We start from the raw sequence: 57,445 nt of genomic DNA on the forward strand, positions 1-57,445 counted from the left end.
TGCCGGAGGCGCTTCGATCTCAGCTCTATTTATGGGTGGCTATTTAGTGGGAGCTTTGTGGTCGTTAGGAATCATGCTCGTTGCATTTGTAGTGGCGAAGAAAAATAAATATCCGACAGTACCAAAAGGACAAGGGAAGCAAGTCGGAAAAGTGTTAAAAGAAGCAATCCCAAGTTTAGCTTTGATCGTTATCATCATTGGTGGTATTTTAACAGGATTCTTCACAGCTATCGAAGCATCTGCGATTGCGGTATTGTATTCTTTATTGATCTCCATGTTCTTCTACAAGACAGTGAAACTACAAGATATACCAAAGATGTTGGTACAATCCGTGGCGATGTCGGGAACGATCATGTTTTTATTAGCGACGTCTTCCATGATGTCATTCGCTATGGCATTTACTGGGATACCTCAAGCAATCAGCAGTCTGATCATTGGAGTCACTGATAATCGCTTCATTATTTTATTATTGATCAATATCATTTTGTTACTTGTTGGGATGTTTATGGATGTCGCGCCAGCGATTTTGATTTTTACGCCGATTTTCTTGCCGATCGCGACAAGTGTTGGTGTCGATCCAGTCCACTATGGCTTATTTTCGATCATGAATCTTTGTGTCGGTTCCATTACCCCACCAGTAGGTACCGGACTATATGTAGGAGCGAGTGTTGGTGGAGTTAAAGCAGAAGCGATGTTGAAGCCGCTGTTACCATTTTACGGTGTCATATTAACAGTTTTATTGTTGATTACGTATTTCCCCAAAATCGTGATGTGGTTACCGGATCTATTAGGATAAAGGAGAAACCATGATGAAATTAAACCTAGTCGCCAGAGGGCATGACTTGAGCCATGTACAAACCGTGGATGATTTAGCAAAAAAAGTGAGTCAACAAAAAATTTCTACGCTACAATTGGCATTAAGTCGTTCATTTCCTACACTTCCATCAGATGGACAAGCCATCAATGCTGGAATGGGGCAATATATGAAAAATATTCTCGCAAAAGAAGGCATAAGTGTCGGTATCTTAAGCTGTTATATCAACATGATCCATCCTGATCTATTTGTTCGTGAAACGGTGCTTCGTCAATTTGAAAGATATCTCCAATATGCTGCAAGCTTCGGGGCGACGATGGTCGCAACTGAGACGGGGAGTGTGAGTGAAGCGGGTTATACAGAGGAGAACTTTTCAGATGAAGCCTTCTTACAGATCGTTGAAGCCATTCACCGATTAGTACGAGCTGGAGAAAAGCATCGAATGATGGTGGGCATCGAACCAGGCTTGAATCATCCGTTGTATTCATTGGATCGTGTGGCAGAGTTAGTTGCCAAGATCGATTCGGACTATCTAGGCATCATTTTAGACTCAACCAATCTGATCACTGCAAAAAACTATCATCAACAAGTAAGTTTAGTCGAAGAAGCCTTTGAACGGTTTGGAGAAAAAATTTGCGGATTGCATCTGAAAGATTATATTGTTTCTAACAAAGAAGAGATCATCCCGGTAGATCTAGGGACAGGCATGATCGATTATGAAGCCATCGTAAACATCGCACAGAAACATCGTCCCTATCTTTATATCGTCTTAGAAGAAACAAAGGATGATGCACTAAAACAAAGTGTAATCATGTTGGAACAAGCCACAGGATAAGAAAATAATAGAATACCCGATTGTTCAATAGTGAGCAATCGGGAAAAGGGGGATAGAGATGGAAAAGAAACCGATCAATGGAAAACAAGTGAATACGATGATTTCGGATCAGTATGAGATTTATCATGTAAAAGATATCGTTAGCCAAAACAAAACGGTTTATCATCATCATGATTTCTATGAGATCCATGCCACTTTGGAAGGAGAAGCCATTTTTTATTTAGATGGTCGTCAGTTTACGATCCAATCAGGAAATGTTTTATTGATCCATTCAAGAGATCTGCATCGGATCGTTCGTCAATCAACTGATGTATTCGAGCGTGTCTACATGTTTATCACCCCTGCATTCTTAGAGAGTCGTTCCACCAAGTGGTCCAATCTATCCGCCTGTTTTTGGCCGATTGGTGAACGCCGAAGCCGGATATTACATATTGAACCACAAGTACTAAAAGAAAAACTTTCTTTTATCGACCAAACGTTGGATCGAAAAGATTATGGTGCAGATATTCGTTATGAACAAGCGCTAGTCGAATATTTGATTTTTCTCAACCGTATTGTACAGATCGAAGAACATATTTCGGAAGAAAATTTCACTGTACCAAATGAACGGTTAGAAAAAATGCTCCAATTTGTCGCAGAGAATTTGAGTGAACCCCTCTCACTCAAACAAATGGAAAAAGAATTTTTCATCAGTAAATATCATGTGACTCGCGAATTCAAAAAACATACTGGTTTTACCTTTCATCAATACGTGATGAAGAAAAAACTACTTTATTCAAAACAACTATTAAGAGAGTACGGCAACTCAAGTTCCGTTTATAGTAAATGTGGTTTCGCTTCTTATCCTCACTATTTACGCGCATTCAAAACCGAATTTGGCGTAACTCCCAAAGAATTTTTGAAAAAAGATCTGGCAGGAGCGTTTGTTCATTATACGCATTATGAAGAAGAAAACAAAGATCCCTTTTAAATTATCGTTCTTTCCGATATAATTTCCTATATAGAAATAGGAGAGTGGAATATGGAAAATAAAAAACCTTATGGGACCGTTTTAATCAAAGCTTCGCATATTTTAGATTATCTAGCAGAGCATCCAGATGCTTCATTACAAGAAATTGCAAAAGGTATCGACATGACGTCATCTACTGCATTAAAAATTTTAGATACGTTATCCATGATTGGTTATGTAAATAAAAATCAAGAAAAAAATTATCGTTTAGGTGGGAAACTGGTCCGATATGCAAACAAAAATATCGATCAAATCGATCTAGTTGAACGTACTTTGCCATTTTTGGAAAAACTACAACAAACAATTGATGAAACCATTCATCTAGGTATTTTAGACAACAACGAGATTCTCTATGTCAATAAGTTGGACCCTAAAAATCAAACGATCCGTATGTCTTCAAAAATCGGTATCACGAGACCTTTATATAGTTCAGCAATGGGGAAAGCCGTCTTGGCGCATTTTACGGAAGAGCAATATCAACAGTATATCGAACAATGTCCTCTGGTCCCCTTCACTGAATATACAATTACCAATTCTTTAAAACTAAAAAAAGAGATCCAGCAAGTTAAACAAACAAAAATCGCCTTAGATGATGAAGAAGTCGAAAAAGACATTTTTTGCATCGGTACCTCTTTAGTTCATGAGAACCAGGTGGTTGGAGCGTTTAGTGTCAGTATGCCGAAATACCGATTAAGTGAAGAAAGCAAGGCTCAAATCATTCAAACGATCCTGCAAACGAAAGAAGAAATCGAAAAAACTTTTGAAAAAAGCTAAAAAGCGTTTGCATTTTTTTATTCCTGCCGTATAATGAAGATGTAAATTTCTTTATTGTAAAGTATAATTTCCAAATAAGAAATGGGTGGGAAGATGAAAAAAATGGATATCTTATCTCGTTTGAAACAAGCGGGAGTTATTGCAGTCGTACGAGGAGCAACAAATGAAGAAGCACTGAATGCTTGTCACGCGATTATCAAAGGCGGACTAACTGGCATTGAGTTGACTTTCACCGTGCCACAAGCAGATCGAGTAATTAAAGAACTAGTAGAAACCTACAAAGACCAACAGGATGTGGTGATCGGTGCAGGGACAGTGTTGGATGCTATTACTGCGCGTTTAGCGATTTTAGCAGGTGCTGAGTATATCGTCAGCCCCTGTTTTGATCAGGAAACCGCAGAACTATGCAATTTATACCAAATCCCTTATTTACCAGGATGTATGACGATCGATGAAATCAAAACAGCGCTAAAAAGTGGCGTAGACATCGTCAAACTATTTCCTGGAAGTGCTTTCGGTCCAAGTATCATCTCTGCATTCAAAGCGCCGATGCCCCATGTCAATATCATGCCTACTGGTGGGGTCAGTTTAGAAAACATGCAAGAATGGTTTGAGGCAGACGTGATCACTGTTGGTGTTGGTGGGAACTTGTTGGCTCCAGCAGCTCATGGAGATTTTGAGGAAGTGACAAAAGTCGCACAACAATATGCGGCAAAAATGAAAGAAATTACGAGGTAACCGCTGATGGGAAGAGTCGTGACACTCGGAGAAATCATGCTACGCTTGTCGACAGAACAGGGACAACGGTTACAAGACAGTGATCATTTTTGCGCGCATTATGGCGGTGGGGAAGCGAATGTCGCGATCTCATTAGCAAATTATGGACATATGGTTTCGTTCATGTCAAAAGTCCCAGAACATTCACTGGGTCTGGCAGTCGAAAAACACTTACGAAGCTATGGGGTAGATACTAGCCTACTGCTGAAAGGCGGCCCTCGGCTTGGCACATATTATATGGAAACAGGGATCGGTGAACGTGCGGCTTCAGTCATTTATGATCGTGCTGGTTCTAGTTTCGCGGTGATGGATCGCTTGGAATGGTCACTAGAGGATTGTTTTAAGGGAGTCGATCTATTCCATGTTTCAGGAATCACACCGGCATTATCAGAAAATTGGCGATGGCTGACAAAAGAACTTATGGAAGCAGCCAAACAAGCAGGTTGTCAAATCAGTTTTGATATCAATTATCGGGGCAAGCTGTGGACACAACAAGAAGCGGGTAAAGTGTTAGAACAATTATTACCACTCGTGGATATTTGTTCAGCGGGTGAGATGGATGCGCTTTATTTGTTAGGGATAGCAAAAGCACCTGAAACGACAGTAAATCCACTTATTTATTATTACGAAAAAATGCAAGAAAGATTTCCCAACATCCAAACGTTTTACTCAACCAAACGTACGGTGCATTCAGCGAGTGAAAATGATCTACAAGGTACCTTGTGGATGAAGGATAGCTATTTCGAATCGCCGCTTCATCAAGTCACTTCGATCGTTGATCGTGTGGGTGGAGGAGATGCGTTTGCTGGGGGATTGCTTCATGGAATTTTAGAAGAGATGCAACCACAAGCAATTATTGATTTTGCGACAGCAGCCTCTGCGTTGAAACACACGATTCATGGAGATTGCAACCAATTCAATCAAGCAGAAGTTGCTAGTTTTATCACTAGCGGTTCTGGAAAAATCATTCGATAAAGGAGAGTCTATCAACATGCAAGAAATGGAAACACGTTATACACATAGCCCAGAGGATATCCGTCATTATTCAACAGAACAATTGAGAAATGAATTTTTGGTAGAGAAAGTATTTGTTCCAGGGAAAATCAGTCTTACTTATACGCACAATGATCGTATGATCTTCGGCGGTGTAACACCAACAACTCATCCATTAGAAATCAAACTAGATAAAGAACTAGGTGTTACTTATTTCCTAGAACGTCGCGAGCTTGGTGTGATCAACATCGGCGGACCCGGATTCATTGAAATCGACGGTGAAAAAGAAGAAATGAAGAAACAAGATGGGTATTACATCGGTAAAGAAACGGAGCATGTAGTTTTCTCCTCGGTAGATCCAGAAAACCCTGCAAAATTTTACATCAGTTCTGTGCCAGCACATCACAAATATCCAAATGTAAAAATCAGCATCGATCAAGTGAAACCCATGGAAACAGGCGAAGGCGTCACATTGAATGAGCGCAAAATCTACCAATATATCCATCCAAACGTTTGTGAAAGCTGTCAATTACAGATGGGTTATACCATTTTAGAACCGGGTAGTTCATGGAACACGATGCCTTGTCATACACATGAACGTCGCATGGAAGCTTATGTTTACTTTGATTATGCAAATGAAGATACACGTGTGTTCCATATGATGGGTAAACCAGATGAAACCAAACATTTAGTCGTAGATAATGAACAAGCCGTGATTTCGCCAAGTTGGTCGATCCACTCAGGTGTTGGCACAAGCAATTATTCGTTTATCTGGGCAATGTGTGGTGAAAATATCACCTATACAGATATGGATATGGTATCAATGGATCAATTGAAATAGGAAAGGAAGATAAAAATGTCATTCAATATGGATATGTTTCGCTTAGACAATAAAGTCGCTTTAATCACCGGTGCGGTATACGGAATCGGTTTTGAGATTGCTCGCTCATTAGCAGAAGCTGGAGCAACGATCGTCTTCAATAATTTAACTCAGGAATCAGTAGATGAAGGGATTGCCAACTACAAAGAAATTGGCATTGAAGCAAAAGGCTATGTTTGTGATGTGACGGATGAGTCAGCAGTACAAGCAATGGTCAAACAAATCAAATCAGAAGTTGGTCCAATCGATATTTTGGTCAACAACGCAGGCATCATCAAACGTACACCAATGATCGAAATGGATGTGGCGGATTTCCGTCAAGTCATCGACGTAGACTTGAACGCACCATTTATCATGTCGAAAGCAGTCATCCCAGATATGATTGAAAAAGGTGGCGGGAAAATCATCAATATTTGTTCAATGATGAGTGAACTTGGCCGTGAGACAGTAAGTGCCTATGCTGCTGCTAAAGGCGGATTAAAAATGTTGACGAAAAACATTGCTTCAGAATATGGTCAGTACAACATTCAATGTAATGGGATCGGACCTGGCTATATCGCGACGCCGCAAACAGCGCCATTAAGAGAAACACAAGAAAACGGGGAGCGTCATCCATTTGACCAATTTATCGTTGGCCGTACACCAGCCGCTCGTTGGGGTGATCCAATCGACTTAGCTGGACCATCTGTCTTCTTAGCATCAAGTGCGTCTGATTTTGTTAACGGACATATCTTGTATGTAGATGGCGGTATCTTAGCTTATATCGGAAAACAACCATAATAAACAAAGAATGACGAGTGCATCGTATGCACTCGTCATTTTTATTTGCGCCGACCATATTTTGATAATGGGATGTCTCTGGCTTCGCACCATTCTTTGACCGGGCCAGAAAAAATCAAGGATTGTTTGGTTAAATCACTTGTTTTTGTTGCACCGACCATAGCATAGAGCATTCGTAGTTCTTCTTGCCACTGTGCCATAAGAGCAATCGTCTCCTCGATCCCGTGTGTCATGTAGTGCGTCAAGATCGTTCCGGAAACCCCTACAGCGTTCGCACCAAGACACAATGCTTTAAAGATATCATAAGCATTTCGTATGCCACCCGAAGCAATGATTTCGGCGGCTGTATTTGCTTCGTTCGCTTCAAGTAAGGAGGACACAGTAGATTGCCCCCAATCCGTCAAATAAGCCAATTCACGTTTTTTACGACGAGCATTTTCGATTTGTGTGAAGCTTGTTCCGCTACGTCCACTGACGTCAATCGTCTTGATACCTAGTTCAGACAGTTCAATGATGGTCTCCCTCGTCATCCCAAAGCCCACTTCTTTTACGATCACTGGCACATCAAGAGTTTGTTGGATTTCTGAGATCAGTTCTTTCCACTGCGAAAAATCGCGATCCCCTTCAGGCATGACTAATTCTTGTGGTGCATTTAAATGGATCTGTAACGCATCCGCTTGGAAGAGTGCTACAGCTTCTTGGGCACGTGCGACAGAAGTACCAGCACCGACATTCGCTAAAATCTTCCCTTCAGGATAGACATCTCGCATCACCGTATAAGAATTTGCCAAGGAAGGATCTTTCAAGGCGGCGCTGACAGAACCGGTAGCAACCATCAATCCAGCACTTTTAGCAATCTGTGCAAGGTCATGATTGATCTTTTTTGTTTTTTCACTACCGCCAGTCATGGCATTGATATAGAAAGGACTAGAAAGAGTAAAACCTGCAACTTCTGTCTTCAAAGACACTTCATCGACCTTGCTTTGTGGAAGTGGATGATGGACAAGTCGAACGAAGTCAAATTCATTTATTTGTTTGTTGTGAAATGCTTTAGCTAATGATACATGTTCATCTTTTCGATTCATAACATGTCCTCTTTCTGTTGATGGTAGACATGTAATGGAAGCGGGGTGATTTCAGCTTCTTCCCAAGCACTCATCAGTGGAAGGATACCTGATTTTTGGTCCACGATCACGATGCCACAATCCCCACCGCCAGCGCCAGAAGATTTCGCCGCGCCTTCAAATTGTTCAGCTAAACAACACAGTTTATTTAATGCTGGTGTTTCAATCAACACGCCAGTGATGGCAGACAGATCACGCAATAATTCACGATTTTTACGAATCATTTCTTGGATCAAAGCAACGTCGTTTTCTTTAAAACCTTGGATCATCGTGTTGACGCAAAGCGTACTATCTTCAAGGAATTGTTGATACGCCGCCATTTTATCTTCACGAGAGCGATGTACTTGGTCCACTAAGTCGGAAGTAGAGGCAGGACTACCAGTCCAACCAATCAATAAACGGAGATCTTCCGGAGTGTGTAAGGATTCAATAGATAAACCAGGCCAATCGAGCGCTAATAATTCACTGATCGTTTTACTTGATTCTTGTTCTTTGAGCCATTGGTGGTCAAAAGTGGAGAAGGCGATCCAACCACCATAACAGCTAGCCGCAATATCACCACAAGAACCATTGTCTTGGACAGCTAGATTAGCTAAGGCTGCAATTTTAAAAATCTCAAGCTGAGATAAATTCAGTGCATAAAATTGGTTCAATGCTCGTACAGTCGCTACCGCTACTGCGCCACTAGAACCTAGTCCATACTTCCTACCATTTGAGCTATCTAATTCACTGGTTACCTTCAAGTCATAAAATGAAAGAAGAATGTTTTTTTCCTGTGCATATTTCTCAGTTAAACGTATAGCAGCAAGGATATAATGGAACGGGTTTTCACGGATATCTAGAATGAGTTCGCCTTTTCGTCTTGTCCAACGCACAGGCATCTCGCTATATTGTGCAGATTGGATACTCCCGACTTTCCGAGCAGCTTTCACTGTTACTGTGACGAATTGATCGACTGCCACGATGATTGCAGGATGCCCCGTTTCGACAACTGCGTATTCTCCAGCGATATAAAGTTTTCCAGGTGCAGATACTTCAACCATAACAATCTCCCTTTATTCAATAATCGTGATTCCTTGCCCAGCATGAGCAAGAATCACTTGTTGACGACTAAATAATTCAATGAATTTTGCTTGAACAGCCGTTTGATTTTTCTTTTCAACTAATACTTTGACGTTTGGGCCTGCATCCATCGTGAAATAGCAAGGAATGCCTGAAGCACGTAGTTCACGAACCGTTTGCATCGCCTTCAGACTATCTGGAGACCAGTAGGTGAAGGGTGGATTAGCCGCTAACGTGGTGCCGTGCATTTTTAACCCATTTCGCTCCATGATTTCGCCCATTTTTTGGAACGATTTTTCAGCGATTGCTTGTTTCAGCTCCCGTAGATCTGTTTCGACTGAATCAAGCCACCCTTGATAAAAATGTGAAGTTTTCACTGTTCGGCGCATTCCATCACGACTAGATACATCTTTTTGTTGATCATTGATCAATACAAATACCATGGCGAGTTCGTCTTCAAATCCATTAGAAGGGATTTGTTGCGCATATGAAGTTTGGTCATCATGCCCTTTTTCCCATTCCACGAAGCCACCAAAAATACTACGACAAGCAGAGCCAGAGCCGCGACGAGCTAGTCTGGACAGGGATTGTTTATCCAATTCTAGTCCTAGGGCTTCATTACAGGCGCCGGCTAACGCAGCTAGACCGCTTGCAGAAGAAGCTAACCCTGCGGCTGTTGGAACAAAGTTATGGCTGATCACTTTTGCGCGTTTATTTGTATTCGCTTGTATGCGTACAAGATCAAGGAAGCGACTGACTTTTTTGGTGGCTGCTTCTGTTTGTAATTCATGATCTAAATAGAACAGATCGTCTGTGAACGAATCTGAAAAAATCACTTCGGTTTCTGTGTAGAAAGCATCGAGAGTGAGAGATAAACTGTTGTTCATCGGAAGAATCAATTCTTCATTTTTTTTGCCCCAATATTTGATCAAGGCGATATTTGTATAAGCACGGGCTTTACCACTAAGCATAGGTATGTACTCCTAATCCTTGAATCCAAGTTTCAGCTGCGCCTGCTTGTATTAGTGCGTGGCTGATTTCTTGAGCTTCTGTTTTTGTTTGTGCTAAGGCAATCATACATCCACCACGTCCGCCACCGGTCAATTTTGCTCCTAAAGCGCCAGCAGCACGTGCGGTAGCAATCAGAGTATCTAAAAAGTCATTACTGATCGTCAAACTTTTTAGAATGCGCTGGGCATCATTCATTGCTTCAGCTAACTTTTCTGGCGAATTGTCGATAATTGCTTTTTTAGCTTGTTTCGTCAAGTATCCTAGTTGTTGGATTTTTTGTCCAGTTTTCTGCGCATCTTTCTCAAAAAGGTGTGCGACATCTTTCACTGCTGCACGTGTTTGTCCTTTGATTCCCGTATCAGCGACAATCAAGAAAGCATCAATATTCAACGCAAAATAATCAAAAGGATGGCCTTTTGTAAAATAAATCGGTTCAAATCCACTTGTTGCGGCAGCATCGATTCCACTGGGGTTTCCATGTGCGATTTTTTCAGAAACTTGCACATGTGCCAATAATTGTTCTCGTGATAATGGCAACTCATAGGCGGAATAAAAAGCTCGTGTGATCGCGGTGGCTACGGCTGCACTGGAACCCATCCCACGTTCTGCAGGGATGGTGCTCTCAATCGTTAAACGCAAGGTGTCTTGCACATGGTAGTGAGTTTTCAGACCAGCAATCAGCTGTTTGATATTATTCAACGCATGTGGTGCATCATGTAAATTTCCTATATAGTAGGAAGAAATAAGTTGATCTTTATTGAATGATTGGAGTGCTTCAAGTGTAGCTGTTACTTTTGTTGCATAAAACGGAAAGGCAATGGCAGGCTCGCCGTAAACGACAGCATGCTCACCCATTAAAATCAGTTTTCCACTCGATTCCCCTTGGCCATGAATTGCCATAATACAACTCCTTCTTTTCCTCTAAGAGTAGCTTTTTAACAAAAAATAAAGCGCCTATTACTATGTGCGCAATGTTTGTCCAAAAAAACAGTCCTTCTTTATTTTACTAAAACCAGTCAAGAAGTAAAATAAAGAATACGATTTCTCGACAAAAAACGTGATTTTCTTAATAAAATTTTGATTTTTCATAGGAAAGAATCTTGTCTATTTCGTTTGACACCACAAGATATTGGGGTTATATTTAGAAACATGAAAAAAAAACACTGTATTTAGTGGGAGAAGTGAGTTGGAGGGAAATGAGTGTGATTGTTTTAGCAGGAACGATAGGAGCAGGGAAATCAAGCTTAACAAAAATGATTGCTGATCATTTTAAGAGTCAGGCATTTTACGAATCAATCGATGACAACGAAGTATTGCCTTTGTTTTATGCAAACCCTGAACAATATGCGTTTTTATTGCAAATTTATTTTTTGAATAAGCGATTTGCAAGTATCAAGCAAGCGATGCAAGAGGATAACAATGTGTTAGATCGTTCGATCTATGAAGATTCATTATTATTTCATTTAAATGCAGATCTTGGTCGAGCGACAGCGACAGAAGTCCAAGTCTACGATGAATTATTGGCGAACATGATGGAAGAATTGCCCTATGCGGCATCGAAAAAACATCCCGATCTATTGGTTCATATTCGCGTATCTTTTTCAACCATGTTAGAACGGATCGAAAAAAGAGGGCGGGCATATGAACAACTTTCTTTTGACCCTAGTCTCTATGAGTATTATCAAGAATTGAATCGCCGTTATGATGAATGGTATGAAGCTTACGATGAAAGTCCTAAGATCCAAATCGACGGTGACTGTTTGAACTTTGTGGAAGATGAAGCAGCTAGAGTACAAGTGTTACAAATGATTGAAGAAAAACTAATGGAGATCCGTGAAGAAGTCAGCATATAAAAAATGTTCTGACTTAAGTGGAACTTTGAATTGTCCGAATAAAAAATCACAAAAAAGAGGCAACCACAAATGAGTGATTGCCTCTTGCTTATTTGAATCGTTGTTTAGTCGAATAAAGGGTAGTGAGTTGATTTATTTAGGGTAAAATAATGAGTGAGCAATGCCTGGTGCCCAGTTTGTATCACCATAGTTCAAGTGAGATTGCCAAGTGATATATGTCACACCGTTGTGAACAACTTCTTCACCGGCTGTATAAGAAACCGGTGCGAATAAGCTTCCTACTGTCCATTGACGTCCTGGAGTGACTTCACCACCCCCGTCACCGCCATTGTCATCGCGATCTGTCGTAATAGATAACGCATTGCTTGCATCAGATAGTTCATCCGTATTGCTGACTGCGCGAACCACGAATGAGTAGGTAGTGTTTGCAGCTAATCCAGACACTTCGTATTCTGTTTCTTTTGTTGAACCAATCAATTGATTGTTACGGTAGATGTTGTATTGTTTGATTCCTTTTGAATGAGTAGAAGCGCCCCACATCAATGAAACACTTGAACTTGTTTGACCCATCGAGTGTAAGTGAGTTGGTGTAGTTGGTTTTTCTTGTGTATTTTCTGTTGTAGTTTTTACTGTCAAAGCTGTTTTAGCAGAGACTAAGCCAGTTTGTCCAACTGCTTCGATTTCATAATTATAAGATGTATCCGCAGTTAAGTTTGTATCACTGAAATCTGGTGTTGTTGTGTTTCCAAGCAATACGCCATCACGGTAAACGTTGTAAGAGGCAGTATTCGCTTGGCTGTTCCAAGCTAATTGGACAGTTGAAGAAGTCACATTCGTCGCACGAACGTTTTGTGGTGCTGTTGGTGCTACTGGAATTGCTGAATCACCTTTCAAGTTGACGTCGACTACTTGATAGAATGCAGCGCCTGTGTCATGGATATCCCAAACAGCTAGAACGACATGGTAACCAAGCCGATCCTTTGGTATATTCACTGAATGCGATGGATTAGTCGAAGCTTGTGCCCCGTGATGATCGATAGTTGCTAATAATTCCAAATCGCTACGTTTTAAGGGCTCATTTGGGTTCCAACCTACTTTAGTAATATAATAATGCCATTTAGTGGTACGGTGAGATTGTGTATAACGCCATCTGAATGTATTCACACCAGTATCTAAGTTTTGTTTTGTCCACATCGTTTCTGTTTGGTTATCTAGTAAGAAGCTTCCTCCAACTGCACCATTTGCAGAAGCGATGCGTCCGTCAGCAGGGCCAGCTGCTGGGAAGCCTTTAGCAGTTTCTAATGATTGTGGTTCATAAATCACTGGACCATATTTTGCTGCTGCAGCGGATAAATTAACATTACGGTCTAAGTGTCCTTGATACGCACGACTGATCGGTGATTCGACATAACCGTGAGCAGAAGCGTCTTGTTCCCCAATCGTTAAGCTTGCTCCAAATAAAATCCCCGAGCATAAAACTGTACCAAAAATTTGTTTTTTCATTTTTTCCTCCATATGTAAATAAGATTTAGATAACGAATAATAAAAAACGAATTTCGTAATTATCTCTCTTTTGTGTTATCTGGGATTAAGATTATCAAATAAAATGAATAGTTACGAATCAGTTTATACCGATGTGTAGGTAAAAAAATGATAGAAACATAAATAGTATGATTTGTTATAACGTTGATTTTTTAAGGATTTAGGTACCATATTTGGAAAATGAGAACATTTTTTTATAAAAAAATATTTCTTGGGATTAAGAATTGAATGATTTTGTTCAGATTCTATTTTAGTTATCTTAAAATAAAAAAAGTGAAATTATATAAAACGTAAATGAGGTAGTAGCAGAAGGGTGACAGATTCGATTGGTGATAAGGGAAGTAACAAAAATATCTAATTGCTGAGCTGTATGAGAAGAAGAACTGCTACGATTAAATAGAAAAAAGTGAAGAAATGATTGACAAAAAGAAATAGATTTGGTATGATAATTAAGTTGAGAAATAAAAGCAGAAGCACCCGCTTCTCGCCTTAGTTGATACAGTCACTGGGCTAGATAGTTTTCATCTATATGTAGTATAGGTGGAGTACGTGCGGGTTCTATCAAAAGAACTCGTTTTTTTATTGCCGTTCATTCGGTAAGCTTTTCTTTCTCTCATAATATTTGGAGGTGAATGACCATAGCAAAGGATATGATGGTTAACGACGGCATTCGTGCACGTGAATTACGATTGATCGGTTCAGATGGTGAGCAATTAGGAGTTAAGTCAAAAGCAGAAGCATTGCAAATTGCAGAACAATCAAACTTGGATCTTGTGTTAGTTGCTCCAGGTGCGAAACCACCAGTAGCGCGAATCATGGACTACGGAAAATACCGTTTCGAGCAACAAAAGAAAGACCGCGAAGCGCGTAAAAAACAAAAAGTGATCAATGTAAAAGAAGTTCGTTTAAGTCCAACGATTGATTTGAATGACTTCAATACAAAACTTCGTAATGCACGTAAGTTCTTAGAGAAAGGCGATAAAGTGAAAGCTTCTATCCGTTTCAAAGGCCGTGCCATTACCCACAAAGAAATTGGTCAAAAAGTCTTGGATCGCTTAGCTGAAGAAACTGCTGATATTGCAACAGTGGAACAAAAAGCGAAAATGGACGGACGCAGCATGTTCTTGACGCTGGCACCGAAAAACGACAGTAAGTAATTTGAATGACTAACTGATTGTTGGACAGTCAATAGTCGGATAACGAAAGATTTTGAGGAGGAAATATAGTCATGCCAAAACAAAAAACACACCGCGGATCAGCAAAACGTTTCAAACGTACTGGTAAAGGCGGATTGAAACGCTTCCGTGCGTTTACAAGTCACCGTTTCCACGGCAAAACTAAAAAACAACGCCGTCAATTACGTAAAGCGCGCATGGTTTCTAGTGGCGATTTCAAACGTATTCGTCAACAACTAGCAAAAATGAAATAAGAACGTAAAATAATTGAAATTTAAAGATTTATTTTTATTAGGAGGAATTATACATGGCACGTGTAAAAGGTGGAACAGTAACTCGTAAACGTCGCAAAAAAATGCTGAAATTAGCAAAAGGTTACTACGGTTCAAAACACACTTTATTTAAAACAGCAAAAGAACAAGTAATGAATTCATACAACTACGCATATCGCGATCGTCGTCAAAAGAAACGCGACTTCCGCAAATTGTGGATCGCTCGTATCAACGCAGCGGCTCGTATGAATGGCTTAAGCTACTCAAAATTGATGCACGGTTTGAAATTAGCTGAAATCGACATCAACCGCAAAATGTTAGCTGACTTGGCTGTCCATGATGCAGCAGCATTTACTGCATTAGCTGACCAAGCCTCAAAAGCCCTAGAAAACAAGTAATAGGCAACTTTTGAATACCCCGAACCCACTATAATCAGTGGGTTTTTTATTTTGCATTTTGTTATATTTCATTCATGAATTCAGCAAAACGATTAGCTGTTTTATCTCTTTGGTCTTTGGATAAGTGAGTGTAAATGTTCAGTGTCGTTTTCACATTAGAATGTCCAAGTCTTTCTTGAGCTTCTTTAATTGGGATATTTGCTTTGTATAACAGACTTGCATGTGTGTGCCTAAAACCGTGCATTGTGATTGTTTTGATTTCTTTACCAGTCTTTTTCCTATACAATCTCTGAATCGTTAAAAACCACTCTTTAGTTATACCTGATTCGAGATAAGTATTTTTGTAATTAGAAAAAATAATCTGTTTAGGATTTAGCTTAGGTAAATCAAATTTTATTGCTTGTTTTTCCTGCCATGTTTTAAAAGCTACTAATGTGGTATCGTCCAAGCTTATTCTTCTAAAACCAGCCTTTGTTTTCGGTGGGTGAATTAGGGTTTTGTTTCTGTCTCCTTTAGCAACAGTTTTAGTTCCTTCTAAATACTTCTCGTCAAAATTAATATCCTCCCAAGCTAAAGCAAATGCTTCTCCTTTGCGTAATCCAGTAAATGCCAATGTTCTAAAAAAGGCATATCTTTCAGAATCAAAATTTTCTTTTGTAAATCTCAGAAACTCGATTAATTTTTCTTTAGTAAAAAAATTTGAAAACTCTTCATACTGATTTAAATTAAGATTGGTTACTGGTTTTTTAACATTAGCCATTGGGTTTTGATAGATTAATTCTAAGAACATAGCATGTTCCATTACTCTATTAAAATAGTAAATAAACCTACTAGCTCTTTTTGATTTATCTTTATACCATTCATTTACTATTTGCTGACAATAAATTGGAGTAATGTCTTGGATTCTCATTTCTTGAAATTTTGGCAATATAGCATACTTGAATTCACATTTAGCTGTAACTGTAGTGCTTTCCTTTACTAAGTTGCAATACTGCTTATACCATAGTGTGAAAATTTCATTAAAGGTACGGTGTTTCTTAGGTACATACTGTTCAGTTGCAACCAAAAGACTTAATTCCGCTAATGCTAAACTAGCTTCTTCCTCTGTTTTAACCCCCCTTCTAGTTGTTTTCTGTTTCTTCCCAGTTTTAGGATTGATGCCTACATAAAAATCAAACATATAATTGATAGTGCCATCTTGTTTTTTGTATGGTTTAATTTGTGCCATAAAAATTTTCCTTTTTATGGCATAGGATAAAGTTGAGAATATTATACGATATCTGAAAAGAAATCTCGAGAATGGATGGAAAAATAGAATTAGAACACTTGAATTTACTTAAACGTTAATTTGATAATATAAATTCTCAATAACGCATAACAAATATAAAAATTGCAGTTTTTATATCTTTCATGTATCATTGTATAGTGTAATTGATTGGAGGTGGTTTACTTGACAAGTGACTCGGAAGATGGAGAGCAGAAAATCTTAGTATGCTTATCCTATTTCTTAATTGAATAGATTATATAGGTGCATCGGTCTAGGTCTTTTAGCTAGTGTAACGATGGGCTTATTTGTGTTGTAAAAATTTAGGCAATTAGGAGAAGATAAAACAATTATGAATAAAAAAAATATATATCAAATGGATGTTAAAGACGTTTTAGAGGAATATGAATTATCTGATTTAGAAAATGGTTTAAATAATGAACAAGTTGAAGAAAGTTTAATCATAAATGGTTTAAATAAACTAGAGTCGAAGAAGGTACCAAAATGGAAACTCCTTCTTCGACAGTTTAACAACATGATAATTTATATTTTAATGTTCTCAGCATTGCTGACATTAATGATGGGACATACATCAGATGCGATCATTATTGCATTAGTAGTTATTGTAAATGCACTAATAGGATATTATCAAGAGGCAAGTGCTTCTGATGCCTTAGAACGAATCAAAGAAATGTTGTCTTCAGAAGCTACAGTATATAGAGAAGGTGTTAGAAAAGACATACCATCTGAAGAAATAGTTGTTGGCGATGTCGTTTTTTTAGAAGCCGGTGATAATGTTCCAGCAGATTTGAGAATCGTTGAAGCCGATAATTTGAGGATTCAAGAATCTACTCTGACTGGTGAACCTGATTCTGTAGAGAAGACTGAAGAATCCTTAGAATCGAAAGACATACCACTTGCTGAAAGAGTTAATTTAGCTTTTGCTTCAACTTCTGTTACTTCTGGTAGTGGCATAGGAGTTGTAACTGCAGTTGGTGAAAAGACTGAAATAGGAAAAATATCAACTGATGTTAATCACACGGAAACTAGAAAAACTCCACTCATGAAAGAGATAGATGGATTGGGTAAAGGAATTACTTATGTCATAATGGGTGTAGCAATAGCTTTGTTTGTTTTTAGTTTGATTTTAGAGACGTATTCTTTGTCAGTGCTATCTCTTGCCGTAGTTACAATGATTGTGGGGTCTATCCCTGAGGGGTTACCAGCCACAACTTCCGTTGTTCTAGCAATGGGTGTGAGTGATATGGCTAAGAACAAGAACACAATAGTTAAGACCTTGCCTGCTGTAGAAACATTAGGCTCTGTAGATGTTGTAGCTACAGATAAAACTGGAACTTTAACTAAAAATGAAATGACTGTGAAAGATATTATTTTTTATAAAAAATATCTTCAAGTGACAGGAGATGGATACAAACCCAAAGGAGAGATTCTTCATAATGATTCTCCAGTTGTAGTCGATAACCAACTTGAATTGTTTTTAGAAGCTGGGTTTGAAGCTAATGACACGGTGCTGGTGAAAGAAGAGGACCGTTGGACAATTAATGGAGAGCCTACGGATGGTTCTTTCTTAACGTTGTTTTATAAGCAATATTCTTATCCTGAGAAACCAGACTATGAAGAAATAGACATGTTACCTTTTGATTCGGATTATCGATACATGGCAAAGCTTGTCGAAAATAGTAACAAAGAACGGATTATTTTTATAAAAGGTTCTCCCGATAAACTTTTTCCAATGGCACAATCTTTTGATTCTTCATTTGATGAGAAATATTGGTTTCAACAAGTATCAGAACTTTCTGAGGAAGGAAAAAGAGTTGTTGCTGTTGGATTCAAAAAGGTCTCTTCTGATATTGAAGAAGTGACGCATGAATTACTTAGTCAGGGCGTAAACTTACTGGGAATTGCAGGAATTATTGACCCTCCAAGAGAAGAAGTTATTCAAGCTTTAGAAGAAATGAATCATGCAGGTGTTCACGTCAAAATGATAACGGGGGACCACCCTTTAACAGCTAAAGCGATAGGTGAAAAACTTGGTTTAGCTCCTAAGATAAACGTGGTCACTGGTGCGGAACTTGACAGTATGTCACACGAAGAGTTTAAGAATGCAGTGTTGTATAATCAAGTATTTGCAAGAACCACACCAAAAAATAAAATGGATATTGTGGAAGCTTTACAAGAAAGTGGAAAAGTAACTGCGATGATGGGTGATGGTGTCAATGATGCTCCTGCTTTAAAGAAAGCTGATATTGGTGTAGCCATGGGAATGAAAGGAACAGATGTTGCAAAAGATTCTGCGGATATGATTCTAACAGATGATAATTTTGGAACAATGTCTGTAGCCATCAGAGAAGGTAGAAGAATTTACGATAATATCAAGAAGAGCATATTATTCCTTCTGCCAACATCTTTTGCTGAAGGTTTAATCATTGCTTTTACAATTTTGATGCAAAAAGAAATGCCATTACAACCAACACAATTATTATGGATTAATATGGTATCAGCAATTACGATTCAATTTGCTTTTATCTTTGAACCTGCAGAAGAAGGGATTATGACTAGGAAACCACGTAAAACAGGGAATCGCTTATTAAATGCCCATGATATATGGCAAATGGCATATGTATCCATAATAATGGCTTTAATAAGTATAGTTTCTTATGAATGGTTATTAACACAAGGAGTTAGTCAGGCAGTTGCTAGTACTATGATGATTAATATTGTAGTCTTGAGTAAAATATTCTACTTATTTAATATTCGTACTAATCAGCCAGTAATTTCAAAAAGTTTCTTTAGTAATCCTAAAGCCTTCTTGGTAATTTCGATTATGATTATTCTGCAGCTAATTTTGACTTATGTTCCATTCATGCAGTCTGTTTTTTACACGGAAGATATGTCCATGTTAGCATGGGGAATTTCGGTTGCATCAGGTATAATTATTTTGCTGATAACTGAAATAGATAAACTTATTCGGCTAAAAAAATAAATAGATAAAAAGGTATGCTGTCACTTGCATACCTTTTTGATGTTCTACAAATTTGCTATCCTTTATTAATGATGCTATAACGGACCTTAATAGGGATACTTTTGTAATTGTTATTCATTAAGAATCCTATTCTATCAACATTCTATTTTTGATTTATAGGGAAATGGATACTTTTATATTGAAATATACTATAAGTGTTCATAAATATAGCACATTAGGGAGGTAATTCATGGGACAAAAAATGATTAATTTCAAGCCAATTAAAGACAAAAAAATATTGAATCAATTTGAAAAAGAATTAAAAAAGGGGAAACACGCAAAAAGAGATTATTTAATTATGGCAATTGGAATAAAGACAGGGTTACGGATTTCAGATATATTAAACTTAAAGGTATCTGACGTGAATAATAAAATACAGACAGAAATTATTGAAATAAAGACTGGGAAAAAAAGAACTCTTCATCTGAAATCATTAACATCAAATATTATTGATTATTTGAATACAGAACATGATGCTGAATCTGAGTGGCTTTTTACAAGTCCAATAGATAGTAGTGGATGTTTAGCCAGTCATCAATATTATAAAATCCTGCAGAAAGTTGCAGATAGCTTAGGTCTAGATTATACTCTTATTTCTTTCTAAAACAAAATAAAGGTGATATCGTCACATTAATGAAGATTTTAAATCATAGTAGTCAAGCAATAACTTTGAGGTGCAGGAATTGAAGAGGAAGGTATTAAGGCAAAGTTAGAAGATTTTGACCCATTTAAGTAAATAAAACTACAATCCATTAAGGTTGTGGTTTTCGCTTATCTTTTTTATTGAACAGTATTATACTTTTCTTTATTCATATAGCTTTGAGAATACAAGTCATCTGCATTATCATATTCAGTTCTATTATCAGAAAGATAAATGGCATCTTTAGAATTCTTGTGCAAGGTTAAATAATCGAAGAAGTCAACTACTGAATAAATTGCTCGTAATGTATATTGATTCTTTTCTTTCACAAAGTAACAGAGTTTGTTAGAATCATTTAGGTAAATCAAAATATCATTCTTGATAAGCGTGGTATTATTTTCCAAATTTCTAAACGAGACATCTCCTAAATTAGATTGTATAGCAGGGATAAATTCTTTAGTTGGAATAGCTAATATATCAACAGTATCTAAAGAAGTTGTATAATAGCGTTTTTGTAAGGTATCTGAAAAAGAAGATACTCTAATTGGCAATTTAGTTAATTCGTTGATGATAAACTGACTAAAATACTTTCTATCCACCAAATAAGATAATTGATTGACTCGCATATTTGCAAGTTTTTTATAGCTTCATCATTTTTAAAGTTATATTTACCTGAAGTATATACTGAAAGATAGAGCTGTTTATTCTTATTTAGTGAATCAGCTACTTGAATTTTATGGGGATATAAGCCTATCGAAACTAAATTTTGAACAACCATTTCCTGTAAATCTAACTCTTTCATATTTTTCAGGTCATAGCTATCAATATAATAAAAATGTTTGTTTAATTTTTCTCTGGATATTATTTTATTCTTTTTTCAGGTCTTTAGCCGTGCCTCTAAGCTGATACGATTATACTGCAATAGCTTAATCAATGTTTTCTCATATATTCCATTTGCATTGATTATGATGTCTATCAATTCCTCAGAATCAATTGCCCGATTGTTTACAAAAAGTGTGTTTATATTCACTTCCTCCTATATTTTTATCTGTTAAATTTTTAAAGAGTATATATTTTCATAACTATCCATTAGAAGCCCTCGAGCTCATAAGTTTCTCTCTCATTTCTATCTACCATTTGGTGATGGTAGATAGAAAATTTTTTTATTTTCTGATTACGCAGCTGTTTCTAAAATTTTATGGAGGTTTCCATTGCAATTTTTCCGAATTTACCTCAAAAATGATATAGTTTTCAAAAAGTTCTCATTTTGTTATCATCTGTTAATTCCAAAAAAAAACTCTTTTTTAGGGTTGAAGAAGGGTTTATGTAGGGAGATATGATGTAAACAAATATAGGGTTTATGAAGGGGAAAATGATAAAAATGAGTTAATTCTCAAAACTATCCATTGAAAAGTATCCCAATATAAAAGTATCAAAATCCTACGTACCCCTTCATTATACCATCCATTTTCTAGGGATAAAAATTTGAACGACATATCTCTATTTGTTGACAAAAAAACCTAACAAATTTTGTTAGGGTATAATTTATTCATTAACTATTTTAACTTGGAAAGTATAAATGGTCTTTCCACCATAGATATTTTTGTAAGTGAACTTGATTGTGTTCAATTCCCCAATTCTTAATTTTAGTTCTTTATTTTTACCCAAGTAATGTTTGGATAATATGAATAACCTAAATATACATCAGGTTCTTGATTAATACTTACATATAATTTTCTAGATTTATCTGAGTCAAAGCCATTATTTAGATAGTCTTCTTTTACATAGACACCTGTATCATTTATTGTAGAAATTTCTACTAGACCTTTTTCAATATTTAATGAAGCTCCTTTATCAAGATATGGTTTCATATTAATCGTTCTAGTAGAAGAATCTGTAGCAGACCAAATTTCTGGAAAAACTGTTGTTCCAAAAACATTGTTATCATCAATAAATCCAATATTTACGTATTGATTAATTTTAAAAGAATTGTTGAATTTAGGATTGCATAAAGGGGTTGATTCATCCTCTCCATTAACTGCACAATTTGATTGAGTAAGTCCATCAGTAAATATACTTGATAGATTAGGTTTTAAAGTATCTCTAAGTAGTAAGTAACTTATTAATGTGAAAATACCAAATATTACGATTCCAATGACTACGAAGTGTCCTTGAATTGTTCCATTTGTCATGAAATGTCCTCCTTTCTGTTATTTTATTGTAGTTACAAATTATAGCAATTTCTATTAGATTTACAAATTTATAGAGTGTTTTTAATTTTGCTTATTCCTTTATATATAAGAGCTTTTGTGGTATTTTCTGAATAATAATAGAAAAGTAAAGGCACAAGTGATTAGCTCGACAACTTCTTATTAGGATGTAATAATATAAAGACCTTGACGATAAACATTTTAAATAACCTCTATATTTAAATGAGTTTCAAATATCCTAGCATTGAAAGTATGTTAGGATATTTTTTTAGTTAAATACAGTTTTTTAAAATAAACTGAAATTCATAATAGGAAGGGGGGATTTTATATGAAAAACAAAGTAGTAGGTTATATCCGAACAAGTAAAAATAATTAAAATCTAGGGATAGAAGTTCAAAATAAGCCTTGAATCGCTATAAAATTGCTTGTTTTTTTATTGAACAGATATCTGGTAGAAAAGAGAATAGAAAAGAACTAACTAGAATGCTAAAAATATTAGAAACTGGGAATACACTTATAATTTATAAAATTGATAGGCTAGGGCGTTTCACAAAGCAACTAGTCAATATCATGAGTGAATTATAAGAAAGAGATATTCATTTAATCTGTATTAAAGAAAAGTTGAGACATCAACAAGTATGTGAAAAGTTATTTTTACTATTTTATCAGCAATTGCCGAGCTTGAAGCAGATTATCTATCTGAACGAACAAAGGAAGCATTAGCAATTTTAAAATAAACTGGGATTCAATTAGGCAACAAAGGATTAGACCAAAGAACGATTAATAAAATTAAAAAGTTATATGTAGAAACAAATTTAACGCAAAAAGAAATTGCAGAAAAGTGTGAGGTTTGTGTCAAAACTGTATATATATAAACGGTATCAGTTAACCAAATGATTGTTTCATCATTATATAGAATCTGATATAATAATTACCGATAACGAACGTTCGTTTGTTACCGATGAAGTACAAAAAATATAAATACATAGAATAGTTGATAAATCTGAATTTTTGTATTCGGAAATATCAGCTTTTTTTGTTTGTTTTTAACGAACGTTCCGTTCGAGCTGCCGGTGTCAATGTTTCTTTGATGATCATGCGTGGGATGGTGGTGTAATGGAAATTGCTAAAATGAAGAAGCGACCAGTATTAACAATGCCTTCAGCGACAGAATTTGAACAACTACAACTCTTGATGGAGTTAGAAATTGCGATGTTGGATCCAGCGGAAGAAGTGATCGTGATTGCGGGAAATATCAAGCAAAAGTAAACTAGATGAGTTGATTTTAGAATTAATGACGATTTCTGATCAACAGTGGTGTGATTATCAATTTAAACGAGAGATTTTAGTAGGGAAACTCTCACTTTCTGAGCAACGAGCGTGGGGAGAACTGGCGAGACAATGTGGAGAAAGGTTAGCAGAAGTGATTTATCGAAAGTACTGTACAAAAAATATTCATGCGCTTTGTCGTACATTAAATGTCGCTATCTCCTATGGAGAAACAGCATGGCGGGATGATCGTTTGACACTCGCCACTTACGATGAAACAACGGGGATCTGTTTAATGACAGAACCAATCCAGAAGTTTGAACAGGAAAAGATCACTGCTCTCCCACTGGAACAAGTGGCTTCTTTGATTTTAGCTCATGAATTATATCATCATCTTGAAACATGCGATCCTACATTGTATACCCAACAGAAAACTGTAGAACTATGGCGATTTTTTGGGTATCGCCATCAGTCTAAGATCCGAACATTGAGTGAGATTGCAGCGATGAGCTTTTCGGAGAAGTTGAATAACGTAGGATTTTCACCATATGTGTTAGAAGTCGCTATGATTTGGCCGTATGATCCTCTACTCTGTGAGCGACTTGTTCAGTCATTGTAAATCTATTTGAATAAGGCAAAAGAAGGCGCAAACGTTCCTAAAAATTGCGGAGCGTTACGCCTCTTTTGAATCATCCTTCAGAGGATGCTTCAAAATAATTCGGATAATGAAGGATCACTTGTTCTTGTTCCTCAATGATCATATGGAGGTGGAGGTTACAAAGAAATCCCACTTCATCAAGTGCGTGTTCTTTCATGGCTCTCAATAAGATTTGATGTTCATCTAATACACGGCCCCAATCTAATTCAGAAATCGTCAAACGCAACCAACGGAAACGATCTAAGTGAGTGCTATAGCTTTCAAGCCAAGTCCATATTTCTTCTTTCCCCGCAACTTTGTAACACATTTGGTGAAAGGCTTTATCCAAAAGAAAGAAGGTTTTTTTGTCTTGTGCCAAGATGGCTTGATCCGTCTGTTCTAAAATCATCTCCAAGCGTTGATGAGCGGTATCGTTCATTTTAGCACTGCACTCTTGTAAAATCGGTTGTTCTAATTTTTCTCGCATGTAACGTGCCAAGTCTGCGGAACGTATGTCGATTTTTGAGATATATGTACCGGATTGAGGAATTGTTTTGATCAATTCCTGATTTCTAAGTTGGATCAATGCTTCTCGAATTGGCGTGCGTCCAATCGTTAGTTGTTCTTCTAAGATTCTGTCGGAAATCTTACTCCCTGGAGCTAATTCAGAATAGATGATTTGTTGTCTGATAGCTTCGTATGCTTGTTGTTGCAAATTGTTCCCCATAGAACACCCCTTTCAAAAAGTTATATCCAGTATAGCATATCCTTTACTAGGAACAGAATAAGGGAGGAAGCAATAGGAACAGCGAACGGAAACACAAAAATAGAGCCGCAAACAATTGGTTTGTCGACTCTTTTCAATACATATCCATAGTGCGAACATCTCATCCTTTCACGAAAGCAACAGTCAATCTGGGCGAACTTCCTGCAGTTGTTTGACACGACCACCGATTTGATTGGCAAAGGTTTCTGATTCTTTTTTGTCTTTGAAGACAAGCAAGTTTTCCGGGTTTTTTTCACGTGTGCGACAGCCAGTTTTATCAATATAACCGTGTAGTACTTTCACGACATACATCATAATCACCTGCTTTTTTTCTTTCCATTATACAAATCGGGGGTTAAAAGGCAAGAATAAACACTTATTTTTTATTTTATTTCTGTTGCAGAATCAGGGGCTGCGTCGATGTTTGCATAAGTTTTAAACAGACTATCCAAGCTAGGGTTGACACGGCTTAGTTTGACTAAACGTTGATTTTCTGCAAGTAAGAAACAGTGCTGGCTTGTACCGGTCGTCCGTAAACGCTGATCTTCTGTGTCGTAGATCTCATAACGGAAATTCAAGCGTGTGCCTGTGTAGCTTTCGATAATCGGTTGGATCAAGATTTTGTCCCCATAACGGATCATCTCTTTGTATTCGCAACTTACGCCTAGTACAGGGATGATGATGCCTTGTTCTTCGATTTTCTTGTAACTAAAATCCAAGTGTTCTAACAAGGCAACACGTGCTTCTTCGAACCAGCGGATATAGTTGCTGTGGTGAATGATACCCATTTGATCGGTTTCATAATAAAAAGGCTCTCTAAGGTAGCCGGTATATTTTTCCATTGTTATGCTCCTTCTTATCTTTGACTAAAATAATGCATACATTTTGGGATGTACTGACTGATTTGAGTCGGTAAAACGACATACTGCTCTTTTGCTAATTGATCGCCGATAAAGCTATGCAAATAGACAGCGGCACTGATCGTTTGGTCATTTTTTGGAAACTGAGCTAAAAAACCAGCAATCATGCCAGCTAACGTATCCCCCATACCACCTGTTGCCATAGCTGGTGAACCTGCTGTATTGTAATAGATGCCATTTTGCCCATAGATCGTTGTTTGATGACTTTTTAAAACCAGAGATGCCCCTAATTCTTGTTGCTTCTGCTGATTATTCTCTTCAGATTGCTCATCTAAACGCAATCCACTGACGCGTTGCCATTCCATTTGATGGGGTGTGAGAACGGTATGCTCTGGATAAGGAAGCTCCAGCGAATACGTAGCGAGCAGTGTCAAAGCAGAACCATCAATGACTAACCATTGTTTTTCTGTTTGATTTGTCAGGACAAATTGCAGAAGTTCAAGGCTTTGTTGGTTGGTCCCTAATCCCGGACCAATCAGTAAGACATCGGCATCTTCAAAAGCCGAATGCCATGTTTCTTTATTTGTCCAATCCCCTACCATTGCCTCTGGTAAATGACTATGGACGGTCACGTGATTATTAGGATCTGTTACAACAGTTGTCAAGCCAGCCCCACTATGGACAGCTGCTAAAGCGCTCATGATGATCGCACCGCCAAACTGTTCATTTCCGCCAATCAGTACGACTTTTCCAAACGTACCTTTATGGGATTCCACAGGACGAGGAGTAATCACTTGTTGGAGTAATCGTTCATTTAATTCCATGAGAAAACCTCCTTTTTTTCATTATAGCCCATAATATTTAGGGAAAAAACTGTTTCGTTTATCCGTTGTCTGATTTTTTAAACAATTTGTCTGATTTATGTTATGATGAACTCGTAGACTGAATGAGTGGAGGAGTAACTTTATGACAATCAATTGGCAAAAAGAAGTCGAAGCACGTAAAGAAGACTTGCTTGAAGACTTAAAAAATCTTTTACGCGTAAGCAGTGAACGTGATGATTCAAAAGCAACTGCAGATGCACCATTTGGACCTGGGCCTCGTGACGCATTGAAACACATGCTTGCTTATGGTGAACGTGATGGCTTCGTTGTAAAAAACGTGGACAATTACGCAGGACACATCGATCTAGGTGAAGGAGACGAAACCTTAGGGATTTTTGGGCATATGGATGTTGTGCCTGCTGGCGATGGTTGGGATACTGATCCTTACGAACCAGTGATCAAAGACGGAAAAATCTTTGCTCGTGGGTCAAGTGATGACAAAGGACCAAGTATGGCTGCCTATTATGCGATGAAAATCATCAAAGACCTAGATTTAGAATTATCGAAAAAAGTTCGCTTTGTCGTAGGTAGTGACGAAGAAAGTGGTTGGGCAGATATGGCTTACTACTTTGAACATGAAGAAGAACCTGATTTCGGTTTCTCACCAGATGCGGAATTTCCGATCATCAACGGAGAAAAAGGCAATGTTTCTTTCGCATTCCGTTTTAAAGGCGATAATGCCGGTGACTATGTATTGAAATCATTTACGTCAGGTTTACGTGAAAACATGGTGCCAGGAACAGCGATTGCAAAAATCGAAGTACCAAGCGCAGATGCAGCAGTTGCTTTAGAAAAGGCATTTTATGAATTTATTGAAGCAAACCCAATCAACGGTTCGATCGAAGCAGAGCATACATTTGTTACGATCAACGTAGTCGGAAAAGGGGCACATGGCGCAAGCCCACAATCTGGGATCAATGCCGGCTCTTTCTTAGCGAGCTTCCTTGATGATTATGAATTTATTGGTGCAGCTAAACAATTCATCCATGTGGCAGCTACTTACGTCCATGAAGACTTTTATGGTGAGAAATTAGGCGTTGCCCACGAAGACGAAAAAATGGGTAAACTAACAATGAACGCTGGGTTGTTTGCGTTTAAAGAAAATGGTTCAGAAGACGATAACTATATCAACATGAACTTCCGTTTTCCTAAAGGCACAACCACAGATGAATTAGAAAGCAAACTGAACAAAACAGTAGCAGACGAAGGTGCGTCAGTTACTCGTGGTGCCCGTGTAATGGAACCACATTATGTACCAATGGATGATCCGTTGGTTGAAACATTATTACAAGTCTACGAAGATCATACCGGCGAAAAAGGCTACGAACAAATCATCGGTGGCGGCACATACGGACGCTTATTAAAACGCGGTGTTGCGTATGGCGCAATGTTTCCAGGCTACACAGATACAATGCACCAAGCAAATGAATTTATGAGTCTAGATGACTTATTCCGTGCTACAGCGATTTATGCAGATGCCATCTACCGTTTGGCAAAGTAAATCATCTTTATTCGTACTTCAACATTCATTACAAAAGTCAGAAATAGTTGTACGCCTATCTTAGATATAACATGATAAAATCATTAGGCAACAAATGACAAAGACTTGAGTGACACCTGGCCTTCAGAGAATTGGGCTTCTCTGAAGGCTTTTTTTGGATTCCAAAAAGCGGATATGTTAATAAATGAATAAACGTCTTCCTGACTAGTCATTTGTTTATTTGTTAGTTAAAGTTGTAAAGGTTATTTACATTTTCTTGTTATTCTATTAATATAATAAGCGTATACAAATTTTTTTTTGGGGGGTGAAATGAATATGCCTAAATACATCGAAATTGCTCGTTCTTTGAAAAATAAGATTATCGAGGGTGAATTTAAAGAAGGCGAGCTATTACCAAACCAAGAAGCATTGGCAAAAACCTATAATACGAGTCGAGTAACTGTCAGAAAAGCGATACAGTTATTGATTGATGAATCTTTGCTTTACACAAGACGGGGATCGGGGACATATGTTAGGAGCAACATAAAAAAGGACAATGAGAGTGTGACCCAGATCAATAGCGTATTTGGGACTTCTGCTCAAGAAGGGACGGCGGTGACTAGTAAAATCATCCGCTTTGATGTGCGTTTTCCCACTTCTTATGAGTCTGAAGAATTGAAAATAAAGGCGACTGATCCGGTCTATGATATTAAACGAGTGAGATATGTCAATGAAGAGGCGAGAAGTATAGAGACATCTATCATGCCTCTTAAGTACATCAAAAATTTGGACGAAGAGATTTTAAAGGGGTCCATCTATAACTATATCAGAGAAGAGTTAGGTTATGTGGTTAGTGCGGCCCGTCGAGTGATCATTGCTTCAAAGGCAAATCATTTAGATAGTGAAGAGTTTGAGATCGAGGTAGGCGACCCGATTTTGGAAACCAATCAGATCGTCTTTTTTGATGATGGTACGCCGTTTGATCTATCTAAGACAAGATATCCCTATACGTCAGGAAAAATAGTAGCAGACATCAATTAGATCATAATGCTTAAAAGACTGTGCTTGTCACGATCAAGTGTGGTCTTTTTTCTTTCGTCGACAAATAAGTGTATACTAATTTTAATTATGTATTTACAAAAGTTATTGCAGGTGATATTCTGTATTAGAAGTTGATATACAACTTTAGACAATTCAGGAGGCATAAATAAATGGATGAGAAAAAAAGGGAAGCTTTGATGGGAAGATTTGTTTTAACAGCTCAAAAAATCGGCAATCAAATTTATTTAAGAACACTGCGTGATTCATTTGCTACTATCATGCCTTTATTTATTTTAGCAGGTATTGCTATTTTAATTAATTCGGTAGTGTTAGATCCGTCAGGTTGGTTCCAAAATATGATTAGCGCGGACACAATGGCATCTTGGCAAAACTGGGGATCGATCATTACGAACTCGACCCTTAATATCACTGGGATTATTCTTGTACTCACCATTGGCTATTTCTTGTCAAAAAATAGAGGGTTTGATAATCCAATCGGCGTTGTGATCGCTGTTGTTCCAGCATTTTTGACGTTACTCCCAACAATGATCGAGACAACACCGATCAATGCGGAAACGGCTGTGGAAATCAGTGGAGTCATCAGTTACGGAAATATTGGTTCAAAAGGAGTATTTGCTGCAATCATTACTGGATTATTGGCAACAGAGCTATACATTCGTCTGACACGTTCTAAAAAGTTGCAAGTCAACTTAGGAGATAGTGTTCCGCCAGCAGTAGGAAAATCTTTTAACACGATGTTCCCATTGATCATTGTCGTTTCATTGTTTGCCTTTGCTTCATTTTTGATCCAACTAACAGGAAATGATTTTATGAGAATCATTGAGCAATTCATCCAAGAACCGTTACGTGGTGTAGGTACTTCATTTATTGGTTACTTATTTTTAGTTTGCTTTGGCAACTTACTATTTTCTTTCGGTATTCACCAATCTGTCATCACTGGTCCGATCCTAGATCCATTATTGATGGTAAATATGAATGAGAATATGGCAGCTACTGCGAATGGTGAGGCTGCTCCTCACATCATCAACTCAGCGTTCCACCAAGTATATGGCGCTTTGATGGGGGGAACTGGTTCGACCATTGCTTTAGTGATAGCAATATTGATTTTTAGTCACTATCAAGCATATAAAGATTTATCTAAGTTGGCGTTAGGCCCTAATATTTTCAACATCAATGAACCTGTGATTTTTGGATTACCGATCGTCTTCAACTTACCGATGATCATTCCTTTTGTATTATCACCGATCGTAGGTACGACCATTGGCTATTTAGCAACATCGATGGAACTAGTTAATCAATGTGTGGTTCCAATTCCATGGACGACACCACCATTTTTAAGTGGATTTTTAGCAACAGCAGGTGATTGGCGAGCAATTGTTGTTCAAGCAGTTATTATCGTTGCGTTAGTCTTCTTCTATCTTCCATTCTTGAAAATCAGTGAACGGGTTGCTCGTATAAATGCTGAGATGAGTCTTTCTTAAACGATTGCTAAAAGGAAATAGACAAATGATAAATAGAACGATGATTGGGATGATAAGATGGTAAAGGAAAAATTTTTCTGGGGAGATTCCTCTTCAAGTATGCAAACTGAAGGTGCTTGGAAGGAAGGCGGAAAAGGATTGTCTGTTTATGACGTTCGTGAAGCGACTGAAACTACTTCAGATTGGAAACATGGGATTGATCGCTATCATAGATATGAAGAAGATCTTGATTTGATGCAAGAAATGGGTATGAATTTTTATCGCTTTCAAACTTCTTGGTCACGTGTCAATCCTACAGGTGATGGAGCATTCAATGAAGAGGGTCTCTTATTTTATGATCATTATATCGATGCGATGCTAAAACGGAATATTGAACCCATGCTATGTCTCTATCATTTTGATATGCCACTCCATCTTGCACAAAATTACGATGGTTTTATGAGTAAACACGTCGTAGATGCTTTTGTGGAATATGGGAAAAAAATGGTGGATCGTTACAAGAATAAAGTCAAGTATTGGGTAACTTTCAATGAACAAAACTTGTATTCAACACCGTTGGCACTATTATACGGGGGAACATTGAATACTGAAAATACAACGGATAACATTCATCAAATCGCGCATAATATCATGGTCGCACATGCCAAAATCGCCAACTATATCCATGAAACGACAGATGGACAAATCGGTGGGATGTTAGCCTATTCCAATATGTACCCTGCGACAAATCACCCCAAAGATGTATTAATTGCGAGAGAATGGGATGAGTTTATCAACCAGAATCTTTTGGATGCTTTTTGTGGGCGTAGTTATTCGAAACAAGTTTTGACGTTTGAAAAACAGTATTTGAATGTAGACATGACAGAGGAAGAACTTACTGAAATCGGAAGACTAACAAGTGATTATTTAGCGTTCAGTTACTATTGTACAGGAAGTATCAGTCATAAAAATATTCCAGCAGACGTTGCACCAAATTATTATTTGACGTATGGTGAAGTAGAAAATCCATTTGTTTCGATGAATGACTGGAATCTAGGAATTGATCCTCTTGGCTTTAGAGATATCATCAACAAGATGTATCAAAAATACAATCTACCGATTTTTCCCGTTGAAAATGGGATAGGCACGCAGGAAAATTGGGATGGCCATACACCTATTGAAGACGACTACCGCATTTATTACCATGAACAACATATTAAAGCAATGAAAGATGCAATGAGCATTGACGGCTGTGAAGTACTAGGTTATCTTGGCTGGGGATTAATTGATCTACCTAGCTCAAAAGGTGATATGGAAAAAAGATACGGGATGGTTTACGTCAATAGAGGAAATCATGATCTACGTGATATGAAACGCATACCTAAAAAAAGCTTCTATTGGTTCAAGGAATTTCTTCAAAAAGAGCAAGGCTGATAGGATGAGTAAATAATAGCAAAATAGATAGTTGCATGTATTCGCTGGATCAAGTGGATACATGCAGTTTTTTTTGTATATTCTTATTTGTTTGAAGAGTTAAGTGATGAATCAATAATACAGTTAGTCTGCTGAATGTTCACAAGCGACTATCTAGGCGGGATTTTTTACTTTATAGTTTGAAGGAAATACTTTTTTTATTTTCAAAAAAAATTGGTTCATTCTTTCGACATTTATCCAATAGAATAATTATTAAAGGGGGGAATTACGATGGAACACGAAACATTGGAAGGGCTTAGAGAAAGAAAACAGCGTAAATTAGCATCAGTTAAAGAGCAAGCATTAAATGAAGTCGACAGAAATAAAGAAGTAACTAAAGATAGTAAAGAAGTATTACACAGTGGTGATTCTCAGACTATTGTGCAAAGCGAAAAAAATAAAGAGAGATAAATTTTCAAAAATCTAGAATATGAATAGAAGAGACTTGGACGTCCCGCCATCCTGTTCGATTGATACTACTTTCTAGATTTGTATGGTCACAGTGAATCTTAGAAACCAAACTTCTTCGAAAGAAAGGAGAGCGTGATGAGAGAAAAAGATCTAGAAAAGTTAAAAGAGAAAAGAAGACAAAAAATCGAGGGTATCAAACAACGTTCTTTTACAGAAATCAATAAAATCAAAGAGAAAAATATGAAGAAACTTAAACTAGAAAAAATGGACTTTAAAGAAAAAAGAACAAAAGATCAAAAAATGAAGGCTATGTATTATAAAATTTTAAGTCTCTAGAAGCGTTTTTGCATAAGTCGTCAACAATGCACAATCAGCCTCCACACCCAAAATTCTTCAAGTTTTGGATGTGGAGGCTCTTTGTGATGATCGTAAGTTTAAGATAAAACAGCTGCAGCAAGTGCCTGTTGTACAGCGATGATATTCTTATCTTTTCTAAATTGTAACGATTCAGCGGGTAATTCTGCGCTAGAGATCCAAATTTTCAATTCGGCATCTAAATCAAAATGCCCACTTGTTTCAATCGAAAAACGTGAAATCGAACGGTAAGGGATCGATTTATATTCGCTTTTTTTACCGGTCATTCCTTGTTTATCGACGATAATCATCCGACGGTCGGTAAAAATAATCAAATCACGTACTAATTTGAACGCTAACTCTACCTGTTCCATTGGAATCAGGATTTCTTGAACTTCTCTTGTGATATTGGTTGTATCTTTTTGGGTAGCATTTCCCATCAAGCCATCAAATAGTCCCATAAAAGCACTCCTTTAGTCGTAGGATAAAATTATAGTGATACTTCTATTTCATTGTAACAAAGGTTTTGAATGAACGATCAATTTATTCTTCAAAAGAACGAAAAAATTGAAGATGTAGGTCTAAGTTGGATCGATTCATACTAAACAGATGGTTTGAGCTTTGACTTTATTAGTGTTACGGTTGTTATGTAATTAAGAATAGAGGAGGAAAACTATGGGGAAATATGATTTACCGCAAGTAGAAACTCATCTTTATATTAATGGCAAATGGCTTGAAGGCTCTGAAGGAACAGTTGATGTCGTCAATCCAGCAACTGGTGAAACATTAGCAAGCGTTCAACAAGGTGGCGAAAAAGAGACAAAAGAAGCAATCAAGGCTGCCAACAAGGCTTTCGAAGATTGGTCAAGAACAGCACCAAGCGAACGAGCAAAATTAATGAATAAAATGGCTGATCTTGTAGAAGAAGACAGTGAACGTTTAGCAAAAATCATGACGATGGAACAAGGAAAACCGCTTGCTCAAGCGACGGCAGAAATCCAAACAAATGTCGAGAACCTTCGCTGGAATGCAGCGCAAGGTCAACGAATCATGGGAGAAATCATTCCTTCACCTGAAGGAAAACAATGGCAAGCACGTAAACAACCAATTGGTGTCGTCGGTGCCATCACACCATGGAATTTTCCTTCTAATATGATCATTCGTAAAATCTCACCGGCAATCGCCGCAGGATGTACGGTTATCTTAAAACCAGCAAAATCAACACCTTTATCAGCACTTGCGCTGATGGAACTATTCCACAAAGCTGGCTTTCCAGATGGCGTTGTAAATATCGTCATGGGAGATTCCTCAACGATCGGGAAGATTTTATCTGAATCGGATGATATCCAAAAAATCACATTCACAGGCTCAACAGAAGTCGGACAAATTCTAAATGAACAAGCAGCACCTACCTTGAAAAAAGTTTCCATGGAGCTAGGTGGACATGCGCCATTTATTATTTTTCCAGATGCTGATGTAGAATTAGCAGTCGATACATTGATCAAAACGAAATTTATCAACAATGGACAAGTATGTACGTCACCAAATCGAATTTTTATCCATAAAGAAATCAAAGAACAAGCAACAAAATTGATTGTGGAAAAAATCAGAGAAGTGACTGTTGGAAATGGATTAGACGATCCAACTACGGGGCCATTGATCAATGAAGAAGGCGTAAAAAAAGTTGAAGAACAACTAGAAGATGCAGTAGCTAAAGGAGCAGAAATCTTGGCTGGCGGTCATCGTCTAACGGACGGAGAATATGCAAATGGCTTCTTCTTTGAACCGACAGTATTAGATGGTGTAAAAAAGGAAATGGATATTTTCTACAATGAAACATTTGGACCAGTGATTCCAATCATTACATTTGAAGACGAAGAACAAGTAATCAAAGATGCCAATGATACGATTTTTGGTTTAGCATCGTATTTCTTTGCGACAAATATCCATACGATCAACAATGTAAGCAATAAATTGCAATATGGCATGGTTGGCGTCAATGACACGGCCATCTCAAATTCTGCGACGCCATTTGGGGGAGTCAAACATTCAGGATTTGGCCGTGAGAACGGAACTTTTGGGGTAGAAGAATATGTCGAAGTGAAGTTTGTGACGATTGCATCAGAGAAATAAATGATAAGATAAAAAAGAAGAAGGATGATTGCATAAAATCATCTCTCTTCTTTTTTATTTTGATGATACTCATGATAAACATGATAGAGGTTCAGTTCGTACTCTTTCTTTGCATTTGTAACGACCGTATCTAAAATCATACCGGTAACTAGTGAAAGTAAAGCTAGGATCATCAATCCTGTACTTAATATGGCTGAAGGGACTTTAGTAATAAAGCTCGTCAACATAAACTCCCGAATGACAGGAATCCCAGTGAACAGACCAGCTAAAAAGAAAATGACTGTCCAGATATTGAAAAATAGGATAGGTTTATAATCTTTACACATTTTAATAATCATCATAATGACTTTGAAGCCATCAGAAAAGGTATTCAATTTTGATTCGCTACCTTCTGGGCGATCACGGTAATCAATAGGGAGCTCAACTAATTTGAATTTTTTATCTAAGGCATGAATGGTCAATTCCGTTTCGATTTGGAATCCCGCACTCATGATTGGGAAGCTTTTAACAAAAATACGATTAAATCCGCGATAGCCAGTCATCACGTCTCTTATTTTTGTTTTATATAAACGAGTGATCGTATTTTTAACTAAATTATTGCCAAAATCATGGAAGGCGCGTTTATTTTCTTCAAAGTAAGTGCCATTAGAAAGACGGTCGCCAATAACCATATCAGCTTCGCCAGAACGTAATTTTTCTAAAAGTCCATGTACGGCTTCGGCTGGATATGTATCATCTCCGTCTACCATCAAATAATAATCAGCATCAATGTCAAAAAACATTTGACGTATGACATTTCCTTTACCTTGACGAGGTTCTTTTTTTACAATAGCACCCGCGGCAACTGCTAAGTCGTAGGTGTTATCCGTTGAGTTATTATCGTATACATAAATATCTGCTTCTGGTAACTCTCGTTTAAAGTCGGCAATGACTGTGGGAATCGTTGCTTCTTCATTATAACAAGGAATCAGGACAGCAATTTTTTCTGTGTGATTCATTTTTCACTCTCCTAAATAAATTGAAAAAGTTTAAACTAAGCATAACCTATCATGTACGTTTATACCAGTTTTTACGCAAAAAAAGAAGCTCTTATCCATAGGAAAGCCTATTTCTAAGAGAATCTTTTAAAAATGAAATCAAGCACCTGTTCCTTTTTTTCTAGAAATATCTAAAACAGTACCAGTATAGGCATCTGCTAAAAATTCATAATAGACGACTTCACCATCTTCTATGCGAGAAATCCCACCACGATAAGCTTTTGAATGGATTGCAAATTTACGTGTCGGTTCTTTCTCAAAAGAGATCCAGGAGCCTTCAATCGAGCCTTCGTCTAAAAATGCTTCTTTGATGGTAGCTAAGACTTCATCAGCGGACATCGTTTTGTTACGGTTGTACCATAGTGCAGTTGCCACGCCACTTAATAATCCTAAACCAAGTCCGACAGCTAAACCACCTTTGAAATAGGCCTGTTCACTTTCTTCATACATACTGCTTGCCCTCCTTTACAATTACACAAGTTTCTTTGGCTTTATTTTACCACACTATCGGATTTTCTTTGAAATAAATAACCGTTTTGAAATAAAATACGGTATAATGATCACGATAGATTTGTCCAGATGCTATTTTTTTAAGACAAATCAAAGCTGAGATTGAAAGGAGACAAGTCTGAATTATAGACGATCATTATTATGGATGAAAAAACATTTCAACGTATCAAAGAATTAACAGAATTACAAGGAACAAGCGGTTTTGAACAAGATATCCGCGCGTACATGGAACAACACATGGAGCCACTAGTTGATGAATTACAATTAGATGGATTAGGTGGGATCTTTGGATTGCGCCATCACCAAGAAGCGGATGCCCCTCGTGTCATGGTGGCAGCACACATGGATGAAGTTGGTTTTATGTTGACACAAATCCAAGATAACGGATTGTTCAAAGTGGTTCCGCTAGGCGGTTGGAATCCTTATGTAGTGTCGGCTCAACGCTTTACATTGAAGACATCAACAGGGAAAAATTACCCATGTATTTCTTCTTCCGTGCCTCCACATTTATTACGTGGTACAAGCGGTCAAAAGTCAGTCGAAGTAACAGATATTTTATTTGATGCTGGTTTTGAATCAAAAGAAGAAGCAATGAGTTTTGGTGTCCTACCAGGAGATACGATCGTACCTTATGCAGAAACGATCAAAACAGCAAACGGCAAAAATATTATCAGTAAGTCATGGGATAACCGTTACGGTTGTACGATGGTCTTGGAAGCATTAGAAGCCCTAGAAAAAGAAACATTAGGTCATACGCTGATCGCCGGCGCTAACGTCCAGGAAGAAGTTGGTTTACGTGGATCAAAAGCTTCAGTGAACAAATTCAAACCTGATCTATTCTTTGCGGTAGACTGCTCTGCAGCAGATGATACAGTAACGAAAAAAGGCACATTTGGTCATCTAGGAGAAGGCACCTTGATGCGTATCCAAGATCCAGGATTGATCATGTTGCCACGTTTACGTGAATATTTACTAGATATTGCTGAAACAAACAATATTCCATATCAATACTTTGTATCAAAAGGTGGTACCGACGCGGGTGCTGCTCATACACAAAATGAAGGAATCCCAAGTACCGTTATCGGTGTGGTTGGGCGCTATATCCATACGCATCAAACGATGTTTAGTATCCGTGACTTTGAAGCAGCCAGAGAAATGTTGATCCAAACATTGAAGGGCTTAGATAAATCAACGGTGAATACGATCGTTTACGGAAAATAAGTAATCAACGAGTGAAGGCTATCCGCTTTTGCTCGTTTTTTATTTTTTAGATATAGTTTGGTCAGTTTTTTGTAAAGGTGTATAATTTAAGTAGAATATAGAATAAGAAAGAAGTGTAAACCTATGATTACTCCTAAAAGTCTTGAAGAAGTAGCCGGTTATGTTGAAAAAGGCAATCATATCTTTTTCTTTACTGCCGATTGGTGTGGTGATTGTCGCTTCATCAAACCACAAATGCCAGAGATCGAGCGTCGCTTTTCAGATTGGACATTTGTCGAAATGGATCGTGATGCGTATATCGACTTAGCAGCAGAATGGAATATTTTCGGTATTCCAAGTTTTATTGTCATCAAAGATGGGAAAGAGCTAGGTCGTCTGGTCAATAAAGATCGTAAAACAAAAGAAGAAATCGAACAATTTTTAACAAAAACGATTCAGCAGTGAGAAACGAGAGGAGTGGGAAAAATGGAACAAGCATATAAGAAAATATTAGTTGGAATTGACGGAAGCGAGCAAGCGTTTGCTGCATTCAAAAAAGCCGTTGAGGTAGCTCGTAGAAATGAAGGCACAGTATATGCGACGAATGTGATCGACCAACAATTTTATCAATTTATGGGGTATACGCCTATTGACCAATCCTTGATCGATCAACAGACTGAATCAGCAAAAGAATTGATTGAAGAATGTAAAAATTACGGCAAATCCGTTGACTACCAAAAAATAGAAGGTATTGTGGCTTACGGTTCGGTCAGAGAATCTATGGCAGCAAAACTACCAAAGAAATATCAAATCGACTTGATCATGATTGGTCAATCAGGGTTAAATGCCGTTGAACGTTTTATGACTGGTAGTGTGGCAAGCTATGTGATTCGACAAGCTCCGTGTGATGTCTTAGTCGTTTCAGAACCAAGAGAAGCCTAGTTTTTGATTCAATAGGCAGATCCTTGAACAAAAAAGACGAGGAAACGAAAGATGGTGCATTTCGTTTCCTCGTCTTTTTTTGTGATCCGTGCTTTCTTTTTATTCCGGCAAGCTTTTCTAAGAGAATTTATCATGCAAGAACCGCCTTTTTTTGTTAAGATAAAGCAAGAGAGTTTGGCGCTGGACTATGTGGGGTTTCCCGAAAGTACGATGTATTCAGTTGCCATAAATAAAAAACAACTTCAACAAATGATATTGGAGGAAACAAAATGATTTTTGCTTATAATCGCGCACATGTGGGCGACACACTAATGGTGATCGTAGCCGACGATAAAGGGACGGAAAATACCGCTATTCGCAAATGGAATGTTGCGCAGATCAAAGATGAATCTGGCCAAATCGTTGCATGGAACTTTTTCCATATCTCAGATCATCTAACAATTGAAGGCAACGGCCAAGTAACAATCTCAGAAGAACAACTAGCTGAATTGAACCGTTTGATCAAGGAAGCTGGCTTTGAAGAAACACTCGAAAAAGACAACCAGCCGAAAATCGTTGTTGGTTACGTCAAAACTTGTGAACCCCATCCAGATTCAGATCATTTATCTGTAACTGAAACTGAAGTAGATGGTGGTGAAGTTTTACAAATCGTTTGTGGCGCACCAAATATCGAAGCAGGTCAAAAAGTAGTCGTTGCCAAACCTGGTGCAATGATGCCAGACGGTATGATGATTTGGCCTGGAGAATTAAGAGGGGTCAAAAGTGATGGAATGATTTGCTCTGCAAAGGAACTTCACGTACCTAACGCCCCAGAGAAAAAAGGCATCTTAGTTTTACCTGAAGATGCGATAGTTGGCGAAGCATTCAAAAACTAGCAATAATAAAAAAGACGACTACCTCCACTGAGATAGTCGTCTTTTTTTATTAATTATTTGAGCCATTGGAACTATTTGAATTTCCTTGATTTAATGCAGTATTATCAATTGTCAATTTGATATCTACAGTTTTTTCTTCTTCGCCACGGTAATAAGTGATCTTCACAGTGTCACCAACTTTTTTACCATAAAGCACAGACTGTAATTCAACACCAGATGAGACTTCTGTATCATCGATTTTTGTGATGACATCATATTGTTCTAAGCCAGCTTTTTCCGCAGGCGTTGCTGGTTGAACCGAACGAATGATCACGCCATTTGTTACAGAAGATGGTAATTTCAAGATCTGTTCCTGTTGTTGTGTAGAAACGGCGGAAAGATCGGTCATTGTGATACCCAGTGCAGGGCGTGTTACTTTTCCATCTTTTTCAAGTTGATTGATGATATTTACGACATCATTACTTGGAATCGCAAAGCCCATTCCTTCAACACTTACACTTGAAGAATCAGAAGTCGATGCAATTTTACTTGAATTGATACCAATGACTTGTCCTTCGATATTAACTAGTGGACCACCAGAGTTCCCCGGGTTGATCGCTGCATCTGTTTGAATCGCGTTGATATTGACCGTTTCATTAGATTCATTGGTACTTGTCACTTGGCGATTCAAGGAAGAAATGATCCCTGATGTTACGGAATTCGCGTATTGAGAACCTAGAGGAGAACCAATCGCAATCGCAGGTTCGCCGACTTTCAATGAAGCAGAATCGCCAAATGAAGCAACAGTGTCGACTTTGTCAGCACTGATTTTCAACACAGCTAAATCAGTGTAAGCATCTGTACCGACTAATTCTGCTTTCACTTTTGTTCCATCTTTTAATAAAACTTCTAACCCTTGTTGTCCATCGACCACGTGATTATTCGTCACGATATAAGCGGAACCGTCCTCTTTTTTATAGATCACACCGCTACCTTCACTGTAAGCTTGCAATTCGCCATCTTCGCCACTACTTTCTTGTTGTTGGCCAAATAATGAACCAAACGGGTCAGATGATGAACTTTGTTTTTGTAGGTTGATAACAGAAACAACTGCTCCTTGTACTTTATCTACTGCAGAAGTGATATCTGAATCTACATTGACTTTTACATTCTCGACAACTGTTTCGCCTGATGCATTTTGTGTCCCACTGCTAGAAGAAGTCGTTACTGAGTTACCACCTCCAGTTGCTGCATAAAAAATACCGAAAGTCAGTAATCCGCCAATCACGCCACCAACTACGCCAAGACCTAGCTTTCGCCAAATGCCATTAGATTTTCTTTTTTTCATTTTTGGTGTCACATCTCTTCTGTCCATGTGATCTGCCTCCATTTATTATTTTCTAGATAAGTTAAGTATAGACTTATTTACTAGATTTAGTCTACTTCCAGACTGTGAACTTTTTATGAAAAACATTAGGAAAAATAATTGTTTTCAGATGAAAAAATTAAATACAAACTTATACACAGAAATTGTGGAAAAGTATTTGTAAAAAATGCGTATAATTGTCCATAAAAGTTATCAACAACTTGTGGGAAAAGTGGAAAAATCTGTGCGAAACATATGTTTGCTTAAGAAATACTTATGAAACAAGTAATAAAACCACGATAAACTGTGGATAAACCTGTGGAAGATGTGTATAACTATGTGGGAAAACTTTTTTAAATCACTTTCTTGAATAAGCATCCTCAATTATAATAAGGAAGGAATAAATCGACATGGAAGAATGAGGAAAGGAAATAATTATGAATATAAAAATCATCTCAGTAGGAAAATTAAAAGAGAAATATCTGATTCAAGGAAGCAATGAGTACGTTAAGCGACTTAAAGCCTACGGGAAAATCGAACTAATAGAAGTACCTGACGAAAAAGCACCAGAAAATCTTAGCGAAGCTCAAATGCGCCAAGTCAAAGAAAAAGAAGGCGAGCGTATACTCGCAAAAATCAAAGATCATGAATTTGTCTACGCTTTAGCGATCCAAGGCGAAAATCCTACTAGTGAAGCCTTTGCAAAGCAAATTGATCAATTAGGCATCCAAGGAAAAAGCCAGCTCGTCTTTGTCATCGGTGGCTCGTTAGGATTAAGCGATGACGTCATGCAACGCAGCAATGCCCAAATCTCTTTCGGCAAAATGACCTACCCCCATCAACTGATGCGCCTGATCCTCGTTGAACAAATTTATCGCGCATTTCGGATCAATACTGGGGCTCCGTACCACAAATGAAATAATTATCCATATCAAGATCGACTGTCAATAAATGGCGGTCTTTTTTTGTTATTTTAACGATTATGAGACTAAAACGATGTTTTATGATATATTTTATTTTTTCAATTGATTATTATATTAAAATGGAAATATGTCGAAGGTGTAAAATTAATTTTATCAGTTATTTTATTTGATCAAAGGGCTCATTTTTTTATGAAATAATAAAAATCGCTTTAATCGTTTTAAATATGAAAATAATTCAGAAAAAATTCGTATTTAGTTTAAGAAGACCAGTATCTAAAGAGCAAAGCTATCGTTTAGGAAAAAGAATGTTGCAAGAAATCAACCATCAAATATCTAAGAAGGTGAACGAATGTCAATAGACAATGAAATGATCTATGAGAATCAAAAAGAAATTTGGAAAGTGGAACAGCAACAAGACGAATTAGTAAATGGGAAACGTAGGTTAGAAAACCAGCTCCTTCAATTAGAAAAAGAACTTCAAAGAGGTTTTCGCCAATTATCTGAATTGAATCATGAAGATATCCAACAAGGTATGACCAATGCAATTTGGATGCAGAAGGAGTATGAAGCAAAGCAACAAACATTTCAACAACAATTTCATCAGGCACATGAAGAACTTGATTTTTCGTACAGGAAAACTTTACAAGGATTAGAAGTAGAAAGAGAAGAGTTGTTTGCAGAAAGGAGAACATTTAAGTGGGGAATCATCAGAATTTATGTCAGCGTTAAAGAAGAACTTAGCTAGTAGTAAAGAAACGATCAATCAACTAAAGAGAGGAAGTCAAAAAGTCGTGTCAGCTGTTAACGGAAACGAATTATCTGGTGCAGCATATACAGCAGGAAAAGGATTATTTAGTGAATTGATCATTCCGACAATTACACGAACAACGAATGCGATTGAAAAAATTGAACAGGAGCTACAAAGGTATAAAGTCTCGGATCAGATTGTAGCAATGGAAGGATACTTGGATGAGAACAAACTGAACCAGCAACTGGCGACGACGCGAGTTATGAAAGCATCAGTAGACACGACTTCTGCTTTTGTTCAGTCCAAAGCACAAAGTAATCCGTTCGTCGGCATTCTCGAAACATTGCTAAATGTCCAACGATATCTAGAACGTATGTCAGAGAGCTTTCAACAAGATATTGATCAATTACAAAATAAGCTAAAAAAATTACATAATTTCAATTCTCAAACTAGTGGATTATTCAGTCATAGTTTGGATGAATTGAAACTGGCAATGCAGGGTGTATTAGTGTTAAAGAATACGAGAGTGAGGACAGATGGTTCATATTTGTTACCCGAGGGGATAAATAAAAAGTGGTTTACTGAGGTTGGAACTGATAATAAGGTGAAGCAAATATTGGAGAAATTGACTGAGAAGATAGACTATGCCCATTCTATAGGGAACACTACATTAAGTGTCATCAAAGAATATGGTAAAGCAACTAAAGTAAAAGCAATAAGACTTGGGTCTAAGTCAGTTTCTAATTATTCGTTCTCTCGTACAACTAGGTACGCTAAAACATTAGAGAGTGTTAGTGATGATTTATTAGATTCAGTGGAAATTGTAAGAAGTAATAATATGTGGAAAGGTATAGGGATTGCTGGTACGATTGCAGGTATAGCTTTTGATTATGATACTCAAATGAGTAAATATAATGATATTGAAAGAGCAACTAGAAATACAGTTGCATATACGATAATAGATGCTAGTGGCAAAGTTATGGGGGCTTATATTGGGGGCATTCTTGGAACCTTGATACCAATACCTGGTGCAGGATCCGTACTAGGCGCAGTTATTGGAGCTGGTATTGGGAGTTTTGGAGAGCATGTATATGATTGGATTGAAACGGGGAAAGCTAAAAAAGCTTTTGATAATATTGGAAAAACTATTTCTTTAGGAATAAACAGTTTGAAAAACGATGTTGGTAAAGTCTTTGCCGGTTTTGGGCAATCATTAGGGAGTATATTCGGATGAAAAAGAAGAAGATTATTCCACTTTTGAAAATATCAGGAAATTCATCAATATATTTTGATTTTGAAAAGAGCACTCCATATGTACAACATTTTAAAGGGGCTTATACGGAAACAGCAGGAAAAAGCTACTCTAAAAGTAGAACTTTTTGGACAAGTCAAGTTCTTATGGTAGGAATGGTGACGTTTGGAACCATTTTAGATAGATTACTTATTTTTCCAGTTTTAGTTAGTTTACTTCTTGTGTGGTGTCTAGGATATGTGTTAGCACACGTTTTTATAGGAATAATGATAACTAATTCATTGGGAGAAAAAGAATATAGAAATTTTTCTCCCAATGAAATTCAAGGAGTTGTATCTAACTCACCAAAGTTTTGGATATTGTTGTTTGTCGAGTTTTTATTGACTATAGGAATACTCTTTGTTTCTATTATTTCGATTTTTGATCATATGCTAAAAGGTGAAGATTTTATAGAACTTTTATTTGGTGTGTTTAGTTTAGCAAGTTTAAGAAAAATAGTACCGCCTATTTTAGGAATTAAAGCAGGGGGAATACTAAAAAAACAAATAAAGGAAGGAAAATTTCATGATCAATAAACATATTTTACCATTAGGAAGTGTAGTGCTATTAAAAGGCGGAGATATCAAACTTATTATTGTTGGACGGGCACAGCTTTTTAATAATGAAGGAGCGATTGGTTATTTTGACTATTCTGCTTTAGGTTATCCGCAAGGTGTAATAGCGGAATCCAATTTTGCATTTTTTAATGATAAAGATATAAAGAAAGTCTTATTTGAAGGATATCGAGATGAGCAAGAAGTAGCGTTTGCTGATTCTTACGAAGAAAACATAAAAAACATACCTTATCCTAAATTAGTGATTGAAAGAGAGATTGAAGAGGAACCAGAAACTTTTGGGTTTTAAAAATTTAGTTATTAATATGGAATAACAGAAATAAAATACTATAGAACTGTTTTGAAACTAATTAAGTAATAGCTTATAGTGCTAAATTTTTCAGAATCAACTGAGAAACTTGAAGGAGGCTTTAGAGGATAGGAAACAACTGTGCCCAAGAGATTAAAAGAATTAATAGCAGATATTATTTACTGGAATTAAATGATAGATTGTACATTGTTGATTATTTTAAGTTAATGAGGCTGAGAAACTTTTTTCCGTTTAGTACCTTTTACAACAACGCTCCGAAAGAAAGTTGGACTGCATATAAAGTAACTGGATCAGCAGAAATTTTTGAAGGTAAAAAAACACCTGAAATACAATTTTATGTTCCTGAATCTTATGGGATTTTCAGTGTTTTTGTAATTAGTCCTTTTCTTATATTTTTGGGCTATCTTGAATCAATATATTTAGCTCTATTGATTGCTAGTCTTCTTAGTACATATGGAATAATATCAACCTGTCGACTATTACATAACAATAAGAAAGTGAAAGAACTAGTTAAAGATACGACAATTGTACAGTTAGTACTTGTTGAAAATAAAAGGTCAAAAATCTATGTTGTTCAGAGTAATTTTTTTTCATGTGTATATGGTATATTTGTAGGCTACCTATTTATATCAGCAATTTTATCAGGTGACTTTTGGGAGGTTATTTTTGTTTTGTTAGTATCACCTACAACTTCATTAATATTTGGAAAAATCATATCAAATTTTAGAGAAGTCCCAGATGTATCTTCTAAATATCAAATTGAAAAAAGATAAAAATCACATGAAAGATTATCAATTGAAATGATTGTACATTTAAAACCATTATTCTAATCTATTACGGGAATAAACAGAAGAACGTTTGAAAAGAAAGAATATGACTACTAGAATTTCCAAAATTTAAGTTTATATAGAATGTGTATTTATTTTTTAGTCCACCTTTAAGTATTTAGGAACATAGGTGCTGTATCTTTGAGTATCTATCAAGAAATCCTACCAAATAAAGAAAAATTAGGAAATCATTCATTGTTCCATAGGAATCTTGTAATAATTATTTGATAAGGTATCATCGTGGGGGATTGAGAAAGAGGATTCGTAATTTATGCCTAAGATTACAATGATGTTTTTTATTTTTCCAAATCAAAATCGTTCGTTATTTTTTTAAGGGACACATAGATATGCGAAATAATAAGAATTTTCTGAAAATTACTCTTTTGTTTCTCTCATGAAGATGTTAAAATGGTTGTTAAACTATAAAGGGGTGATTGTTTGTTAGAGAAATTCTTGGACATGTCGTTAGTTCAACGTATTGGTTGCGGTATTTTAATTGGTATAATATTAGGTATTTTTTTACCGACCTGGGGATTTATTGCTTTATTAGGAACGTTGTTCGTTAGTTGTTTAAAAGCGATTGCGCCGCTGTTAGTGTTTTTCTTGACTGCAGCTTCAATTGCAAAACATAAAATGGGGAATGAGACATTTGTAAAACCGATTTTAGGATTGTATTTAGGGGGGACTTTTTTCGCGGCTTTTGTGGCGGTGATCACTAGTTCGATTTTTACGGTACCGATCACTCTGCAGGAAACTGCTTCGGAACAAGCGCCTCAAAATATTGGGACTGTTTTATCAACGATGCTGACCAATGTCACGCAAAATCCGATTCAAGCAATTATTGACTCTAATTATTTAGGTGTGCTATTTTGGGCGGTATTATTAGGATTGGCATTGCGGGCACGTACGGAAGCAACGAAAGAAGTTATCGATCAGATTTCGGTCGCATTGTCACAGGTGGTTCAATTGATTATTTCTTTCGCTCCGATCGGTATTTTGGGGTTAGTTTATGAATCAATTGCAACAACAGGTCTTTCTGGACTGACCGAGTATCTCCAATTAGTTCTTGTGTTAGTAGGTACGATGCTCTTTGTTGCTTTGATCATCTATCCATTACTTACTTTTTTGTTTATCAAAGAAAATCCCTATCCATTAATTTTCTTTTGTTTAAAAGAAAGTGCAATTTCTGCTTTCTTTACGCGTAGTTCTGCGGCGAACATTCCGATCAATATGATGTTGGCAGAAAAACTGAAATTAACAAAAGAATCTTATGCTATTTCGATTCCATTAGGAGCAACGATCAATATGGGGGGAGCAGCAGTGACGATTACAGTGATGACGTTAACGACTGTTCAAGCACTAGGTATCGAAGCTTCTTTCGCCTTAAAATTGATTTTAAGCATCTTGGCGGCTTTAGCTGCTTGTGGTGCATCTGGAGTAGCTGGGGGTTCATTACTATTGATTCCTTTGGCTTGTAGCTTATTTGGTATCTCAAATGATATTGCGATGCAAGTGGTAGGAATCGGGTTTATTATTGGGGTCATCCAAGACTCAGTTGAGACAGCTTTAAATTCTTCCAGTGACTTACTATTCACCGCAATTGGTGAATTGGGTGCTAGAAAAAGAAATGGCGAGGATGTTTCGATCAAAAGTCGTTTGAGTGAATTGCAATAGAGGCATCTTTCTACCATCATTTCAAATTACATTTTTTAAGTCAACAGCAATCGTCTGTTGGCTTTTTTCATATTTTTTACTGTGAGTAGAATTATTTAGTTGTTTCTGAGTATACTAAAAAAAGACTTCGATTAGTAATGTGCATACTATCTCATTATTTTTTAATGATTTTTGTGGTCTTCTAATCGGTTGTTTGAAAAATTATAGTAAACATAGAAGGTGATGGAAAATGAAAGTTATGCACTATCAGGAAAATAAAATGCGCAGAATAACCATTCTCAATCGACTGTTGAATTTTGAACACTTAAGTTACCAACAGCTTTCTGATGAATACTTTGTCTCACGAAGTAGTATTGCCAATGATCTTTCTTATGTGAAAGATATTTTTACCAAAGAAGGATTGAATTTGACATTTGATCGTTCGGGAACATTTTTTGAAGGAAATGAAATTCAAATCCAACGTGTGTTGAAGCGGACCATCCTTAATCATTTCAATGAACTAGAAGTGGTAGCAGAACTAATAGATCAGCAGCTTTTAAGAAGAATCGAGCAAGCTTTTCGTCAAGGAATCAACGAAAAACAAATGGAGATTCCAGAAAGTTATTTCAAAAGCATTGTGATTTCAATTTTATTGATTATCCAACGCTCAAAAATGGGTGAAAAAATAGATTTGATCGGTAAGAATCAGTATGGAAAATATTTCTTGGAGTTCAATAAGTACCCGCTGGTGTATGAACTATTTAAAAAATTAGAGGACCAGAAAATTTATCAGTTCACACAAGAAGAGGTCCAATATTTAACTTACATTATCGTAGGAAGTGGCTTGAAATTCTTTATGAAAAGTGAAAATATTCCTTTTGCTTTTCGCGGGAAAATTCGACAATTGATCCAAAAGGTTAGCGAAGGTATCCAGATTGATTTAACACAAGATAACCGTCTAGAAGAAGATCTTCTAGTACATCTGTATCAATTACTTTTACGAATTGAAGCGCAAACAACGATCGTCAATCCATTGATTGATGGAATCAAACAAAATTATCCGTCCATTTATGGGGTTGTATGGTTTGCATTAAAAGATTTTCGTTGGCCAAGTGAAGTGAATCTATCTGAGGATGAAGTTGGGTTTGTCACCATTCATTTTCAAGCTGCTATCGAGAGGATCAAACGATTAAACAAATTATTATTTGTCTGCCCGAATGGCATTGGAACAAGTTCATTTGTTTCAGCCAAAATACGAAGAATCTTACCTGATATTGACAGCATTGAAACTGCCTCTATTGATAAGTTGACTTACATGGATCTATCAGAAATTGATTTTATTATTTCTACAGTCGATATACCCAAGCAATCAAAGCCTGTCGTCAGAATTTCACCCATGGTGACTAGTCGCGATATGAAACGAATCATGAATCATTATATCGATTTAGTGATTGATCATGAGCATATGAAAGAAAGGCGGATCTTACCTGAAAAAACAAAACAATTGCTTGCGTCCAATATTTATTTTGGTCATTATGGGTCAAAAGAAGAAGCAATCCATTTTCTGATGGAGCAGCAAAACTTTAAAAATGACTATAAGAAAAAACAATACACCCAGTCGGTTTTTGACCGAGAAGCAATCCAATCTACTTATCTCGATAACGGTTTTGTGATTCCTCATGGTAATCCGCTATTCGTAGAAGAGACTGCTATTGCGATATTAGTAGCGGATAAACCAGTTAATTGGGGAAATCAAAAAGCAGATATCATCGTATTATTGATGATCCGACAAGAAGATGTGAAAGAAGTTGAAGCAGTGATGAAACTGATCATGCAAGGGATAGGTGATAAAAACTGGTTCATCTCAAAAATGTTGGAGGTAAAAGAATGAGTAGAATTGATCCATTATTGGCAAAAGAGCAGATCCAAGTAATCGATACAGTGGAAAATTGGGAGACTGCCGTTGAGATTGCAAGTGAGCCTTTGTTAAAAAGCAAAATGATAACGCATACTTATATGGATAATATGATCAAAAGTGTAGAAGAGCATGGTCCATATATGGTTTTAACCGACTATTTTGCCCTCATGCACGCCAAACCAGGCGTAGGAGTGAATGAACAAAGCATGAGTCTTTTAGTCGTAAAAAATGCAGTAGATATGAAAGACAAAGCGGTGAAAATATTTTTGATCTTAGCTGCGAAAGATAGTGAGAGCCATCTGGATAAATTGCAAGAAATCATGTCCATATTTATGGATGAAGTGAAGTATCAAACTATTTTATCGGGAAATAAGGAAAAAATAATCCAATTACTAACCTAAGGAGGAAAAAAAGTGAAAATTTTAGCAGTATGTGGATTTGGTGTTGGAAGTTCAATGGTTTTAAAAATGTCGATTAATAAGGTGATCAAAGAACTAGGGCTCAAAGCTACAGTAGAGAATACTGATTTATCCTCAGCAAAAGCGACTCAAGCAGATGTTTATTTTACTAGTAATGAATTACTACCAGAACTGAAAGCTTCGGTCAAAGCGCCTGTTTATCCAATCAAAAAATATATGGATACAAATGAAGTAAAGGCACAATTAGAACAATATTTAGCAAATAAGGAGGGCTAGACTGATGAATTTTATTAGCAATCATATTTTGAAAAATCCACCTGTTCTTTTAGCCCTGATCGCGATGATCGGTTTGATCATCCAACGAAAGTCATTTTCAGAAATCATTAAAGGTTCCTTGACCGCAGCCTTTGGGATGGTGGCTTTAACGGCTGGTGTAAATATGTTGGTAGGGACGATAGCTCCTATAAATACGGCGGTCCAGACACAATTAGGTGTGCAAGTTACTGAAGGGTTATCTGATGTGACTTTTACAGCAGAATACGGTGGTACAGTCGGTTTAGCCATGTTCTTAGGATTGATCATCCATTTGTTGATTGCTCGTTTTACACCAGTCAAAACGATTTTTCTGACTGGTCATATGCTGTGGTGGTTCCCATTTGTATTTGTAGCTGCCGGAGTAGAGGCTGGTCTAACTGGTACTTTACTGATTGGGATTAGTGCATTATTGTCTGCTTGCTATTGGTCATTCATGCCATGGATCATGCGCAAATATGTTTGGGATGCTACCGGTGATGATTCTTTCTTGATCGGTCATCCGACAGGGATCTTATCATTGATTTCAGGATTTGTGGCAAAGCGTGTGGGAAATAAAGAAAAATCGACAGAAGAGATCAATGTTCCAGAGAACCTTTCATTTTTTCGTGAAATTTCGATCACGGGAGCATTGGTCATGTTTCTTATGAATGTGGTAGTGGGGATCATCGCACCAGTTTTGATTCCAGAAGGTGGGAATCTTGTTATGTTTGCCATTGAAGCTGGGTTGAATTTCGGTGCTGGATTATTGATCATGTTGTATGGTGTTCGTTTATTGATTAATCAAATTATTCCAGCTTTCCAAGGGATTGCTGAAAAAGTGGTAGCAGGTGCGAAACCTGCTTTTGATGTCCCGATCCTATTCAACTATCGTCCGAATGCGGTCATTATTGGTTTTATCGTTGCGATGATCACTTCAACGATTTTAGTTGTCTTAGCAAATTCATTCCAGTTATTTGGTGTACTGATCGTACCATTGGTCATTACAAGTTTCTTTGAATGTGGTGGAGCCGCAGTCATTGGTGAAGGCCAAGGCGGTTTTCGTGGGGCAGTTCTCGGAACGATTGCAGCATCTGTCACAATGGTTGCTTTAGTTGGTTTTTCTGCCATGATTTTCAGTACAACGATCCAAAGTTGGATCTTGATTTTTGGCGGAAACGATTTGTCATTGTGGGGAATGATTGGACGAGGAATCAGCAGTTTATTTGGAGGGTTTTAAATGTTTCGTTACATGGATAAAATCAGAGAACTATTAACAATTGTCGAAGAAAAAGAAAGGCAATCAATTGGAGAAGCGATTGAATTATTGACTCAATCAAATTTACAAAAACATTCTATTTATATTTTTGGTGCCAGCCACGCGGGTATTTTAGCAGAGGAAATGTATTACCGTGCTGGAGGAATGATGACGATCAATGCAATATTTGGACGAGAAGTGATGTTGGATCGAAATCCAGTAACCTTTACGAGTCAAATGGAGCGATTAGAAGGCTATGGAATGGCCCTAGCCGGAACGATTCCTTTTAAAGAAAATGACGTATTAATTCTTCATTCAGTATCTGGCAGAAACCCGATCATTATTGATTTAGCTAAAGTGGCAAAAGAAAAAGGAGTAAAAATCATCGCACTAACAAATGTATCCTACTCGAAATCTGTAACTAGTCGCCATTCATCAGGGGAACGATTATTTGAAATTGCGAATATCGTGATCGATAACCACGGCGATATCGGAGATGCGTGTTGTGAACTAACAGGGCTATCACAAAAGGTCGGGCCTTCTTCTACGGTGATTGGAGGGACCATTCTCAATACGATCATCGTAGAAGTTTGTGAACAGTTGATTTCTGAGGGAGTGAAACACCCACCGATTTTTTATTCTGCCAATATAGACGGTGGCGATCAATTGAATGCTGAATTATTTGAAACGTACAAAGAGGTCATTCATTATCCATTCACTTAAACTAGCTCGTCGTGAACCATTGATTTTAAAATGATAACTTTTTTGAGAATATAGTTAATAAGCTCTATCAAAGCAAAAAATCCTTTGATTTTAAACCACTGAATGTGACAGAATCAATAGGATTTTTTGTTTTGCAATTAAATTGAAAATGTTATTCTGTATATAAGAATAAAAGTGTTTTGGAGGAGTACATGTTTTTTTTACGACGTTATGGGCTTTATTTTTTATTTCTAGGAGTGTTGAGTGATTTTTCAACACCTTATATTTTGGGCTTGTTCTATCCAGGTTTAGATCAATTAAGGCTGCCAATCAGTGTATTCGGTGACGTCACAAGTCCAGTGAGAACATTCTTTCTTGTTTGTTCTGTTTTTTCAGGCATCTTTTTTAGCTTATCCTTACCTGCGCTGTATTCTTCGTTTGAAAAAGTATCTACTCATTTAGCGAAATGGTTGGTTGTTTCACTAGGTTTCTATGCGATAGGCGATTGCCTTTTTACAGGATTGTTTAGTCTTAACACCCAAGCTACTTCGTGGGATTTTTCAACGTGGGTACATAATGTTGGTTCTAGTTTAGGTTATAGTGGCTTTCTTTTATTTCCGGTTTTTGCTTTATTGCTCTATCGAAAAGAAGCGAATCAACCAATCAGTCGAGTGTATATCGTTTTAATCAGCTTGAGTCTGCTGAGTGCGATGATTTACGGACTGGCAAGGATCCCAGTGCTGAATCACCTTCCACTATTAGATAAACTAGGTTTTTGTCAAAGATTGAGTTACTTCTTCAATTATTTAACGATCATATCAGTAGGTACCAACCAACTAAAACGAGTGACAAAATAGCTGTTTGGGTGAGCGAAATGGTTATTTCTAAACAATCGAATAAGCGAGCTTCCTGAAGAGGATTTTTTCGAGAAATGAGCCGCGCAAGCCAAAAATAGGAGAGACTATTTTCGACTTGTGCGGCTCATTTCTCGAAAGTAGGTACTTCTGCTACTTTCTTGCTTGAAAAATTAGTACAGGCTTTCTTACTTTTCTGCCAACTTAATTGGCAGAAATCTCTACTTTTTATTTTGGAAGCGCAAACATATACTTGGTTCAGAAAGGAAAATCAATCATATGAAAACGAGAACGATTGAGTTACTTCAAAGATTTAGAGCATATCATTATCCAATCAAAGCGGAACAATTAGCGTTAGAGTATCAAGTCAGTCAACGAACGATTCGTCAAGATGTGCTGGATGTCAACAGTTGGTTGCGAGCCAATCAATTAGCAGAGATCCAAACGGTTCGTAAGCAAGGGTTTCTGTTGCGTTTAAGCGATGAGGAAGAAAAAAGACTGACAGAAGCATTGGTGACTTATCAAGAGGAGTTGTTGAATCGTGACGAGAGGACCTTTGATTTAGTGTTATCAATTGCTTATGAGCAACAGCCAGTTTATTTGAATCGTAAGGAAGAAGCATTCATGATCTCGAAAAGTACGATGGACGAAGATATGCGTCGTTTGCGAGCGGATTTGATCAAATACGGTATCGAAATCGTGAGTTTTGGCAGACAGGGATTGGTCTATAAAGGAGCGGAGCGCTCCATCCGCACGATGATTTATGACTTGATTAATAAAAATCTAGGGAGAATTGATTTTTCAGCAAGAAACGGTACGAAAATCACTGCGGCTCAAAGAATTTTCCAACAGTATTTTTCACCTTCGGAGATTGTAAAGCTCGAAGCCATCTATACAGATACTATGATCAGACAAGAAGATGATATCTACAAAAATCAACTGTTGCTGTTTACAATGATCTGGGTCCAGCGAGTCAGAAAGCATGAACTTATTTCAGCAATCAATTGGAAAAATAATAACGAAAAAAAAGACTGTTTCACTGATTTTATTGAAAAAGTCATCGTTGAGTTTCGCTTGACAGACGTTCCACCGGTTGAAAGAAACTACCTTCGTTTTACGATTGAGACATTCAGTTCAAAAGATATCAGTAATTCGTTGGAATGGGTCCAAGCCCAACTGTTGACGATCCAACTGATCCAGTTCGTCGAGGAACAGACCCGTATCCCATTTCACTTAAAAGAAGAAATCCTGTGTGAAAATCTTTATAAACATATGACGGCTTTGATCATTCGCATCAAACATCGAATCCAAGTCACGAATCCTTTGAAAGAAAATATTCGGGCCAATTACCGCCCCATCTATGAAGCAGTTGAATTATTTGTCCCAACGATCGAGGAAGTCATTGGTGGAGAGATAATCGAAGATGAACTTGCTTTTCTAGTGATCCATTTTTCGACGATTGCTAGCACGATCAAACAGAATGTCATGTACATGTATAAATCAGTGGTGGTTTGTCACCATGGACTGGCAACAGGCAATCTATTAGCAGAAAATTTAAAAGAGAAGTTCCCACAAATTGAAGTTGTCGTGGTATTGAGTTCTAAAGAAGCGGAGTTGGTGGATAAGTTAGATGTCGACTTGATTTTCAGTACGTTCCAATTATCAGATCAGAACAAACCACTGCTTGTGTTGGAGCCTATTTTAACCGATGCGAATCGTCCGATCATTGCAGATTTTTTAAATGCTCACCAAAAGGTCCAACGACTGATTCCGACAGAGAGTGGGCAAACAGAATTGTTTACCGACGTTTTGCGGATCGTGGAAGAAAGTGGAGGCAAGATTGATCGGCCAATCTACACCAAATTAGAAACATTATTTGAGCAAAATCATTTAGAAATCAATAAAAGGGAGATCCAACCAATGCTAAAAGACATTTTGACAGATAATCATATATTGATCCAAGAACACGTAGACAATTGGCAAGAAGCGATTGAACGAGTGGCTAAACCACTGTTGAAAGAAAATATCGTTGAGTCAAGTTATGTTGATGCGATGGTCCGTGCAGTAGAAGAGTATGGCGCCTATATCGTTATTGGCAAGAATCTGGCATTAGCCCATGCCAGACCAGAAGATGGCGTCAATAAGTTAGGCGTGAGTGTCGCGACAATTCGTCAGCCAGTTGATTTTGGCAATGAAGAGATGGACCCAGTAAAAATCATTTTCTGCTTAGCAGCAGTAGATTCATATTCCCATTTAACCATCATGAAGGAGTTGATCGAGTTGATCAATGACGAAACGAAATTGACTCGTTTGATCGAAAGTCCAAATGTAGATTTATTTAAAAAACGACTATTTAAGTAGCTAAAAGGAGAGAGTGGAATGAACAAATTGAATATTTTATTTGTATGTGGCGCAGGACTAGGAAGTAGTTTTGCCGCTCAAATGTCAGCCGAGGATGTATTGAATAAATTAGGCGTAACAGCTAAGCTGGATCACTGCGATATCTCTTCGGCCGTTTCGATGAAACCAGATGTGATCATTACCGCAGAGAATTTTCGTTCACAATTTGAAAAATTTACCATTGATCCGACAACAGCCATGATTTACTTGAAAAATATCGTCTCAAAAGTTGAGATCGAAGAGAAGTTAACACCAGTTTTACAAAGTAAGGGAGCTATCTAATCAAGAAAAAATAGGGGGAGAAAACATGGGCGTTATCAATTTTATTATCGAAAATATTTTGACTCAAGCATCGATCACGATTGCCTTGATTGCGATGCTAGGGCTGATCCTGCAAAAGAAATCAACGGGTCAAATTATTTCGGGTACATTGAAAACATTGCTAGGCTTTCAAGTTTTAAGTGCGGGTTCGAGTATCATCGTCGGTAGTTTGACGTATTTTGGGCAAATTTTTACCGAAGGGTTCCAAATGGAAGGGATCATCCCGTCAATTGAAGCAATCAATGGTCAAGCAATGAATGAACTTGGTCTAGGTAGAGATATCGCGTTAACCTTTTTAGCTATTTTTATCTATAATATCTTACTTGCCCGTTTTACGAAGTGGAAATATATCTTCTTGACTGGTCAAGCAATCTTATGGATGGCGACGATGACCACTGTATTTGGGTACTTTGCTGGGTTACGTGGGTTTGTTTTGATTTTAGTTGGTGGTTTCATTGGGGCAGTGTTTGCTATTGCGATGCCAGCGATGGCGCAACCAATCATCCGTAAGGTCACCGGTTCAAACGATATTGCTTTAGGGCATTTTTGTACGATCGGTTATTTATTTGAGGCTGGGGTAGCAAAAATCTTTGGTGAAAGAGGCGAGAACAAGAAATCGATTGAAGACATTAAATTGCCTGCTCACTTTGAATTTTTACAAGATACGTATTTATCAGTCATGGTGGTGATGGTACCACTTTATATCGTGACTGTGTTGTTTGCAGGAGAGACGTTTGCGGCTGAGCTATCAGGAGGTCAAAACTATATCATGTTTGCCTTTTTACAAGCCATCCAGTTTGTTGTTGGTGTATACGTATTACTTTCAGGGGTACGTTTATTACTAGGCGAAATCGTTCCAGCGTTTCGTGGGATTGCGATGAAACTAGTTCCTGATGCGATTCCAGCGTTAGACTGTCCGGTGTTCTTCCCTTATAGTCCCAATGCAGTGATTTTAGGGTTTATCACAACAACGATCGGTACGGTCATTGCGATGTTTACGTTGCCGATGTTTGGATTAGCGATGATTCTGCCAGGGATGTTGACGAATTTCTTTGCTGGGGGGACAGCGGGTATTTTTGGCAATGCAGTTGGGGGACGACGAGGAGCAATCATTGGTGGAATCGCTCATGGCTTCTTTATTACCTTGTTGCCAGCATTATTAGTAACGATTTTCAATTCAATGGGATTTGTTAGTGCGACAGCGACAGATGTCGATACAGTAGTGGTAGCGCTACTGTACGCTTGGATCTTAAGTCCGATTTTAAAAGCATTCTAATGTGAAAGTAGGGAGCATAATGTTTGGTTTTTTGAAAAAGAAAAAAGAGCAACCTGAAGTAATACAGACGCTTTCCATCGAAGAAAAAGAAGAACTTCAAACAACGATCGAACGACTAAAGAAAGGTATCGACCAGACAGAAGAAACAGACCAACGAGCGGTTCTTTTTGAACAAGTAGGACTAAAGCTCGCTGAGTTAGGGGATAACGATCAGGCAATCGAACACCTTGAGAAAAGTTTATCACTGAAGAAAAGTATCAATGATGGGTACAAGAAGTTGATGTCTTTATATAATGCAAAAAGAGCAGAAGCTGCACGAGCTGGGGACGATCAAGGAATTGATCATTATATGGGGAAAATGGACGAGATGCGACAAATTGCTAAACAACTTACGATTACAGGGAATAAATAAGAATAAAGGTGGCTATAAAAAAAATGTATACGACATTAAAAGAGGTAACAAAAACAGCAGAAGCTTTGAATTTTACCGTGGGCGCATTCAACACGCATAACTTAGAGATGTTG

At 37.3% G+C, this 57,445-nt stretch carries 61 protein-coding genes, 1 pseudogene and 1 other annotated feature (2 of these 63 only partly in view); of the genes and pseudogenes, 46 read left to right on the plus strand and 16 right to left on the minus strand.

The features are described 5' to 3' along the window. From IGJ49_RS01105 to IGJ49_RS01140, 8 genes are all read left to right on the plus strand, one after another. On the plus strand, nt 1-796 hold the 3' portion of the coding sequence (locus IGJ49_RS01105) for a TRAP transporter large permease (RefSeq protein WP_194179636.1). Its footprint begins 500 nt before the window's first position; 796 of the gene's 1,296 nt are visible here — the last part of the coding sequence; the start codon falls outside the window, past its left edge; it ends in the stop codon at nt 794-796. A gap of 13 nt (nt 797-809) precedes the next feature. Then, nucleotides 810-1,649: a sugar phosphate isomerase/epimerase family protein gene (locus tag IGJ49_RS01110; protein ID WP_438722192.1), complete on the plus strand. Its 840-nt coding sequence runs from the start codon at nt 810-812 to the stop codon at nt 1,647-1,649. A 58-nt stretch (nt 1,650-1,707) separates the two neighbouring features. Next, on the plus strand, nt 1,708-2,619 hold the full coding sequence (locus IGJ49_RS01115; protein WP_438722193.1) for an AraC family transcriptional regulator: 912 nt from the start codon (nt 1,708-1,710) through the stop codon (nt 2,617-2,619). A 51-nt stretch (nt 2,620-2,670) separates the two neighbouring features. After that, on the plus strand, nt 2,671-3,432 hold the full coding sequence (locus tag IGJ49_RS01120) for an IclR family transcriptional regulator (RefSeq protein WP_438722194.1): 762 nt from the start codon (nt 2,671-2,673) through the stop codon (nt 3,430-3,432). Between the two features lie 93 nt (nt 3,433-3,525). Further along, the gene (locus IGJ49_RS01125) at nt 3,526-4,170 is read left to right on the plus strand and encodes a bifunctional 4-hydroxy-2-oxoglutarate aldolase/2-dehydro-3-deoxy-phosphogluconate aldolase (RefSeq protein WP_438722195.1); all 645 of its coding nucleotides are present in this window, start codon (nt 3,526-3,528) and stop codon (nt 4,168-4,170) included. Between the two features lie 6 nt (nt 4,171-4,176). Further along, the gene (locus IGJ49_RS01130) at nt 4,177-5,184 is read left to right on the plus strand and encodes a sugar kinase (RefSeq protein ID WP_010736578.1); all 1,008 of its coding nucleotides are present in this window, start codon (nt 4,177-4,179) and stop codon (nt 5,182-5,184) included. 16 nt (nt 5,185-5,200) lie between these two features. Next, nucleotides 5,201-6,043, plus strand: coding sequence for a 5-dehydro-4-deoxy-D-glucuronate isomerase (kduI, locus tag IGJ49_RS01135; protein ID WP_062805847.1), 843 nt, complete (start codon nt 5,201-5,203; stop codon nt 6,041-6,043). A 15-nt stretch (nt 6,044-6,058) separates the two neighbouring features. Next, a complete protein-coding gene (locus tag IGJ49_RS01140) occupies nt 6,059-6,862 on the plus strand; it encodes a gluconate 5-dehydrogenase (protein ID WP_010736576.1) in 804 nt (267 codons plus the stop codon). A 41-nt stretch (nt 6,863-6,903) separates the two neighbouring features. On the opposite strand, the gene fni is transcribed toward IGJ49_RS01140, so the two are convergent. From fni to mvk, 4 genes are read right to left on the minus strand one after another with little or no spacing between them, the layout of a single operon-like run. Beyond that, on the minus strand, nt 6,904-7,947 hold the full coding sequence (gene fni / locus IGJ49_RS01145; protein ID WP_438722196.1) for a type 2 isopentenyl-diphosphate Delta-isomerase: 1,044 nt from the start codon (nt 7,945-7,947) through the stop codon (nt 6,904-6,906). Beyond that, nucleotides 7,944-9,029, minus strand: coding sequence for a phosphomevalonate kinase (locus tag IGJ49_RS01150; RefSeq protein ID WP_438722197.1), 1,086 nt, complete (start codon nt 9,027-9,029; stop codon nt 7,944-7,946). Before IGJ49_RS01150 ends, fni begins: the two co-directional genes overlap by 4 nt. A gap of 12 nt (nt 9,030-9,041) precedes the next feature. Beyond that, the gene (gene mvaD, locus IGJ49_RS01155) at nt 9,042-10,019 is read right to left on the minus strand and encodes a diphosphomevalonate decarboxylase (RefSeq protein WP_010736573.1); all 978 of its coding nucleotides are present in this window, start codon (nt 10,017-10,019) and stop codon (nt 9,042-9,044) included. After that, complete coding sequence (mvk, locus tag IGJ49_RS01160) at nt 10,012-10,959, minus strand: mevalonate kinase (RefSeq protein ID WP_010736572.1); 948 nt, start codon at nt 10,957-10,959, stop codon at nt 10,012-10,014. Before mvk ends, mvaD begins: the two co-directional genes overlap by 8 nt. A 296-nt stretch (nt 10,960-11,255) precedes the next feature. On the opposite strand from mvk, the gene IGJ49_RS01165 reads away from it, so the two are divergent. Beyond that, complete coding sequence (locus IGJ49_RS01165; protein WP_023518966.1) at nt 11,256-11,912, plus strand: deoxynucleoside kinase; 657 nt, start codon at nt 11,256-11,258, stop codon at nt 11,910-11,912. Nucleotides 11,913-12,044: 132 nt separating this feature from the next. Here IGJ49_RS01165 and IGJ49_RS01170 read toward each other — a convergent pair whose 3' ends face one another. Continuing rightward, complete coding sequence (locus IGJ49_RS01170) at nt 12,045-13,415, minus strand: lytic polysaccharide monooxygenase (protein ID WP_438722198.1); 1,371 nt, start codon at nt 13,413-13,415, stop codon at nt 12,045-12,047. Between the two features lie 498 nt (nt 13,416-13,913). Beyond that, nucleotides 13,914-14,043 (plus strand) — a sequence feature (ribosomal protein L20 leader region). Between the two features lie 43 nt (nt 14,044-14,086). Here IGJ49_RS01170 and infC point away from each other — a divergent pair. The 3 genes from infC to rplT all read left to right on the plus strand — a co-directional run bounded on the left by infC (nt 14,087) and on the right by rplT (nt 15,299). Further along, on the plus strand, nt 14,087-14,611 hold the full coding sequence (infC, locus tag IGJ49_RS01175; protein ID WP_010736567.1) for a translation initiation factor IF-3: 525 nt from the start codon (nt 14,087-14,089) through the stop codon (nt 14,609-14,611). Nucleotides 14,612-14,682: 71 nt separating this feature from the next. Further along, entirely contained in the window at nt 14,683-14,883 is a 201-nt protein-coding gene (gene rpmI, locus IGJ49_RS01180) for a 50S ribosomal protein L35 (protein ID WP_010736566.1), read from the plus strand. Between the two features lie 53 nt (nt 14,884-14,936). After that, a complete protein-coding gene (rplT, locus tag IGJ49_RS01185) occupies nt 14,937-15,299 on the plus strand; it encodes a 50S ribosomal protein L20 (RefSeq protein ID WP_438722199.1) in 363 nt (120 codons plus the stop codon). A gap of 61 nt (nt 15,300-15,360) precedes the next feature. Here rplT and IGJ49_RS01190 read toward each other — a convergent pair whose 3' ends face one another. After that, nucleotides 15,361-16,527 (minus strand): tyrosine-type recombinase/integrase, encoded by a 1,167-nt coding sequence (locus IGJ49_RS01190; RefSeq protein WP_438722200.1) that lies wholly within the window; start codon nt 16,525-16,527, stop codon nt 15,361-15,363. 388 nt (nt 16,528-16,915) lie between these two features. Here IGJ49_RS01190 and IGJ49_RS01195 point away from each other — a divergent pair, with 388 nt between their 5' ends. Beyond that, entirely contained in the window at nt 16,916-19,567 is a 2,652-nt protein-coding gene (locus IGJ49_RS01195; RefSeq protein WP_438722201.1) for an HAD-IC family P-type ATPase, read from the plus strand. 229 nt (nt 19,568-19,796) lie between these two features. Then, nucleotides 19,797-20,342: pseudogene (locus tag IGJ49_RS01200) on the plus strand (tyrosine-type recombinase/integrase). 44 nt (nt 20,343-20,386) lie between these two features. Here the strand turns inward: IGJ49_RS01200 and IGJ49_RS01205 are convergent. Beyond that, nucleotides 20,387-20,872, minus strand: coding sequence for a hypothetical protein (locus tag IGJ49_RS01205; protein ID WP_438722202.1), 486 nt, complete (start codon nt 20,870-20,872; stop codon nt 20,387-20,389). Between the two features lie 1,020 nt (nt 20,873-21,892). Next, complete coding sequence (locus IGJ49_RS01210; protein WP_438722203.1) at nt 21,893-22,438, minus strand: hypothetical protein; 546 nt, start codon at nt 22,436-22,438, stop codon at nt 21,893-21,895. Nucleotides 22,439-22,861: 423 nt separating this feature from the next. Between IGJ49_RS01210 and IGJ49_RS01215 the strand changes: the two genes are divergently transcribed. From IGJ49_RS01215 to IGJ49_RS01225, 3 genes are all read left to right on the plus strand, one after another. Next, entirely contained in the window at nt 22,862-23,041 is a 180-nt protein-coding gene (locus IGJ49_RS01215) for a recombinase family protein (RefSeq protein WP_438722204.1), read from the plus strand. Between the two features lie 531 nt (nt 23,042-23,572). Then, nucleotides 23,573-23,725 carry a hypothetical protein gene (locus IGJ49_RS01220; RefSeq protein ID WP_438724029.1) on the plus strand — a complete coding sequence of 51 codons (153 nt, stop codon included), beginning with the start codon at nt 23,573-23,575 and terminating at the stop codon, nt 23,723-23,725. Further along, a complete protein-coding gene (locus tag IGJ49_RS01225) occupies nt 23,700-24,344 on the plus strand; it encodes a hypothetical protein (protein ID WP_438722205.1) in 645 nt (214 codons plus the stop codon). The genes IGJ49_RS01220 and IGJ49_RS01225 overlap by 26 nt, the downstream gene beginning before the upstream one ends. Nucleotides 24,345-24,414: 70 nt before the next feature. Here IGJ49_RS01225 and IGJ49_RS01230 read toward each other — a convergent pair whose 3' ends face one another. The 4 genes from IGJ49_RS01230 to IGJ49_RS01245 form a co-directional block, all read right to left on the minus strand. After that, nucleotides 24,415-25,089 carry a GntR family transcriptional regulator gene (locus tag IGJ49_RS01230; protein ID WP_010736543.1) on the minus strand — a complete coding sequence of 225 codons (675 nt, stop codon included), beginning with the start codon at nt 25,087-25,089 and terminating at the stop codon, nt 24,415-24,417. A 183-nt stretch (nt 25,090-25,272) separates the two neighbouring features. Beyond that, complete coding sequence (locus tag IGJ49_RS01235) at nt 25,273-25,443, minus strand: hypothetical protein (protein ID WP_010736542.1); 171 nt, start codon at nt 25,441-25,443, stop codon at nt 25,273-25,275. A 68-nt stretch (nt 25,444-25,511) separates the two neighbouring features. Further along, on the minus strand, nt 25,512-25,970 hold the full coding sequence (locus IGJ49_RS01240; protein ID WP_010736541.1) for an acyl-CoA thioesterase: 459 nt from the start codon (nt 25,968-25,970) through the stop codon (nt 25,512-25,514). Between the two features lie 14 nt (nt 25,971-25,984). Then, nucleotides 25,985-26,812, minus strand: coding sequence for an NAD(P)H-hydrate dehydratase (locus IGJ49_RS01245; RefSeq protein WP_224434423.1), 828 nt, complete (start codon nt 26,810-26,812; stop codon nt 25,985-25,987). 142 nt (nt 26,813-26,954) lie between these two features. Between IGJ49_RS01245 and pepV the strand changes: the two genes are divergently transcribed. The 6 genes from pepV to IGJ49_RS01275 all read left to right on the plus strand — a co-directional run bounded on the left by pepV (nt 26,955) and on the right by IGJ49_RS01275 (nt 33,094). Then, entirely contained in the window at nt 26,955-28,373 is a 1,419-nt protein-coding gene (pepV, locus tag IGJ49_RS01250) for a dipeptidase PepV (protein ID WP_169058530.1), read from the plus strand. Between the two features lie 309 nt (nt 28,374-28,682). Continuing rightward, nucleotides 28,683-29,393 carry a GntR family transcriptional regulator gene (locus IGJ49_RS01255; protein WP_010736538.1) on the plus strand — a complete coding sequence of 237 codons (711 nt, stop codon included), beginning with the start codon at nt 28,683-28,685 and terminating at the stop codon, nt 29,391-29,393. 170 nt (nt 29,394-29,563) lie between these two features. After that, entirely contained in the window at nt 29,564-30,895 is a 1,332-nt protein-coding gene (locus tag IGJ49_RS01260) for a PTS sugar transporter subunit IIC (RefSeq protein ID WP_023518975.1), read from the plus strand. Nucleotides 30,896-30,952: 57 nt separating this feature from the next. Then, on the plus strand, nt 30,953-32,308 hold the full coding sequence (locus IGJ49_RS01265) for a glycoside hydrolase family 1 protein (RefSeq protein ID WP_010736536.1): 1,356 nt from the start codon (nt 30,953-30,955) through the stop codon (nt 32,306-32,308). A gap of 270 nt (nt 32,309-32,578) precedes the next feature. Continuing rightward, nucleotides 32,579-32,758 carry a hypothetical protein gene (locus IGJ49_RS01270; RefSeq protein WP_010736535.1) on the plus strand — a complete coding sequence of 60 codons (180 nt, stop codon included), beginning with the start codon at nt 32,579-32,581 and terminating at the stop codon, nt 32,756-32,758. A gap of 135 nt (nt 32,759-32,893) precedes the next feature. Next, complete coding sequence (locus IGJ49_RS01275) at nt 32,894-33,094, plus strand: hypothetical protein (protein ID WP_010736534.1); 201 nt, start codon at nt 32,894-32,896, stop codon at nt 33,092-33,094. Between the two features lie 98 nt (nt 33,095-33,192). Here IGJ49_RS01275 and IGJ49_RS01280 read toward each other — a convergent pair whose 3' ends face one another. Then, the gene (locus IGJ49_RS01280; protein ID WP_010736533.1) at nt 33,193-33,573 is read right to left on the minus strand and encodes a PH domain-containing protein; all 381 of its coding nucleotides are present in this window, start codon (nt 33,571-33,573) and stop codon (nt 33,193-33,195) included. Nucleotides 33,574-33,787: 214 nt separating this feature from the next. Between IGJ49_RS01280 and IGJ49_RS01285 the strand changes: the two genes are divergently transcribed. Then, nucleotides 33,788-35,245 (plus strand): NAD-dependent succinate-semialdehyde dehydrogenase, encoded by a 1,458-nt coding sequence (locus tag IGJ49_RS01285; RefSeq protein WP_169058532.1) that lies wholly within the window; start codon nt 33,788-33,790, stop codon nt 35,243-35,245. A 38-nt stretch (nt 35,246-35,283) separates the two neighbouring features. Here IGJ49_RS01285 and IGJ49_RS01290 read toward each other — a convergent pair whose 3' ends face one another. Both IGJ49_RS01290 and IGJ49_RS01295 read right to left on the minus strand, forming a co-directional pair. Further along, on the minus strand, nt 35,284-36,243 hold the full coding sequence (locus IGJ49_RS01290) for a glycosyltransferase family 2 protein (protein WP_062805833.1): 960 nt from the start codon (nt 36,241-36,243) through the stop codon (nt 35,284-35,286). A 138-nt stretch (nt 36,244-36,381) separates the two neighbouring features. Continuing rightward, a complete protein-coding gene (locus tag IGJ49_RS01295; protein ID WP_169058533.1) occupies nt 36,382-36,732 on the minus strand; it encodes a PepSY domain-containing protein in 351 nt (116 codons plus the stop codon). A 201-nt stretch (nt 36,733-36,933) separates the two neighbouring features. On the opposite strand from IGJ49_RS01295, the gene pepA reads away from it, so the two are divergent. The 4 genes from pepA to ytpR all read left to right on the plus strand — a co-directional run bounded on the left by pepA (nt 36,934) and on the right by ytpR (nt 39,809). Further along, on the plus strand, nt 36,934-38,013 hold the full coding sequence (gene pepA / locus IGJ49_RS01300) for a glutamyl aminopeptidase (protein WP_023518981.1): 1,080 nt from the start codon (nt 36,934-36,936) through the stop codon (nt 38,011-38,013). A 123-nt stretch (nt 38,014-38,136) separates the two neighbouring features. Next, on the plus strand, nt 38,137-38,457 hold the full coding sequence (locus IGJ49_RS01305) for a thioredoxin family protein (RefSeq protein ID WP_019724278.1): 321 nt from the start codon (nt 38,137-38,139) through the stop codon (nt 38,455-38,457). Between the two features lie 21 nt (nt 38,458-38,478). Further along, nucleotides 38,479-38,934: a universal stress protein gene (locus tag IGJ49_RS01310; RefSeq protein WP_438722206.1), complete on the plus strand. Its 456-nt coding sequence runs from the start codon at nt 38,479-38,481 to the stop codon at nt 38,932-38,934. A 269-nt stretch (nt 38,935-39,203) separates the two neighbouring features. Beyond that, nucleotides 39,204-39,809, plus strand: coding sequence for a YtpR family tRNA-binding protein (ytpR, locus tag IGJ49_RS01315; protein ID WP_010736525.1), 606 nt, complete (start codon nt 39,204-39,206; stop codon nt 39,807-39,809). Between the two features lie 49 nt (nt 39,810-39,858). On the opposite strand, the gene IGJ49_RS01320 is transcribed toward ytpR, so the two are convergent. Beyond that, a complete protein-coding gene (locus IGJ49_RS01320; RefSeq protein WP_438722207.1) occupies nt 39,859-41,163 on the minus strand; it encodes a S1C family serine protease in 1,305 nt (434 codons plus the stop codon). A gap of 428 nt (nt 41,164-41,591) precedes the next feature. Here IGJ49_RS01320 and rlmH point away from each other — a divergent pair, with 428 nt between their 5' ends. The 18 genes from rlmH to IGJ49_RS01410 form a co-directional block, all read left to right on the plus strand. Then, nucleotides 41,592-42,071: a 23S rRNA (pseudouridine(1915)-N(3))-methyltransferase RlmH gene (gene rlmH, locus IGJ49_RS01325; protein ID WP_010736523.1), complete on the plus strand. Its 480-nt coding sequence runs from the start codon at nt 41,592-41,594 to the stop codon at nt 42,069-42,071. 355 nt (nt 42,072-42,426) lie between these two features. Then, nucleotides 42,427-42,822, plus strand: a complete 396-nt coding sequence (locus tag IGJ49_RS01330) for a hypothetical protein (RefSeq protein WP_153829955.1) — start codon at nt 42,427-42,429, stop codon at nt 42,820-42,822. Then, complete coding sequence (locus IGJ49_RS01335; protein ID WP_194179650.1) at nt 42,752-44,059, plus strand: hypothetical protein; 1,308 nt, start codon at nt 42,752-42,754, stop codon at nt 44,057-44,059. Before IGJ49_RS01330 ends, IGJ49_RS01335 begins: the two co-directional genes overlap by 71 nt. Then, nucleotides 44,056-44,652, plus strand: coding sequence for a hypothetical protein (locus tag IGJ49_RS01340; protein WP_062805828.1), 597 nt, complete (start codon nt 44,056-44,058; stop codon nt 44,650-44,652). The genes IGJ49_RS01335 and IGJ49_RS01340 overlap by 4 nt, the downstream gene beginning before the upstream one ends. Further along, entirely contained in the window at nt 44,642-44,980 is a 339-nt protein-coding gene (locus IGJ49_RS01345) for a DUF4176 domain-containing protein (protein WP_010736519.1), read from the plus strand. Before IGJ49_RS01340 ends, IGJ49_RS01345 begins: the two co-directional genes overlap by 11 nt. A gap of 200 nt (nt 44,981-45,180) precedes the next feature. After that, on the plus strand, nt 45,181-45,774 hold the full coding sequence (locus tag IGJ49_RS01350; protein ID WP_023518987.1) for a hypothetical protein: 594 nt from the start codon (nt 45,181-45,183) through the stop codon (nt 45,772-45,774). A 492-nt stretch (nt 45,775-46,266) separates the two neighbouring features. Next, nucleotides 46,267-47,502 (plus strand): serine/threonine transporter SstT, encoded by a 1,236-nt coding sequence (sstT, locus tag IGJ49_RS01355; protein ID WP_034691300.1) that lies wholly within the window; start codon nt 46,267-46,269, stop codon nt 47,500-47,502. A 229-nt stretch (nt 47,503-47,731) separates the two neighbouring features. Further along, complete coding sequence (locus IGJ49_RS01360) at nt 47,732-49,372, plus strand: BglG family transcription antiterminator (RefSeq protein WP_438722208.1); 1,641 nt, start codon at nt 47,732-47,734, stop codon at nt 49,370-49,372. Beyond that, the gene (locus IGJ49_RS01365; RefSeq protein WP_077151214.1) at nt 49,369-49,800 is read left to right on the plus strand and encodes a PTS sugar transporter subunit IIA; all 432 of its coding nucleotides are present in this window, start codon (nt 49,369-49,371) and stop codon (nt 49,798-49,800) included. Before IGJ49_RS01360 ends, IGJ49_RS01365 begins: the two co-directional genes overlap by 4 nt. A 12-nt stretch (nt 49,801-49,812) precedes the next feature. Beyond that, a complete protein-coding gene (locus IGJ49_RS01370) occupies nt 49,813-50,094 on the plus strand; it encodes a PTS sugar transporter subunit IIB (protein ID WP_438722209.1) in 282 nt (93 codons plus the stop codon). Between the two features lie 4 nt (nt 50,095-50,098). Further along, complete coding sequence (locus IGJ49_RS01375) at nt 50,099-51,349, plus strand: PTS ascorbate transporter subunit IIC (protein WP_438722210.1); 1,251 nt, start codon at nt 50,099-50,101, stop codon at nt 51,347-51,349. After that, nucleotides 51,350-52,090, plus strand: a complete 741-nt coding sequence (locus tag IGJ49_RS01380; protein WP_010736512.1) for a sugar isomerase domain-containing protein — start codon at nt 51,350-51,352, stop codon at nt 52,088-52,090. Nucleotides 52,091-52,281: 191 nt separating this feature from the next. Next, nucleotides 52,282-52,926 (plus strand): DUF998 domain-containing protein, encoded by a 645-nt coding sequence (locus IGJ49_RS01385; protein WP_096081325.1) that lies wholly within the window; start codon nt 52,282-52,284, stop codon nt 52,924-52,926. A gap of 276 nt (nt 52,927-53,202) precedes the next feature. After that, a complete protein-coding gene (locus IGJ49_RS01390) occupies nt 53,203-55,284 on the plus strand; it encodes a BglG family transcription antiterminator (protein ID WP_062805823.1) in 2,082 nt (693 codons plus the stop codon). A gap of 18 nt (nt 55,285-55,302) precedes the next feature. Further along, nucleotides 55,303-55,605 carry a PTS sugar transporter subunit IIB gene (locus IGJ49_RS01395; RefSeq protein ID WP_010736508.1) on the plus strand — a complete coding sequence of 101 codons (303 nt, stop codon included), beginning with the start codon at nt 55,303-55,305 and terminating at the stop codon, nt 55,603-55,605. Nucleotides 55,606-55,630: 25 nt separating this feature from the next. Next, a complete protein-coding gene (locus IGJ49_RS01400) occupies nt 55,631-56,920 on the plus strand; it encodes a PTS sugar transporter subunit IIC (RefSeq protein ID WP_077151209.1) in 1,290 nt (429 codons plus the stop codon). Nucleotides 56,921-56,939: 19 nt separating this feature from the next. Beyond that, nucleotides 56,940-57,332 carry a hypothetical protein gene (locus tag IGJ49_RS01405; RefSeq protein ID WP_077151208.1) on the plus strand — a complete coding sequence of 131 codons (393 nt, stop codon included), beginning with the start codon at nt 56,940-56,942 and terminating at the stop codon, nt 57,330-57,332. Nucleotides 57,333-57,355: 23 nt separating this feature from the next. Beyond that, nucleotides 57,356-57,445: the beginning of a class II fructose-bisphosphate aldolase gene (locus IGJ49_RS01410; protein WP_062805820.1), read on the plus strand. It continues 780 nt past the right edge of the window; 90 of the gene's 870 nt are visible here — the first part of the coding sequence; the start codon lies at nt 57,356-57,358; its stop codon lies off the right edge, out of view.

This window comes from Enterococcus sp. AZ171, from assembly GCF_051714005.1.
Classification (GTDB): domain Bacteria; phylum Bacillota; class Bacilli; order Lactobacillales; family Enterococcaceae; genus Enterococcus_B; species Enterococcus_B pernyi.

What these genes read in the sequence shown, in the direction of transcription:
- IGJ49_RS01110 (WP_438722192.1), top strand. Translation starts at nt 810, where the DNA reads ATGAAATTAAACCTAGTCGCCAGAGGGCATGACTTGAGCCATGTACAA.
- IGJ49_RS01115 (WP_438722193.1), top strand. Translation starts at nt 1,708, where the DNA reads ATGGAAAAGAAACCGATCAATGGAAAACAAGTGAATACGATGATTTCG.
- IGJ49_RS01120 (WP_438722194.1), top strand. Translation starts at nt 2,671, where the DNA reads ATGGAAAATAAAAAACCTTATGGGACCGTTTTAATCAAAGCTTCGCAT.
- IGJ49_RS01125 (WP_438722195.1), top strand. Translation starts at nt 3,526, where the DNA reads ATGAAAAAAATGGATATCTTATCTCGTTTGAAACAAGCGGGAGTTATT.
- IGJ49_RS01130 (WP_010736578.1), top strand. Translation starts at nt 4,177, where the DNA reads ATGGGAAGAGTCGTGACACTCGGAGAAATCATGCTACGCTTGTCGACA.
- kduI (WP_062805847.1), top strand. Translation starts at nt 5,201, where the DNA reads ATGCAAGAAATGGAAACACGTTATACACATAGCCCAGAGGATATCCGT.
- IGJ49_RS01140 (WP_010736576.1), top strand. Translation starts at nt 6,059, where the DNA reads ATGTCATTCAATATGGATATGTTTCGCTTAGACAATAAAGTCGCTTTA.
- fni (WP_438722196.1), bottom strand. Translation starts at nt 7,947, where the DNA reads ATGAATCGAAAAGATGAACATGTATCATTAGCTAAAGCATTTCACAAC.
- IGJ49_RS01150 (WP_438722197.1), bottom strand. Translation starts at nt 9,029, where the DNA reads ATGGTTGAAGTATCTGCACCTGGAAAACTTTATATCGCTGGAGAATAC.
- mvaD (WP_010736573.1), bottom strand. Translation starts at nt 10,019, where the DNA reads ATGCTTAGTGGTAAAGCCCGTGCTTATACAAATATCGCCTTGATCAAA.
- mvk (WP_010736572.1), bottom strand. Translation starts at nt 10,959, where the DNA reads ATGGCAATTCATGGCCAAGGGGAATCGAGTGGAAAACTGATTTTAATG.
- IGJ49_RS01165 (WP_023518966.1), top strand. Translation starts at nt 11,256, where the DNA reads ATGAGTGTGATTGTTTTAGCAGGAACGATAGGAGCAGGGAAATCAAGC.
- IGJ49_RS01170 (WP_438722198.1), bottom strand. Translation starts at nt 13,415, where the DNA reads ATGAAAAAACAAATTTTTGGTACAGTTTTATGCTCGGGGATTTTATTT.
- infC (WP_010736567.1), top strand. Translation starts at nt 14,087, where the DNA reads ATGACCATAGCAAAGGATATGATGGTTAACGACGGCATTCGTGCACGT.
- rpmI (WP_010736566.1), top strand. Translation starts at nt 14,683, where the DNA reads ATGCCAAAACAAAAAACACACCGCGGATCAGCAAAACGTTTCAAACGT.
- rplT (WP_438722199.1), top strand. Translation starts at nt 14,937, where the DNA reads ATGGCACGTGTAAAAGGTGGAACAGTAACTCGTAAACGTCGCAAAAAA.
- IGJ49_RS01190 (WP_438722200.1), bottom strand. Translation starts at nt 16,527, where the DNA reads ATGGCACAAATTAAACCATACAAAAAACAAGATGGCACTATCAATTAT.
- IGJ49_RS01195 (WP_438722201.1), top strand. Translation starts at nt 16,916, where the DNA reads ATGAATAAAAAAAATATATATCAAATGGATGTTAAAGACGTTTTAGAG.
- IGJ49_RS01205 (WP_438722202.1), bottom strand. Translation starts at nt 20,872, where the DNA reads ATGCGAGTCAATCAATTATCTTATTTGGTGGATAGAAAGTATTTTAGT.
- IGJ49_RS01210 (WP_438722203.1), bottom strand. Translation starts at nt 22,438, where the DNA reads ATGACAAATGGAACAATTCAAGGACACTTCGTAGTCATTGGAATCGTA.
- IGJ49_RS01220 (WP_438724029.1), top strand. Translation starts at nt 23,573, where the DNA reads ATGGAAATTGCTAAAATGAAGAAGCGACCAGTATTAACAATGCCTTCA.
- IGJ49_RS01230 (WP_010736543.1), bottom strand. Translation starts at nt 25,089, where the DNA reads ATGGGGAACAATTTGCAACAACAAGCATACGAAGCTATCAGACAACAA.
- IGJ49_RS01235 (WP_010736542.1), bottom strand. Translation starts at nt 25,443, where the DNA reads ATGATGTATGTCGTGAAAGTACTACACGGTTATATTGATAAAACTGGC.
- IGJ49_RS01240 (WP_010736541.1), bottom strand. Translation starts at nt 25,970, where the DNA reads ATGGAAAAATATACCGGCTACCTTAGAGAGCCTTTTTATTATGAAACC.
- IGJ49_RS01245 (WP_224434423.1), bottom strand. Translation starts at nt 26,812, where the DNA reads ATGGAATTAAATGAACGATTACTCCAACAAGTGATTACTCCTCGTCCT.
- pepV (WP_169058530.1), top strand. Translation starts at nt 26,955, where the DNA reads ATGACAATCAATTGGCAAAAAGAAGTCGAAGCACGTAAAGAAGACTTG.
- IGJ49_RS01255 (WP_010736538.1), top strand. Translation starts at nt 28,683, where the DNA reads ATGAATATGCCTAAATACATCGAAATTGCTCGTTCTTTGAAAAATAAG.
- IGJ49_RS01260 (WP_023518975.1), top strand. Translation starts at nt 29,564, where the DNA reads ATGGATGAGAAAAAAAGGGAAGCTTTGATGGGAAGATTTGTTTTAACA.
- IGJ49_RS01265 (WP_010736536.1), top strand. Translation starts at nt 30,953, where the DNA reads ATGGTAAAGGAAAAATTTTTCTGGGGAGATTCCTCTTCAAGTATGCAA.
- IGJ49_RS01270 (WP_010736535.1), top strand. Translation starts at nt 32,579, where the DNA reads ATGGAACACGAAACATTGGAAGGGCTTAGAGAAAGAAAACAGCGTAAA.
- IGJ49_RS01275 (WP_010736534.1), top strand. Translation starts at nt 32,894, where the DNA reads ATGAGAGAAAAAGATCTAGAAAAGTTAAAAGAGAAAAGAAGACAAAAA.
- IGJ49_RS01280 (WP_010736533.1), bottom strand. Translation starts at nt 33,573, where the DNA reads ATGGGACTATTTGATGGCTTGATGGGAAATGCTACCCAAAAAGATACA.
- IGJ49_RS01285 (WP_169058532.1), top strand. Translation starts at nt 33,788, where the DNA reads ATGGGGAAATATGATTTACCGCAAGTAGAAACTCATCTTTATATTAAT.
- IGJ49_RS01290 (WP_062805833.1), bottom strand. Translation starts at nt 36,243, where the DNA reads ATGAATCACACAGAAAAAATTGCTGTCCTGATTCCTTGTTATAATGAA.
- IGJ49_RS01295 (WP_169058533.1), bottom strand. Translation starts at nt 36,732, where the DNA reads ATGTATGAAGAAAGTGAACAGGCCTATTTCAAAGGTGGTTTAGCTGTC.
- pepA (WP_023518981.1), top strand. Translation starts at nt 36,934, where the DNA reads ATGGATGAAAAAACATTTCAACGTATCAAAGAATTAACAGAATTACAA.
- IGJ49_RS01305 (WP_019724278.1), top strand. Translation starts at nt 38,137, where the DNA reads ATGATTACTCCTAAAAGTCTTGAAGAAGTAGCCGGTTATGTTGAAAAA.
- IGJ49_RS01310 (WP_438722206.1), top strand. Translation starts at nt 38,479, where the DNA reads ATGGAACAAGCATATAAGAAAATATTAGTTGGAATTGACGGAAGCGAG.
- ytpR (WP_010736525.1), top strand. Translation starts at nt 39,204, where the DNA reads ATGATTTTTGCTTATAATCGCGCACATGTGGGCGACACACTAATGGTG.
- IGJ49_RS01320 (WP_438722207.1), bottom strand. Translation starts at nt 41,163, where the DNA reads ATGGACAGAAGAGATGTGACACCAAAAATGAAAAAAAGAAAATCTAAT.
- rlmH (WP_010736523.1), top strand. Translation starts at nt 41,592, where the DNA reads ATGAATATAAAAATCATCTCAGTAGGAAAATTAAAAGAGAAATATCTG.
- IGJ49_RS01330 (WP_153829955.1), top strand. Translation starts at nt 42,427, where the DNA reads ATGTCAATAGACAATGAAATGATCTATGAGAATCAAAAAGAAATTTGG.
- IGJ49_RS01340 (WP_062805828.1), top strand. Translation starts at nt 44,056, where the DNA reads ATGAAAAAGAAGAAGATTATTCCACTTTTGAAAATATCAGGAAATTCA.
- IGJ49_RS01345 (WP_010736519.1), top strand. Translation starts at nt 44,642, where the DNA reads ATGATCAATAAACATATTTTACCATTAGGAAGTGTAGTGCTATTAAAA.
- IGJ49_RS01360 (WP_438722208.1), top strand. Translation starts at nt 47,732, where the DNA reads ATGAAAGTTATGCACTATCAGGAAAATAAAATGCGCAGAATAACCATT.
- IGJ49_RS01365 (WP_077151214.1), top strand. Translation starts at nt 49,369, where the DNA reads ATGAGTAGAATTGATCCATTATTGGCAAAAGAGCAGATCCAAGTAATC.
- IGJ49_RS01375 (WP_438722210.1), top strand. Translation starts at nt 50,099, where the DNA reads ATGAATTTTATTAGCAATCATATTTTGAAAAATCCACCTGTTCTTTTA.
- IGJ49_RS01380 (WP_010736512.1), top strand. Translation starts at nt 51,350, where the DNA reads ATGTTTCGTTACATGGATAAAATCAGAGAACTATTAACAATTGTCGAA.
- IGJ49_RS01385 (WP_096081325.1), top strand. Translation starts at nt 52,282, where the DNA reads ATGTTTTTTTTACGACGTTATGGGCTTTATTTTTTATTTCTAGGAGTG.
- IGJ49_RS01390 (WP_062805823.1), top strand. Translation starts at nt 53,203, where the DNA reads ATGAAAACGAGAACGATTGAGTTACTTCAAAGATTTAGAGCATATCAT.
- IGJ49_RS01395 (WP_010736508.1), top strand. Translation starts at nt 55,303, where the DNA reads ATGAACAAATTGAATATTTTATTTGTATGTGGCGCAGGACTAGGAAGT.
- IGJ49_RS01400 (WP_077151209.1), top strand. Translation starts at nt 55,631, where the DNA reads ATGGGCGTTATCAATTTTATTATCGAAAATATTTTGACTCAAGCATCG.
- IGJ49_RS01405 (WP_077151208.1), top strand. Translation starts at nt 56,940, where the DNA reads ATGTTTGGTTTTTTGAAAAAGAAAAAAGAGCAACCTGAAGTAATACAG.